The organism is Paenibacillus terrisolis, from assembly GCF_056171975.1.
In genome coordinates this window covers 57,672-115,342 of the sequence record NZ_JBKFGG010000027.1, presented here as the reverse complement: position 1 = coordinate 115,342, position 57,671 = coordinate 57,672, and the positions used below count along the sequence as shown (strand labels likewise).

The window sequence follows — 57,671 nt, the reverse complement described above, 5'->3', positions numbered from 1 at the left end:
GAGGCTTATACCATCGATAGCAACACCTATTTCAAGCTGCGTGACATTGCTAAGGCAGTGGACGGTACCGCAAAGAACTTTGAAGTCGGTTTTGACGGCGAGCATAATACCATCAGCCTGACATCGGGCGAAGCCTATACCGCTCAAGGCGGAGAACTGGCCGTACCTGCGAAGCTGGCAGCCAAGAAGGCTACTTTATCAACCTCCAAAGTTTACCTTGATGATGAAGAGGTACAACTTACCGCATACACGATTGGCGGAAACAACTACTTCAAGCTGCGTGATATTACAGATGCACTTGGCATCACGACGACGTGGGATGCTAAAACAAAAACCATCGGCATCGTTACGGCTGCAGAAGACAATCAAGAATAACGTATTTGTTATAATCTAAAGACATTCATATTTTCATATCTGTTTAAAAAAGGCTTGTAAGACGTATATCGTCTTACAAGCCTTTTGTTTAAGCCCGGGTGACTTGCTTGTCATCTGGGCTTGTTTTCATTCGGATCGCTTGAATATCTTTGAGAGGAGGACGCCCAAAAAGCCGTTTGTATTCGCGATTAAATTGCGTCAAGCTCTCATAGCCGACTTGGTATGCCGCCCGAGTCACATCAACGCCGCCGCCCAGAAGCATCCGGCGCGCTTCCTGAAGCCGAAGCTGCTTTTGATATTGAATCGGACTCAGCGTGGTTACGGCTTTGAATTTATGATGCAGCGTGGACACGCTCATATTGCCGACGCGGGCAAGTTCATCCACCGTGATCGTACGTTCAACATTCATTTTTACATAACGGATTGCCTTGCTGATACCCGAAGCTTCATGATGCTGCAGCATGTTATTGTAGAAGCTCCCACCATCTTCGCCGGTGAGCAGGCGATAGATCAGCTCTTGCTTCATGGCAGGAGCGAGAAAGGCGACGGCATGCGAATCACTGGAAAGCTGAAGCAATCTTTCAAGCACCGATAACACCTCAAGTCCGGCAGTTCCGACAAAAACCCCTTCGTTTAAGCGGCTCTCTTCTTGAGGCATGATTTTTGCTTTTAGTACTACAGATGCAATTTCTTCGGATGTAAACGAGATCTTGATCGCCATATAAGGCGCTTCATACGAAGCCGTCGTAACCTGTCCCTTGATCGGCATGTCGATGCCGGAAGCGACGTAATTACCCGCTCCGTAATCAATCGTTTTTTCGCCTACAATCAGTTTTTTGCCGCCTTGGATCACGATGCAAATGGAAGAATCAAGAAATCCGCTTTGCTCGACGATAGAGGGTTCGATTTCCTTCAGCAAAGCCAAAAAAGGAATATTCGTTTCAAAGGTTCCATGGTTGAACGGAAACGGGGAGATCAAGTTAAGAAGGCGGTTTAGCACAGACTTGGCATCAGTATTGAAGAACATCCTCGCAATCCCTTCCTCGGTGCGTTTTATAAATCATTCTCTATCAGCTCATCGTATTTTTAGGCAATAAAAGAGCATAATCCAACTATCAGCCCTATTATATATCAATTTAAAATGAAGTAAACAAGGCCGAAGCACAGCATTATCGGCCTGTTTCATAAAAATATTCGTCTGGAGATGATTCACTTGTCAAAAGTATGGTTGATTACCGGCAGCGGAAGCGGTTTGGGGCGAGACATCGCCGAGGCTGCGCTTGCTAAAGGGGAGCGTGTGGTTGCAACGGCCCGAAGACCGGAGCAGCTTGACGATCTCGTGAAACAATACGGCGATCAAATTTGCGTCGCGCCTTTGGATGTAACGGATGAGGATGCGGCAAAGTCGGCTGTTAAGGCTGCAATTGATTCCTTTGGACGACTTGACGTTCTGGTTAATAACGCGGGGTATGGAGATGTCAGACCGTTTGAAGAAACCCGTTCCGAGGATTTTAAAAAACTGGTGGATACCTGCTTCTACGGGGTTGTTTACCTCACCCGGGCGGCTCTGCCGATCATGCGGAAGCAGCGCAGCGGGCATATCCTGCAAATCTCTTCCGTCGGCGGCCGTTTTGCCGCTGCGGGAGGCACCGCTTACCATGCGGCGAAATGGGCCGTCGGCGGATTTACCGAAGCGCTGGCGCAGGAAACCGCGCCGTTTGGCGTAAAAGTTTGCGCTGTTGAACCCGGATCGATGCGGACCAATTGGGGGAAACGGGCGACGGATCATCGGCCGCAATTCCTCCCGGACTATGAAGCGTCGGTAGGAGACAAGCTTCGTTTACTTGAGGATCATTGGGGTCAAGAAAACGGCGACCCGAATAAGGTGGCGCAGGTTATCCTGAAGCTGGCTTATGCGGACGACCTGCCGAACCATTTGCTGTTGGGCAGCGACGCAGTGTACCTAAGCGATCAAGCCGACAAGGAACGCGCGGCCGACGCCGAACGGTGGCACGAAACAAGCATATCGACGGATATCGGCTCAACCTCGTCGGTGATGGGAAAAGAAATCTGATCAAGTCAACAAAAACAAGGAGCGGCTGCTGTCGGCAACTGCTCCTTGTTTGGTGTTATACGTGCTTAATATGCCGTCCAGCCCGCGTCGGCGGTTACCACCGTACCGTTGACAAAGCTTGCGTCATCGGAGGCGAGGAACAGCGCCACTTTGGCAATCTCTTCCGGGTCGCCGGAGCGCGGGTTGAGGTTGATGCCGGCCATGGCTCTCTCCATTCCGAAAGGATTCGGACTGGTCAGCGTCGTGCCGATGTTGGTATTGACGCCACCCGGCGCAATAGCGTTGCAGCGAATGCCTTTCGGCGCGTATTGAAAACCGACGTTTTTGGTGAGGCCAACGACGGCGTGTTTTGAAGCGGTATACGCGGCGCCGGCGCGGGATCCCATCAAACCTCCCGCAGAAGCAATGTTGACGATGACGCCGCTTTGCTTCTCCAGAAAAAGCGGCAGCACTTTGCGGATTGTTCTCATCGGGCCGGTCGTATTGACGGCGAAGACGCGTTCCCACAGCTCATCCGTCAAGTCTCCGGCCGGCACGAAGTTGTCCATGATGCCGGCATTGTTGACGAGAATGTCAACGGTTCCGAATTTCTCAATCGCCGTATCGATGAGGATCTGCACATCTTCCTCTTTGGCAACGTTTGCAGCAACACCGACAGCCGTGCCTCCTTGGGCCGCAATCCCGTCCACAACGGCTTGCGCGGGTTCAATACGAAGGTCGGACACGACCACCTTTGCCCCTTCGGCCGCATACAATTCCGCTATCGCTTTCCCCATCCCGGACGCGGCGCCTGTTACTACGGCAACTTTCCCGGTTAATCTCATAAAAAACGCCCCTTCGTTGTTTGATGAAAGTGCTTAATAGAGAATATCTTTCAAATTAATTATAATTAAAATAAAATAATTTATACAATCAGTAAAATGGGCAGATTCGTAAGTTATCGTACAGCTTGAAGGAAATTGTTCAATAATGCTATAAGAGGGGAGAAGCGGCATGACTGATAGCGGCAAAAAAACGGACCGCCGAATCGTCCGCAGCCGGGCGGCCTTACGGGAAGCGCTGCTGAAGCTCATGAAAGACAAGGCGTTCCCGGCGATAACCATAACGGAAATCACGGAGCTTGCCAACTATAACCGCGGAACTTTTTACTCCAATTATGACTGCAAAGATGCGCTGCTGGAGGATACCATCTCCGATCTGATGGACAAACTGTCGGTTTCCTTTCGAGCTCCTTACGAAAAGGCGGAATATTTCCATGTCGACCAGCTTTCGGCGCACTCCATCATGATCTTCAAGCATATTTACGAGTACTCGGCGATTTATACCGTGCTGATGAAAAGCGACAGGCTGGCGATGCTCCGGGAGAAGATGTTCACCGCGATCAAGAGGATTTTTACTGAAGAACTGGTATATACGAAAAAAGACATCGACGAAGAGCTGTTGACGGTTTATTCCATCCACGCGCTGCTCGGACTCGTGTTCCACTGGATTGAAGGAGGATTCAAACCATCTCCGGAATACATGCAGGAACAACTGGTAAAGATCGTCAACTACCGCCCGGGGGTCGCAAAGACATTGGTTAAAGGTTCATATATCAAATAGACCCGCGGTAATTGCGGGTTTTTCATTTTTTATAAAGATTGAAACCTCGTAATAGTTCCATGCATCTAACATGTGTCCGATAAGATAGAGGGGGGAGATGTTATGGACGATGCGGCAAAGGAAGTAAGAAGGGCGCAAAGGGGGAATATCCATGCTTTCGAGCGTCTGATTCAATCCAACAAAACCGTCATGTATCGGGTAGCGAAGACAATGCTGACCAGCGATGCGGATTGTGCCGACGCCATCCAGGAAGCCATTCTTAAAGCGTTTGAGAAAATAGTCACGATCAGAGAGCCGGATTATTTTAAAACTTGGCTGCTTCGCATCGTGATCAATGAATGCAATCAAATTCGTCGGCACCATCAAAAGGTAGTCGAATTTAATGAGTACACGGAACCCGCTTCTAGGGATAACGGTCTGGAAAATGTTGAACTGGAACAGCTGCTTGCGGTGCTTCCCGAGGAAGACCGCAGTCTCCTGAGGCTTTACCATATTGAAGATCTCTCCGTTAAAGACCTGGCGGGAATTTATCAAAGGCCCGAGAACACGATTAAAACTTGGCTGCGCCGGGCACGGGAGAATGCGCACCGTATTTTGGGGAAGCAGGAGGGGTATCCATGGAAGAATGGGAGCGGGAATTAAAGAAACAAGTGAATTTGTCTTTACCCGAATCCGTCAATCAACGTGTAGAAGCAACGCTTGTGCAACTGAAGAAAAACCGCAAGACGACGTCCAGGCTTCGTTACGGTACGGCTGTGACTGCCGCAGTCCTTGTACTTATATTTGCGCTGTCATCTTTATCCCCGGCTTTGGCGGAGACCATCAAATCGCTTCCTCTAATCGGTTCGGTTTTTGAGCTGATCGGCGATGTCGGCGTAAAAAGAGGGAACCAGCTTCATTTGACAACAAAATTAGGTCAGCGGGTGCAAATTGAAAATCACACGGTTACCTTCACGGAAAGTCTGTATGACGGATCAAACATAAATTTGGGGTTTATCATTCCGACGAATGACAGTGATCCGTTTTCCTTCGCCAATAACCTCATTTTTTCGGTAGACGGGAAGAGGCTGAGCAGCTACGGTTCGAATATGAGCATGCAAAAACTGGATAATGAGACGTATGCGGGAACCTTAAGCATTCATGTGGACGACGAGCTGCCCGACTCATTTATGCTTGGGATCATGTCCCGAGATAAATCCGAAATATTATCCCGGATTCCTATCAAACGCCGGGGAGGCAATGAAACCTTTAAGATTGCCAAAACAGGAGCTTGGAATGACGTGAAAATAAACTATGATGAACTGACGTTATTTCCGACCACCACAGAAATTTCATTTAGTCTCCAAAATAGCGATCAAGCATTTTGGGATTTCCAGGTTTACGACGAACAGGGCCGAGTTCTTCAGCCCATAAGCGGACATGGACATGCAGATTCGAATAGCAATCAATATAAATATTATTTCGAACCATTTGAATCCACGCCTAAGCAAGTAACGATCAAACCTTATTTGAGCAGTTCTTATTCCACGACCAAAATGGACGGGGAATGGGAAGGAAAACCCATCACTCTTTCTCAAGGGAAAGCGGGTTCGCTCACTGTCTTGGACGAGAAATCGGATAAAAACAAATTAACGCTTACTTACGAGGTTGCGGGTGCGCGTATTTTCGATCAAGTATATGAAATTTGGCTGGAGGACAGCAAGGGAAACGTGTACTACAAAGACGGCGTACCTATCCGCGTCCATGACAACGGTCAAAAATATCAAGTTTCTTTTTCCAATGTCGACACGGCCGATTCATATTATATTTGCACCTCCCAGTTTTACGCGCCTTACTACCTGGAGGGCCTTGGAGTCACTGTTGATTTGCAGCAGCACCGGTTTACTTCCGGGAATTGACGCGGAATAAAGCGTGTGTTACGATTTTCTGCGAAAAGGGAAGGTGCTGAACATGCTGTACATCAAGTATGTCAAACTTACGAGAACTGTTCGCTCCGTACAATTGAACGCGATGAAGCGTTGTACGGAGCCTAATCGGGAAGCATAATGCTTTCCTGAATTCATCGGCAAAAGGGTCTGTCCAATAGCGTAGTTTTCTATGCTTGTTTGAACATGGCTATTTTGCCGATGTAATTAGATTAAGGGCCATCGACATCGCCTTGTCGGTGGCCCTTTGTGCGCGCGGCGGTTTTGGCGGTTCATCGCAGCCGAGACCGGATTGGATACACGCATCAGCAGAGGGTTTGCGTCATCGTGACGCTATACCCTCTGCTTTTTTATTTTTCGAGAAAAGAGGAATCACCATGGGCTTATTAAAAGTCGAAAATTTGTCTCACACCTTTGATGACAAAAAACTGTACGAAGATGTCTCCATTGAGCTGTTCAAAGGTGAGCATATGGGGATTGTCGGACAAAACGGAACTGGAAAAAGCACGTTAATCAAAATATTGACAGGGGAGATCGTCCCGGATCAAGGCGCCGTAAAATGGCAATCCCATTTGAAGATCGGTCATCTGGACCAATATGCCGAATTAGGCGGTGCGTTAACTATTTCGGAATATCTGAAAACGGCGTTTGCCCATTTATACGAGATCGAACGGAAAATGAGCAAACTTTATGAAGAAAGCGCTCTTACCGGCCAAGAAGCGCCGCTGCAGCAGGCCGCGGCTTGTCAGGAACAGCTCGAAGCGGAGGATTTCTACTCCGTTGAAAGCCGGCTCGCGAAAATAGCCGGAGGTCTGGGTATCGACGCTATAGGCATGGATCGTTTCCTTCGTGAATTAAGCGGAGGACAACGAACCAAGGTCATTCTGGCCAAGCTGCTCGCCGAACAACCGGATGTTCTGCTGCTCGATGAGCCTACCAATTTTCTGGATCAAAACCATGTGGAATGGTTGGCCAACTTCCTCGCGGGCTTCGGCGGCGCTTTTATCGTCGTGTCCCATGACTTTGACTTTCTGGAGAAAATCTCTTCCTGCATTGGCGACATCGAGTTCGGAACGATCCGGAAATATTATGGCAAATATTCGGATTTTCTCCGGCAAAAGGAGCATTTACGGCAGGACTACGTTCGCCGCTACGAAGCGCAGCAGAAGCATATCGAAAAAACGGAGGAATATATTCGCAGGAATATTGCCGGCGTCAATACCAAAATGGCTCAAGGCCGCAGAAAACGGCTCGAAAGATTGGAGCGGCTGGCTCCGCCGGGTTTTGTCCATCATCCTACGATCGTTTTCCGCGAACGGCCGTTACCGGGGCAAGCCGCTCTTACTGTGCGAGGGCTGGAGGTTGGGTATCGTATATCTTTGCTGCCGAAACTTAATTTTTCGGTTGCCGGAGGGGAGAAGCTTGTGATTACGGGGTTTAACGGGATAGGGAAATCCACCCTGCTCCATACGCTCGTAGGAAGGCTTCCGGGCATTGCCGGCTCCTTCCGGTTCTCGGAGCAAGCGTCAATCGGATACTACGAACAGGAGCTGAAATGGGCGAATCCGATGCTGACGCCGATACAGCTGATTTCGGAGCGTTTTCCCGATTTGAACAAGAAAGAAATCCGGCGTCAATTGGCGCTTTGCGGCGTCAGAGGAGATCACGCCCTCCAAGCGGTTGGCACGCTTAGCGGCGGCGAGCAATCGAAGGTGAAGCTATGCGGGCTACTCCTTGCTCCATGCAATTTTCTGATCATGGACGAACCAACGAATCATTTGGACGCGGAGACCAAAAGTGCGCTGCAGCAAGCATTGGCGCGTTTTTCGGGAAGCGTGCTGCTGGTGTCCCATGACAAGAGCTTCTATAATGATTGGACCGATCGCGTAATCAAACTGCAACAAGCTTGACGAAGGAACCGCGTTATAAACGCGGACCGGAGGTTCGCCGATCCGCATGGATGGGGAATGTCCCGACAATTTTTTTAAACGGATCCAGACAGCGCCGTACTGAACGTTTTTTGTTCGGTCCGGCGTCTCTTTACTTTACCGAGAGATTCGTGCTATAACAAAACTAGACATTTAATTAGCCGGCTAACTAATCGTAAATAAGAAGGCAGGAAAGATTAGAAATCAACTGAAAAATTATGCTGAGAAGATTAGCTGGCTAATTAATTTTCTCAAATCCGTTACAGGGAAAGGATGGAATCGTTATGCCGCAAAATGCCACAGATGCTGCAAATAAATTTGAAAACAAAATCGCTGTCGTCACCGGAGCCAGCAGGGGAGCCGGGAAGGGGATTGCCCTCGCGCTTGGCAAAGCCGGCGCCGTTGTTTATGTGACGGGACGGAGCACGGCAAACAGCAATTCGGCTTACGGTGGAAGCATCGGCGAGACCGCAGAATTAGTCACCCAGGCCGGGGGCAAAGGTATTCCGGTTGTTGTCGATCATGCCGATGACGCAGCCGTAGCGGAGCTGTTTGCGAGGGTCAAGCGGGATTACGGAAAACTGGACCTGCTCGTCAACAATGCCGCGAAGGTTGCAGAGCCTGCCGCCGGAGGCTTTTGGGAAAAAAACCTGGATGCCGCGGACATCATTACCGTTGGTCTTCGGTCCCATTACGTTTCCAGCTATTACGCGGTCCCGCTGATGATTGAAAACGGTAAAGGGCTAATCGTCAACACCGGTCATTACGGCGCGGTTAGCTACCACCAGGGACCGGCTTACGGAGCGCAAAAGGCTGGAGGCGACAAAATGGCGGCCGATATGGCAATGGAGCTAAGATCGCATAATATCGCGGCCGTATCGATATGGATGGGCGGTCTTGATACCGAACGCGCGCGCGCGTATCTTGCTTCGCTTCCGGAAGACCAAATTCCGAAACAAAAGCGGGAGTCGCCCGAGTTTACCGGCCGCGTGATTGCGGCACTATATGAATCCGATTTGAGAATGTCTCTTTCCGGAAGAGCGCTCATCGGCGCGGAACTAGGACTCGCTCTTGGCGTGACCGATGTGGACGGCGGTATTCCGATGTCCTACCGCTATACCCTTGGAGGCCCTCAAGAACTGCATCCTTCGCTGCTTAAGTAACGAACGAAAGTGCTGCGATAAGATAAACCCTGAGGGATCAGGCACCGGATAGGCGGGTTGAACGTTATCGTTAGACCCGCCTTTTAATACGACTCGCGGTTCGCAGTCACCCTTATTTTGGAGACAATTTGTTTACAAGTCGGTGAAGCTTTGTTCACATCGCTGCCTTACATTAATTAAGGACGTGCCGCGCGCGAAGCGCAAGAAATGCGGTCCGACCGGAAAGGTTGGTTATGCGATGAGAAAAGCGAGTATTATTTTAAGTCTCTGTTTGATTATGCTCAGTCTCTCTGCCTGCAGCGGAAGTAAAGCGGTAGTTGGAGCTCCGTCTTCTCAGGCCAATGGAGCCAGCGGCAATACGATAGACAGCAAGAATGAGCAAAACGCTGGCGGCAAGCCGGAAGACAGCGGTGAGACGGGCCCGGTGAAGCTCGTGTTCGCCACGGTCAATCCGAGCGCGCAATTAAAGGCTTCCGTGAAGAAATACGAGTCGCTTCATCCGAATGTGACGATCGAGTTAACCTATACGCAAGCCGAATTTAAAGATGTCGACTCGCAGGAAGCAAATGTCCAGAAATATGTGACGTCCACGAACACGACGATGCTCGCGGGCAAGGGACCCGATCTTCTTGAGATGGATCTGCTGCCGACGGACAAATATGCGAGCCGGGATCTGCTCGTCGATTTGAAGGACATGATGAAGCAGGATGCTTCGTTCGATAGGTCCGCCTATTTTACCAACATCCTGGACAACAGCGAGATCGGCGGAGGACTCTACGCCATGCCGCTTTCTTTCTATTTGAACGGAATTCTCGGCAATGAAGATGCAATCGGCAAGACAGGTATTCAAATTGACGATCGGAGCTGGACTTGGGACGATTTCTCGGAAACTGCCAAGCAGTTGAAGCAGAAGGGAGAGATCGAAAATGCCTTCCTCAGCGACACGAAGTATTTACTCGGCGAAATGGTCACCGAAAATTATCCGCTATATGTCGATGAAGCTAAGCGCAAAGCCAAGTTTGATTCTCCCGCCTTCATCGCTTTGCTGCAGCGGATCAAGACGATGTTCGACGAAGGCGTGGTCAAGCAGATCGGGAACAGAGCAGGGAAAAATGATCCCGTATATTTCCAGGAGACGCCAATTCAATCGCTGTCGGATTATTTGATGATTATGAATTCCTTCGGCGGACACACCAAGCTGTATACGAAACCGCATGCGCCGGAGCTGGGAGACGGGGGGTACTTCAAAACCAGCCAGACGGTCGGAATCAATGCAAACTCGCCCAACAAGGACGAGGCCTGGAAATTTATAGTCTTCCTTATCTCCGAGGAAGCGGCGGTCGTTACGGAAAGCAGCAGCCATTCAGAATACTCCATCAGTGACATTTCGTTTCCGGGTTTTCCGATCAACAAGGTCGCGTACGATAAACAGGTCGATCAGATTCGAAAAACGGGATCCATCACCATCGCTCCGAACGGTCCGGCAGACGGAGGGACGGTCAAAGCCGACAATACGCAGCTCGAAAATTTGGAAGGCTTTTTGACGGGGGCGGTTCACGCCATCGGGAAGCCGTCCAAAATCGACGAGATCATTGCGGAAGAGAGCGAGGCGTTCTTCAAAGGCCAGAAATCGGCGGAGGAAGTCGCCAAGCTGATTCAGAGCAAAGCCGATCTGTATCTTAATGAATGAGCATTTCTATTATTTGAATAATCTGTAAATGATCTCTTTGTGAAACATGGCTTGAAATTTTCTTAAGCAATAGAGTAAACTCTAACTCAAGAAGCTCATGAGCCGGCTACTCAAACAGCATGATCCCTCAATACGGTTACAGTTGGCTCTAAAGCGAGGAGGAGAAGCAATGTCCACGATTAAGGAAATTTCGGAGGAGATCGGCATTTCGACCTACACGCTCCGTTATTATGAGCGGGAAGGGATCCTGCCAAACGTCAAGCGCGACCCGAGCGGCAATCGGTTGTATGACGATGAAAGCCGCGAGTGGTTAAACTTTATTCTGTCGCTGCGGTCCACGGGCATGCCCCTGGCCGAGATCAAGGAGTATGTGGATTTGTATAAGGAAGGCGAGAGCACTTTCCAGAAACGCAAGCAAATGATGCTCAAGCACAAGGAAACCGTCGAGAGCCATATCACGGAAACTTTGAAATATTTGGAGATTATTAATTATAAGTTGGCCTTATACGATATGCAGGAAAAAGGAGTCGCCAGAATGCTGCCTTAATCGGTCATCCGGTATATTTTTTACTTCAGTCAAACGCGTCCCGAAGGGAAGCGTTTTTTTGGTGTTCGATTAGAGTAAACTATAAGGGGATTCCGCCATATTCATCGCTTTTTTTCATTACCCAATTGTACTTTACAATAAAACGCGAGGATATATGGGGAAAATAAGCCATAATCATATTCCTGTATTGAGATTTGACTTACAGTTAACTCCACTTGTTATCCTAAAATCAAGTCAGGGCCGACTGGCTAAAAACGAAAAAAGGGGAATCTCATATGAGTGCAAAAGTAGCGATAATTACAGGTGCAAGCAGCGGAATGGGGGCAGCTACGGCCAAACTTCTCTCCCAACACGGGATTCAAGTGATGATGGCCGCCCGCCGTGAAGAACGTTTGCGGCAGCTGCGCGATGAAATCGTCAACGAAGGGGGAGAAGCCAGCTATAAGGTGACGGATGTTACTTCTCGGGCGGACATGCAGGCTTTGGCGGACACAACTCTTAAAACCTACGGTCAAATTGACATCATAATCAATAATGCGGGAGTCATGCCGCTCTCGTTCTTCCGGAATTTAAAAGTGGAGGAATGGGAGCAAATGATCGATGTAAACATTAAAGGCGTTCTTTATGGAATGGCCGCCGTTTATAAGCATATGGAGGAACGCAACGAGGGGCATATCATTAATTTCGGATCCATTGCTTCGCATGTGATTTTTCCGTCCAGCTCCGTCTACAGCGCAACCAAACATGCGGTTCGCGTGTTGACGGAAGGGATGCGAACAGAGATCGGTCCGAAGCAAAACATTCGGACCACCCTGATCTGTCCCGGCTCTGTGGCAACTGAACTTAGCGACACCATTACGGACACCACGATTTTCCCGGCACTTGAGAAATTGGGCAACAAAGAATGGACCCCGCTGGATGCCGGCGACATTGCCAGGACGATTTTGTTTGCCATTCAGCAGCCGGCTAACGTGGACATTAACGAAATGATTGTTCGGCCAACCGCACAAAGCCTGTAAAATAGGGGCGCCGCCCATTTCTCTCAGTAAAGCAGATGGAGAGGGGGCGGCGCCAAAGCTATAGATTTTTACAACATAATTGTATCGTTTCTTTTAATTTGTCCAGAAACTCCTGGCGGGAGTTCAGCGTATGCTTCCAGGTTACGGCGCAAGCGCACAACACTTCGGCAACGGTTGCCGCGTTTCGCTCAGAGGCCGCTGTTCTTTCGGCGGAACTCTCCAGTAACGTTTGGATCAATTTTTTTTGAAAAACAGAGTCCTTCCTCGCAACCAAATCTCCAAGCAAGCGCTCGCAATGAGCCGCGAGATCGGAGGCATCGGGCTGGAGAAGCCCAACATGACGGCCAAACCACTCATCCAAAACATTCAGCAGCTTTTCTTCCAGCGTTAAACTCCTATCTTCAAGAATTAAATTTGCCGCTTGCAGCCCGTCATCCAACGATTTCTGTATCGAAGCGCTGAAAATTTCGTCTTTATTCCTGAAATGAAGATAAAGACCTTGACGGGATATTCCCGCAGCTTTCGCTATATCCTCGATCGACGTCTTTCTGTACCCGTGCCGGGCAAAAACAACCAGTGCCGTTTCTAAAACCTGCGATAGTCTTGCCGATTCTTTTTTATCCATATTATTAACTTAACGAACAAGTCAACGGATGTCAAGTTCGTTAAATTTAACTTGACATTATTTATTTATTATGTAAATATCGTAAATGTAATAACGAACAAACAAATCTCAATTTGGAGGAATCGTCGATGGCAAATTTTTCGAGGAAAGATGTCTCTTTTTATAGCGACGGCATAAGAATAGCCGGTCATCTTTACGTGCCGGAGGACCGGAATGCAGGAACGCGACCGGCGGTTGTGGTCAGCCATCCCGGCAGCGGCGTCAAAGAGCAAACAGCGGGACTTTACGCTGGACGACTGGCGGAACTGGGTTTTATCGCGCTTGCCTTTGACGCAGCCTTTCAAGGAGAAAGCGGGGGTGAACCGCGCGGCTTGGAGGACCCGGCCAATCGTGTTGAGGATATCAAAGCGGCCGTTTCGTTCCTCAGTGTGCAGCCCGAGGTTGATCCTGAGCGCATTGGCGCATTGGGCATTTGCGCGTCGGGAGCCTATGTCATTCCGGCAAGCGTGACGGACCTGAGAATTAAAGCGGTGGCCACGGTCAGCGCTGCGGACATCAGCAGACAATTCCGGATTGGCAGCGACGGCAAACAGGATCCCGCCGTTATTCAGGGACTGCTTACTGCTGCGGCGGTTGCCCGTACCGCCGAGGCTCGCGGCGAAGGGGTCGGCACGTTCCCTATTTTCCCCGAAAACGAAGAACAGGCGCGTGCCGGCGGGCAGCATGTGTTTGAAGGCTGGGAATATTATTGCACCGATCGCGCGCAGCATCCCCGTTCGGCCAAGACTTTTACCTGGAACAGTATAGATAAAATCGTATATTTCGACCCGTTCCGCTTTATTGATATGCTTGCCCCGCGACCATTACTGATGATTGCCGGTACGGAAGCCGAAACGGCCTGGATGACCCTGGAGGCCATCGAAAAAGCCGGAGAGCCCAAAGAGCTGCATTGGATTGAAGGAGCTTCCCATGTGGATCTTTACGATAAAGAGCAGTACGTAACACCTGCAGTGGCGAAAATTGCCGATTTCTTTCGTTCAAATTTGAATTGAGCGGACTGGGTCTGAAATTCCCAAAAAAATATTTATAATGCATAACAAAGAAGAAGCATCCAAAATCACATGAAGACGTGGTTTTGGATGCTTCTGTTATTTTATTCCTGAAGGTGTCTGCACGGTTTAATGATTTTCTGCGGGAACCGGTTTGCCGACATCGCCCCGAAACATGAAGTAGTACAAAAGAGAGGCGGCCACGTAAAGGCAGCCGGTAATGCTAAACGTAAAAGCGTATCCCCAGTACGTTCCATAGGTGGTGACCATATGCGACTGGACAGGGCCCATCGTGGCCCATCCGAGCATGAAGGCGGTTTGGGTCAGCGAGTTCGCGATGCCGCGCCGGTTGTCGGCAATCCGGTCGATCATGATGGCGGACTGAATCGGAGTCGCCGCGTTCATGAGCGCTTGACGAAACAGAAAACTGACGGCAGCGACGGCGACCCAATTCGTAAACCCGGTTAGTACAAGGAACGGCAGGGACAGCATTTGAAACCACACGACGGCCTTCACCTGTCCAACCCGGTTTGCCAGTGTTGGGCCGATCATCATGGACAAGATGGTCATAACCTGCCCGAGCGAGATTAGGAAGCTCATCAAGGAGAGTGAAATGGAAAATCGGTTGGTGAAATACAAATTCAGATAAGGGACGACGAGACCGGAACCGAGACCGATCAACAGCTGCGCGAATACGAATCGGAATATCATTCTGGACTCGGCGGAGATTCCGGCGACCGCACCTGGATCAGCGGTGCGGATTGGCTCCGTTGGCGGCTGAGGCCGATGAACGGCCGCTCCTCGGTTAAGCTGAGAGCCGGCGGCTCCGTCTCGGTCATGGACGAAAAGCATCGGAATGAAGGCCGCCAAAGTGGCCGCTCCGCCGATGACCAGCACGGTTCGCAAGCTGATCAGATCTGTGAAGCCAATGGATTTTAGCGCATCGGCAAGCACTCCGCCTCCCATGCTGCCGATCACCTGTGAAGCAAGACCGAGGGAGGAGAAATAGCTGAACATGCGCAATCTTTTTTTGCTGTCTATATTTTCAGCCAGGAACGGGATTGACAGCACTTGAAAGAAAGAGGCGAACAACCCGGTAAACACGGCAAAGCCGATCAAAGCGGCCTCGCCGGATGAGAAAGAACGAAAAATAAAGCCTATCCCGCTCAGCAAGGCGCCGAGTACGAGTATTTTTTTGCGGCTGGTGCGATCGCCCCAAATGCCGATAGGCACGAACATCAGCGCCGTGGCCAAGGACTGAATGCTTACCACACGCCCGTTCATGGCGTCGCCGTACCCAAGCCCTTGTATGTAGAGATTATAAAGCACCCCGAACATGCCGGTGCCGATTTGGTAAAGGATGTTTGCCAGGAAAAATAATTTGATGTTTCTGGACCAACCTTGCATTTCCAGAAACGAAGTGCGTATAAAGCCCACTTTGCCCAATCCTCCGGTTTCTATATCAACTCATCTATTCTAGCAGGTAGCAATGACGGAAGGAAGAGGAGAGATTCCGGCAATCCGACCCTAATCTAGCGCCTAAAATTGTATACAACTTGGTGACATCTTGGTAAAACGTTCTCCACATCCTTGATCTATATTGTGTTCAGGCGGGAATCCCCATGTGCTTAAGCCCCGCAAATCTATCGATTGACACACACAAGGAGGAAGAATGAACAACCGGAGATACGGCAAACGTAGTTACCGCAAACGCAGAAAGCCTGTTAAAGGTGTCTATATTCTACTGATTTTATTCGTTTTTTTACTCGGAATTAAATTGGCATGGAACTCGGGGTCCTCGGTTACCAAACTAATCCCTCAACTGTCGGAACGATCGGAAGCGGCGGCGGCCGTTTCATCCAATTCCACGAATCCTTCGAAATACCGAATCGTGATCGATGCTGGGCATGGAGGCAAAGATCCGGGAGCAACAGGGGCCAGCGGCGCTTATGAAAAGGAATTTGACCTGTCGCTGGCTCAGCGGGTGTATGAGCTGCTGGAGAAGGAACCCATGTTTGAAGCCCGCATGACTCGTACGGACGATGAATTCATCGAATTGGAGGATCGGGCGGCGATCGCTAACGATTGGAATGCGGATGCGCTGGTTTCGATTCACGGCAACACTTATGAGGATCAGAGAACTTCCGGGACGGAAACCTTGTATCGCTACGACGAGAGTATCCCGCTTGCCGAAGCGCTGCAAGAGCAAGTGGCAGCGGCGCTGGGCTTCCGGGACCGCGGCGTGAAGCAGGAGCATCTTGTGGTCCTGTCATCGGCGAAAATGCCAGCGGTGCTCGTCGAGGCGGGCTACCTGACCAATCCGGACGATGAGCAGACGCTGCTCGGCAGCGATGGACAAGATCGCGCGGCCCGCGCCATCGTGGAGGGGCTAAAGAAATATTTTAACCAAAGCGCGCCGCATAACGATGCTCCCTCTAAAGATTTCAAAGAAGTGCCGCCGGCAACCGGAAGTCAGGATCAGCTCCCCACCCAAGACAAAATCTATTTTAACGGTTCGTCGAAGGAAGGAAAGCGGGTGGCCCTAACGTTCGACGACGGCCCCGACAGTATCGTGACCCCCAAGATTCTGGAGATACTGAAGAAAAATCACGTCAAGGCGACCTTTTTCATTTTGGGAAATCAGGCTGAAGCCCATCCCGACATGGTAAAGCGCATCGCCGAGGAGGGGCATGCGATCGGCAACCACTCCTGGTCGCATCCGCATTTCAACGACCTTTCAATGGATGAAGCGCTGAAGCAGGTCGAAGACACGCAAAAAGTGCTCGAGGATTTGATCGGATATCGTCCCATCCTGTTTCGGCCGCCCTATGGCGAATTGAAAAAAGATAAACTGGATCGCATCCACCAAATGAATTTGGCGGCTGTCAACTGGACGGTGGATACCACGGATTGGTCGGGAGCGTCCTCGAAAGAAATTTTGGACCTGGTCCACAAGGAATTATATCCGGGAGGGATCGTTCTGCAGCATACCGCTAACGGAAAGGACCATCTCTCAAACACCATCGAAGCGCTGAAGCAAATGATTCCGGAACTGAAAGAGGAGGGATATTCTTTCGTAACGGTTCCAGAGATGCTGCATCTGCCGGATCCGCAGTCTGACTAATTTCCACGGCCAAATCCAAAGTCAGTGGTCGTAGATTTATATAAATATGCAAGGCGCTTCTTCTTCCGGTGTGATAAATTTTAATAGTATGAAGGGAGCATTCTTAAGCCAAGACTTGAATCCGAATTTGTTTATGAGGATCACAATAAAGTTCATTTGTGGAAAGGTGAGGTTCTATGGACTATGCTCAGTGTTATAAGGAAGTCTTGCCGCACTATTCTTTCGCTGACCCGATTGTCGAATTGATTCGTCATAATGAAAACATTACGTACAAGTTAATGGAACAGGGCTCTCCCGATACTTACCTGCTGCGAATGCATAAACCCATTACAAAAAACTTTCAGGGCATACACAACACACGCGAGGCCATCCTATCGGAATTGGAATATCTGATTGCTTGGTCTTCTTATTCCGATTTGCCTGTTCAAAAGCCGGTCCCCAATCAAAACGATGAGGCGGTAACAACTGTCATTGTGGAAGATGAAGAAGTGAATTGTTCGGTATTAAAATGGATTGACGGCGAAACCGTGTCCAAGCCAGATTTTGATAACGAGGAAACGGTTGCTGCCTTTGGAGCCAATATTGCCGATTTGCATCGGGTTTCGGATATTACATGATGGACGTCGCGATGGCCGCCTTGACGATTAAAGCGGAGCTGCGGGATGTTCTGCTTTCCGGCTACACGAATAAGCTGTCGGGAAAAGTAGACACCCTGCAGCTAGAAGCCTTCATGTTTCTAGCCATTGTCGGATACTATACGTTTCTAGCAAGCCAGAAAAATAAGCATCCGTGGATACGCGAAAATATATCGCGTCTGATAGAGCAGCTATGCAAACCTTCCCTAAGCGGCGAAACTTTCTTTTACACAATATAAATGTGGAATAGCGCTTCGTTTTAAATGACGCCGATTATGGACAGTATAAGGATAATCTCTCTCGTAAACCTTCCAGTAGCTCTTTCGGCATTTCCCTGACCTTAATATCCCTGCCCAGAAAAAGCAGCCAATTGGTTAATTCGGTTAATTCTTCGGTTTTGTTAACATTGATGAAAGTCCTTAGAATGGCTGTGCTTTGGAAAGGGTTTGTATAGGAAACGGAAACATGTAAAGGATGGTATTTTCTGAACTGGGCAATTGCTTTTGGACCAAGCTCAAGGACTACATTGATGGCTTCTTCTTGTTTGCTTAGTTTTTCTAAAATCTTTTTCTTGCTTAATCTGGTTTCCGGCGAGTAGGGCTTGACTTCGACGAGATCGTCGACAGGAAAAATCCGCTTTTTCTCTTCCTTTAAATCAAAGCCTTCAATCAGCCAGACGCTTTTTTCGCGATAAAGGTGCAAGAGATAGACGGGATAGGAATGTACGACCTTCTCTTCTTGAAGGTTAAGCAGCAAATATCTATCCGATAGAAGGATTTGGATCAGTTTTTCCAATATCGGGTGGGGGAGGTCCGAAAGATCGAGCAGGTCGGGATTATGGGGATTAGTTCCTTCAAAAAGCAGGATTTCATTTAAATGGAAAAGATCATCTTGCTGGTTTTCCGAAATGAGGCCCATTAATTTTTCGGCTAAAGATTGTCGACTTTTTAGAAAAGGGAGCTGCCCATTTCTTGTGGCCATAAAAGCAATAAAAAGAGCTTTGACCTCATTATCGGTAAAGCGGACCACGGGAAGGACGGAATTGCGCATGACAAAATAACCTCCATCCCTGCCAACTTCAGCGACTAGCGGCATCCCCATGGCTTCAATTTCTCTGATATCCCGGATCGCTGTCGAACGAGAGACGTTAAACTCCCGCATGATTTCGGAAATGGTAAAATGGGCGCGGTTGTTGATATACCGCATCATGACATTAATCCGTTCAACTTTTTTCATCCGGAACTCCTAAACAGTTTCATTTTTTGACATGATTTAAGGCTATCATATACTCATCAGATGATGAAGACAAATCATTTGATCCATTTTAAATAGAGGAAGGTTTTGAATATGGCGGATTATACGTTAGTAGAAAAAGACAGCTTTACGGTTGTGGGTATTGGAACCGAGCTTAAAAGCCATTATACGGACTATGCCGGCATAAACAAAGAAAAGTCGGATTTTTGGCTAAAGATCGGTCAGGATGGAACGCTTGACTCATTAAAAGCCAAGGCCATGAATGACTATATTTTTGCCGTGAACGAAGCGGTCAATAACAAAATGATGCATTATGCCGGAGTCATGACACAGGAAGCGGCGCCGGAAGAAGCCAGAGTCATCCAATTTCCCAAGGGAGAATATCTGGTTGTTAAAGGGGAAGGGATGACGGCCGGTGAATTGCATAATATGCTCGCTGGGATTGCCTTTGGACAGGTCTTGCCGGAAGCCCAAAATATTGCCTATGTCGGCGGACCGAATACCACGGTAGAGATGGGGCGGCAAAACGGCATGGTTGTCGGTGAAATATGGATTCCTGTTGTCAGGAAATAAGAAGATAAAAGGAGAGCCCGAAATGTCCTATATCGTTGATTTTAAGAATGTGTCTACGGTTGGCTTGGAGTCTTCGCCTGTAGCAGAAACGCTGGCCGGTTTACGTGCCAATGAAGCCCGTTACTTTATGAACAAATACAATCATGAATTTACGGTTGTACCGGCCGGCGAAAGCGAGGAAACCCTCGATTATGTGAACCGGATTTTGAAAGAAGAACGTGGTATTGAGTTTGCAGCCAAGCCTTTGGAAACATCGCGTTTTCAAGTGGAAAACATCCGATTTGCCTACGTCTTTTATGAAGATGGTCTTGGACTCAACGTCATGTACACGGTTGACGACCCTAAGAAGCGAGCCGTCGGCTTTAAGCTTTCCGAGGGGATGGAGATACCTAAGGAGCTGGAGGAGAAGTTTAAGTTTGCCAGACAGAAGTCTAAGCTGGCCGGAACGATTCGGGGCTCGTTTTTCGTCATTAAAGGAGAATATTAAAAAGCAGGTGCCCCGTTCTTGTCTTTTGCTTTGGGACAAGAACGGGGCACCTTATCTATTTGGTTTCAATCCCTTATCCTTCCTTCGCCGTGTACGTCTTCAGGTTCCGGAGGACGGGGAAGAGCCAGTACATCCAAATCACGGCGACGGCAAGGGTGCCAAGCCCGCCGATGACTGTCGCAGGCACGGCGCCGACCAGCCCGGCCATCGTGCCGGACTCAAATTCACCCAGTTGGTTCGAGGTGCCGATGAACAACGAGTTAACGGCGTTAACACGGCCCTGCATTTCCTGCGGGGTGTTGACCTGAACGAGTGTCGAGCGGATGACGACACTCACGACGTCGGAAGCGCCGACGAGAAGCAGCGCGAAGAGCGACAGCCAGAGGTTGCGGGAGACGCCGAACAGGATTGTCGCCAAGGCGAACACCACGAGCGAGGCAAACAGGGTCTTGCCGATGGCTCTTTCCACCGAAAATCGGGTTAGGATCAGCGAGACGATAATTGCACCGACCGCCGGTGCGGAGCGCAGCAGGCCAAGACCAAGCGAGCCGGTTTTCAGGACATCCTCGGCGAAGATCGGCAGCAGCGCAGTCGCTCCGCCAAGCAGGACGGCGAACAGGTCGAGCGAGATGGTGCCGAGGATGATTTTGCGGGCGAAGACGAAACGAAGGCCGCTGAAGAACGTGTCCATGTTGACGGCGTCCAGCTTCTTCACGAGATGAACAGTCTTGACGAAGAAAATCAATACGGTTGATGCCAAGAGTGCGGCAAGCGATGCAAAGTAAGCGGAGGAGACACCCCAGACGACAAGCACGCCTCCAAGTGAGGGACCAACGATCATTGCCGTCTGCATCGCCGAGGCGGACCAGGCGGCTGCCTTCGGCAGTTGCTCGCGATCCACGATGTCCGGCACAAGCGCGGCTGAGGCTGGGCCTTCAAAGGTGCGGGACGCGCCAAGAATGGCGGCAGCGATCAGAAGATGAACCGAGCCGAGCCAGCCCTGCATACTGCCAAGCACGAGAATTACAACCACGACGCTCTCTATAAGCTGACAGAGATAGACGATCGTGCGGCGGTCGTAACGGTCTGCGGTCTGTCCGGCCGGCAGCGTCAGCAACAGCATGGGCAGGAATTGAGCCAGGCCGATGAGGCCAAGTTGAAAGGCGCTGTCAGTCAGGGCGTACATCTGCCAGCCGATGGCGACGGACAGCATTTGAAAAGCACTGGTCGAGAATATCCGCGCGATCCATAAACGCAGGAAGGAGCGGTTACGGAGCACGGACGAGCCGTTTTCATTCAATGGAAGTCATCCTCTCTTGTTATCGGGCAATTCGGCTCGAGCTAAGGTTTTTGGTGTGACTCATGATACCGGAAAACAAAAAGAACCTGGGTAGTTATACCAGGTTCTTTTATATTGCACATAAATAGACACGATGATATAATCAATTCACGACTATGTATATAAAAACGCGCATAGTAAATCCATCTTACAATTTAATCATAACATGCTGATTAGCTCTTGTCAAATGGTTTTTCTCAATTTAATGGTTAGGAGAGATGTGAATGAGCTCGTTGGTTCTTGGCTTCCAGGAAATCGAAAAATCGCAGCTTTTACTCGTTGGCGGAAAAGGGTTGAATTTAGGAGAATTATCCAGAATTGAAGGCATACAAGTACCGGAAGGATTTTGTATAACAACAGTGGGGTACCGGAGAGCCATCGAACAAAATGAAACCTATCATGCTTTGCTCCATCAACTAACCCTGCTAAAAGTGGAGGATCGAGACCAAATTGGTGAAATCAGCGGGAAGATTCGGCAAACCATTATGGATGCGGAAATTCCTTCCGACGTTGTGAATGCCGTTGATCGCTATCTCTCCCGGTTTGGCGAGGAACTGGCGTATGCGGTGAGATCCAGCGCGACTGCCGAAGATTTGCCGCAGGCCTCTTTTGCCGGTCAACAAGATACCTTTTTGAATATCATCGGCGTCGATGCCATCTTGCGGCATATCAGCAAATGTTGGGCTTCCCTGTTCACGGAGCGTGCGGTCATCTACCGTATGCAGAATGGATTCGATCACAGGCAAGTTTATTTATCCGTTATCGTTCAAAAGATGGTTTTCCCGCAGGCTTCAGGGATTATGTTTACCGCCGATCCCATTACCGGGAACCGAAAGCTGCTCTCCATCGATGCCGGCTTTGGACTTGGAGAAGCGCTGGTTTCCGGCTTGGTATCTGCCGATGCTTATAAAGTACACGAAGAGGAAATCGTCGATATGCGGATTGCCGCCAAAAAATTGGCGATCTATGGCCTGGAAGAAGGCGGAACGGAAACACGGCGGATTGATCCTGATCAGCAAAAGACGCAAACCCTTACGGAACGGCAAATCTTACAACTGGCGCGCATCGGAAGACGAATCGAAGACTATTTCGGTCAGCCGCAGGATATCGAATGGTGTTTGGCCGACGAAACTTTTTACATTGTCCAGAGCCGGCCGATCACGACTTTATATCCGATCCCTGAAGCGAATGATCAGGAAAATCACGTTTATTTATCTGTCGCTCACCAGCAAATGATGACCGACCCCATCAAACCATTGGGATTGTCTTTTTACCTGTTGATTACTCCTGCACCTATGCGCAAAGCCGGCGGGCGGCTGTTTGTTGATGTTGCATCCAGACTGGCTACACCTGTCGGCCGGGAAGCTTTAATAAATGCCATGGGATCCGATCCGCTCATCAAAGGCGCACTCATGACCATCATAGAGCGGGATTTTATAAAATTGTTGCCCATTGATCAAACAGCACCAGTTCCCATTAGAAGCCATACAGATATGCCGGCACCATTCGAGAACGATCCGACCATCGTTTCCGATTTGATCAAGCGTACTCAAACCTCGATAGAGGAGTTAAAACAAAATATCCGCACGAAATCAGGGGCGGATTTGTTTGATTTTATTCTGGAGGATATCCAGCGACTAAAGAAGATCTTATTTGATCCGCAAAGTACGGCTGTGTTTATGTCTGCCATGGATGCTTCAGCATGGATCAATGAAAACATGTACAATTGGTTGGGTGAAAAAAACGCGGCAGATGCGCTTTCTCAGTCCGTACCAAACAATATTACTTCGGAAATGGGATTGGCTTTGTTGGATGTTGCGGATGCGATTCGCCCTTATCCGGAAGTCGTTGATTATTTGCAACATGCCAAAGATGATAAATTTTTGGATGAACTGGCTAAGTTTAAGGGCGGACAGGAAACCCGCGACGCGATCTATGATTTTCTCGGCAAATACGGAATGCGGTGTACCGGAGAAATCGATATTACGAGAACTCGTTGGAGCGAAAAACCAATCACTCTTGTCCCGTTGATTCTTGGCAACATCAAAAACTTTGAGCCTAATGCCGGCAGTCGGAAATTTGAACAAGGGCGGCAGGAAGCTTTGGCCAAAGAACAAGAGTTATTGGATCGATTGAAATCATTGCCGGATGGCGAACAAAAGGCTAAAGAAACCAAACGAATGATCGATCTCATTCGGAATTTCATTGGGTATAGGGAGTACCCCAAATACGGTTATATCAGCCGGTACTTCGTTTATAAGCGGGCTTTGCTGAAAGAAGCCGAACGGCTTGTGCAATTCGGCGTTATTCATGAAAAGGAAGATATCTACTATCTGGCTTTCGAGGAACTTCATGAAGTCGTACGCACCCATCAATTGGATTACCGGATCATCGGCAAACGAAAAGACGAGTACAAATTATTTGAAAAACTAACTCCGCCGCGCGTGATCACGTCGGATGGCGAAATCATTGCAGGCGAGTACAAACGAGAAAATCTCCCGGCTGAAGCAATTGCAGGCCTGCCTGTTTCTTCCGGAGTCGTAGAAGGGCGGGCGCGTGTCATTTTAAACATGGAAGATGCCGATCTGGAAGAAGGGGATATATTAGTCACCTCCTTTACCGACCCCAGTTGGACACCCTTATTTGTAAGCATAAAAGGGTTAGTCACCGAAGTTGGCGGACTGATGACTCACGGGGCCGTCATCGCGCGCGAATACGGCTTACCGGCCGTTGTCGGGGTGGAACATGCGACCAAGCTGATCAAAGACGGGCAGCGCATTCGCGTCAATGGAACAGAAGGGTATATCGAAATATTGTAATGGATGAATGCAGCCCCTTAAGCACTGAAGCTTGAGGGGCCATTTTTCGTTTATGGATGTGCAAACAATTTATAAACATTTCTATCGTATTGTAGGTTCCGTGTTACGATAAACCTCATAAGGATGTGAAGTTAATTAATGAAGGCAGCGATCTATTACGGTAAAGACGGCATCCGTGTTGAAGAAAAATCCACTCCGGTTGTCGGTCCCCATGATGTGCTGATCAGAAATTTGAGCGGCGGGATTTGCGGTACGGATATTCATATTGCCAAAGTCGGGAGAGTCGACATAGGCATCAGCCTCGGTGCCGAATTTGGACACGAAATGGTCGGCGAAGTTGCCGATGTCGGGTCTGAAGTTTCTCAGGAAATCAAGGTCGGGATGCGGGTGGGGATTAACCCGATTACAGCAAAAAAAGTAGGCAGAAGAAAATCCCTGGAGTGCTCCGGCTTTTCGCAATATGTCTTGGTGGAAGACGCTGAACTTGACTACAATCTTTATGAAATCGACAAGAGTGTTCCCGTAGAGGTAGCCTCATTGCTGGAACCGATGAGCGTGGGCCGGCACGGAGCTTTCAACGCAAACCCGCAGCCGGACGACAAGATTGTCGTTCTAGGAGCTGGCCCTATTGGACTTCTTGCTGCCGTCAGCTTGCTTGCTGAAGGTATGAGAAACGTCTGTGTGGTTGACATTGACGAATGGCGGCTAGCCAAAGCGTCGCATTTAGGAGCTTTTACGGTAAATACCGCTGCGACAAGCCTCCAAGAAGGTTTGGCGCAGCAGTATGGTACGGTGGACGTTTACGGTCATGTTGTCCCGGATGTTGATCTTTTTATTGATGCAGCCGGGGCTCCTTCTCTGTTTGAAAGCGTGATGAAGATCGTTAAACCCAAAGCGAGATATTCGATTATTGCCGTGTATAAGTCCGAGGTTCCCGTCAGTTTGCAGCAGGTCATGTCTAAAGAAGTGCAAATAATAGGCTCAAGCGGGTACACCCACGAAGATTTTGCTAAGGTTGTGCAGCATTTAAAAGATTATAAAAAGGAACTTTCCTCTCTTATCACGCAGGTGTATAAGCTTGATGATATTCAGGAAGCCTTTAACAAAGCGATAGAAGCCAAGGGCACGGTAAAGGTAGTTGTAGATTTGACGTAAAGGATAACGGAGCGGCCCACCAGCCAATAAACCAGCAAAGGGAAGAAAATCATGATCAACATTCTCGTAGTGGAAGACGATGCCAAGCTGAATCAAATCGTCTGTTCCTATTTAAGCGATAACGGATATGGCGTTAAAGGATGCCTGAACCCGCGGGAGGCGTACGATTTGATGTATAATCATCCGTACGATTTGATCATTTCGGACATTATGATGCCGGAAATCGACGGGTTTGAATTTGCCGGGACCGTGCGGGACCTCAATAAGGCGGTGCCGATCCTGTTCATGACGGCCCGTGATGATATTTCATCAAAGCAAAGAGGTTTTCGGGCCGGGATTGACGATTACATGGTTAAGCCGATTGATCTGGATGAATTGGTGCTGCGCGTGGGTGCGCTGCTTCGCCGGGCGAACATAGCCAACGAAAAACGTTTGGCGGTAGGAAGTCTCATGATGGACGCAGACGCGGTGACGGCCACGCTGGATGGCGAAGAGATTCCGTTAACCGTGCGCGAATTCAACATTCTGTACAAGCTGCTGTCCTATCCTAAGCATACTTTTTCCCGGGCACAGCTCATGGATGAATTTTGGGGCCTCGACAGTGAAACGAGCCTTCGCGCGGTCGATGTGTATATTACGAAACTCCGTGACAAATTTTCACATTGCATGGATTTTAAGATCGTTACCGTCCATGGCTTGGGATACAAGGCGGTACTCGTATGAGCAAGAGGATGACAGAAACGGACGCTCGGGTCAAGTCGGAACATTTTTCGTGGAAAGGTTACGTCCTGAGCTATTTTGTATTGCTGACATTGTCTGCCGGACAAGGAATGATTTACGCCCAGTACATGGATTTTGACCGCATGCCCCCCGAATATATCTTTGGAATGCTGGGATATTGGGCAATCGTCACCGCTATTTTTATCCTATTTTCTTCACGTCAAAAGCTGCGGGCTTTCGATCTGCCGATGAGAAAACTCAGTCAGGCGGCCAAGCAAGTCGCGGAGGGGGATTTTTCGGTTTATCTGGAGCCTGCGCACACCGCGGATAAACTGGATTACGTAGACGTGATGTTTGAAGATTTCAACAAGATGGTGGAGGAGCTTGGCAGCATTGAAACGTTGAAAAACGATTTTATCGCCAATGTGTCCCACGAAATCAAGACCCCTTTGTCCGTGATTCAAAGCTATGCTACGGCGCTGCAAAAGGAAGATCTGCCGCAGGAAAAACGCAAGGAATACGCAGATACGATCATCGTCGCCTCCAAAAACCTGACGGCGCTTGTGACAAATATTTTGAAGCTCAACAAACTGGAGAACCAGGAAATCATCCCCGTTACCGAGCCTTATGACCTGTGTCGCCAGCTCAGCGACTGCGCGCTCGCTTTCGAGAACGTATGGGAGCAAAAAAACATCGAATTTACGGCTGATATCGAGGACCGCGCGATCATTCGCGCCGATGCGAGCATGCTGGAGATGGTTTGGCATAACCTTCTTTCCAATGCGTTGAAATTTACGGAACCCGGAGGGAAAATTGTCTTAACGCAAACCTCGGACGAGGATACCATCACAATGTCCCTGTCCGATACCGGTTGCGGCATGAACGAAGAGACGATGAAACGCATCTTCGATAAGTTCTATCAAGGCGATACGTCTCATTCCAACGAGGGGAACGGTCTTGGCCTTGCCCTTTCACTCCGTGTCATTGAGCTGGTAGGGGGTTCCATTTCGGTGCAAAGCGAGCCCGGCCAAGGGGCTACCTTTACCGTGAGGTTGAGAGCCGAAGCGTAAGCGAATAAAACCGGATACGGCAGCACCCATGCGATTATTCGGATGGGTGCTGTTTTTTCTGCCCAATCATGCTGTAGCTTTAAGGACTTATGATTCATATTTCTCAAACATTTTAGAAGCAACTTACTAACAACCCATCAGTAAGCTAAGTCTATCAATCGGACCTGGTCCGTCATCCAAAAACTTAAAGGAGGAATCCCTAATGGGAGAGATCACGAAAAATGAAAATGGGTTTGTCGGTTACGAGTACAAGGATATTACGGTTAAAAGAAACATGGAATCGGTATATGCCGACGGCTATACCAACTTCGGTTGGATGCTGGAAGGCACCACTACTTCGATCCAAGGCATAGGCTCTGTAACCCTGAAGTTTAAGCGCGACCGTAAAATCCGCAATAAGGCGGAGCTGAGCAGACTGCAACGCCAGTTCGATGTTTACGTCGCGGAAATCGAAAGGCTAGAACAATCCAAGGTCACGGGTGCTTCTATTTCCGCTTTTACAATCGGCATTATCGGAACGGCATTTATGGCCGGATCGGTGTTTGCCTATAATGCAGGGCTACCGATACTTTCCGTGATTCTGGCTATCCCTGGATTTGCAGGTTGGATCGTTCCGTACTTCTGTTTTTGCAGTGTTCGCAAGAAGACTACGGATAAGGCAGCACCTTTGATCGATCAAAAATACGACGAAGTTTATGAGATATGCGAAAAAGCGAGCAATTTGTTAGTGAAGTAAACGGGTAACGAAAATGAAATCGTTACTTGATCGCTACTGGGGAAATCATCAGGATCGTACCGCCGCTTCCACGGCCATATCACTAGTTATCAATGCATTGAGCGGCATCGGAAAGCTGATTCTTGGAGTTCATCTTCTTTCCGACTGGTTTATCACGAATGCGATATATTATTTACTCCTATACATTGCAAGAGGCGAGCTCCTTAACAAGTATGTTGCGGCCAAACGCATGGAGGACCCCGAAAAAAGATACGACAAGGAATTTGCCGTTTATAAACGGAGCGGTATTTTCCTGGGTCTCTTGGGAGCTTCCTATCTGCTGGTTTGCCTAAGGATGTATTTTGTCAGGGATGCAGTAGCGTATGGCGGCTACACCGTATTTCTGTTGGCCGCCGTTTCTTTTGCAAAGTTGGGTTTTGCCGTTTACGGAACCGTGATTAACCGTCATCTGAAAAACCCGATCGTTTCCACCATGAAAATCATTAGCTTTATCGACGCGATGGTGTCCATTGTGGTTACCCAATACACCTTGCTGACCATGGAAGGAACAGAGAATTCCGATGTATACAGCGCCATAGCCGGTATTATCGTGAGCCTACTTGTTGTGATTAAAAGTATTCTTATGATGCAAACAAAGAAAAAGCCCCCTATACTTGAGTTGGAGAGATAAAATATTGCTAAACCAAAGGCATCATTAATCCCATTAACTATCAAGCTCCCCGAATTAGGAAATGGATAAAAAACATTTTCCGTAACTTGAGTTATCTGCAGTTGATTGCGAATTTATGGTAATATTCCCATTAGATCCTAAGAAGGGAAACAACAATATTATACGTCTATTTTATATTGGGGGAAGGGCGCCGGCATGGACAAGAATACAGTTTATAAAACAAACAGCTTCTATTGGAATACGAAAGGAAATGATTTTTTAAAAGCAATCGCGCTTCCTTTTTATGGAGCGTTTGTCTCGGAAGAAAAATGCCAACTTTTTGGCGATGTTTCGGGAAAAAAGATGCTGGAGATAGGCTGCGGAAACGGCCAATCCTTGGAGTATCAGGGGAAACGCAAAGCATCTGAACTATGGGGGATGGACATATCAGAAAAACAAATCGAAAAGGCAACGCAACATTTGACGTCGTGCGGTCTTTCCGCAAAAATGATCTGTTCTCCCATGGAAGAAGGATGCGGCATACCCGAGGATTATTTTGACTTTGTCTATTCGATTTATGCCATAGGCTGGACCGCCGACCTTGAGGGTACTTTTTGCCGAATCGCTTCTTACTTGAAAAAAGACGGCGTATTTATTTTCAGTTGGTCGCATCCCATACACAAATGTGTTGTTGCTGAAAATAATATGCTTGTTTTTAATAAGAGTTATTTCGATGAATCTTGGTATTCGGTATCTCTTGATTTAGCCGGAGAAGGTGTGCTGACGTTATCGGACCGTAAACTATCAACTTATGTGAATGCGCTTTCAAAAGCGGGGTTTGTCATTGAGCAAATGATAGAACAATCAGATGAAGAAATGATGCAATCGCACGACGATAACAGCGATTTCGCCCGAAAAGCAAAGATGCTTCCTTTAACTTTTGTAATTAAAGCAAGAAAGCTATAAGAGTAGAAAAGTGGGGAGATTGAAATGACCAAAAAGCCGCTGATTTATTCGCTAGCCATCGTCATTATCGTGGGGGTGGCTTTCAGGCTGATATATGGGCCATTATTTACAAACCCGGGGCACACAACGGCGAAAAAGATGGACGAGCCTTCCGTAAATCCGCCGTCCACGACTCGTTCCTCCGCAACCGCTTCCGATACCGCATCGACCGACACGAAGGGCGATTCGCCAGAGGCCGAAATGAAAAGTCTGACCGAGCTGGTCGCCGGGTACGGCGATTTGCAGCTGGTCGACGCGCATAATCACGATGCCAGCGAGTACGCCTATTTAAGTGTGCTGGGGACATGGAAGCAGGACAGCGTCGACCGAATTGTCCTTTTCGGAGATGTGTCCGAACCTTCGGCGGTCGGGACGGACGAGATTGCCTGGGACGCTTATCAGGAATCGCCGGACCAGTTCATCCCGTTTTTCTCCGGAATCAATCTTCTGGACGAATCGGGACTGCAAACAGTGAAGGACAAGTTGGAGAAAGGTTACTTCGGCATCGGAGAAATCGCCGCAGCCTCCACGAATTCTCCCGTCCTGGCCAATGTAGCCTGGAAAACCAAAGATCCGATGGACGGAATTCTACCGGAAATTTACAAGCTCTGCGCGGAATACAAGGCACCGGTGCTGCTTCATATCGATCCTCCGAGCGGGGAGCCGGTCGACAAGCTGGAGGAAGCGCTCGAAGCCAGTCCGGACACGACTTTCATATTCGGCCATATCAATGCCTATAATTCGCCCGACAATGTCGAATATTTGCTAAAGAAGCATCCCAATCTATACGCCGACTTTTTTGCCGGTTTTACAGCCTCCAATCCGGAGAGCGCCAACCAGTTGGACGATTTCATCCCGGTCATCAAGCACTTTCCCGATCGTTTTCTATTAAGCACGGATTCGGGTTACGGTTTGCCTGGAGGAGAAGAGCAGGCCATCGATGGGATGTACCGGCTGATCGACGCTTTGGGCGACCGCCGTATCGCTCGGCAGGTTGCCGGCGGAAACCTTGAACGGTTGATTCTCATGCAGCCGGCCACGAAGACGCAGCTTGCGGCGCTTCGCAAAGCCAACGGCGGCGTGGAGAAGGATTTGTCCGGCCTGACGAAAGAGGACGCCGGAAAACTGCTGGCGGATAAGGAAACCGGCCAATAAACGGCAGCAAGGATAAAATCAATCATTATACATACGTACAAAATATAAAGCTTTTATCGAACAAACAGGAGGATCAAAGCACTTGATCCTGACTTCTAAATGATGTATATTTTACATTGACATTACCGCAGGTCTAAAAAGGAGGAGCTATGTCACCACGTACCAAAGAACAGAATGACGCGATCCGGGAAATGCGGATGAACCAAATTATGCAAGCGGCTGCGGAAGTGTATTTGGAGAAGGGCATTCAATTGGAAATACGCGATGTTGCGGTTAAGGCTGAGCTCGGCTACGGAACCGTGTATCATTACTACAAAAATAAGCACATGCTTTTGGAAGATTTACTGTGGGATGCCCTGTATCGAACGGAGTCGACCGTGATGCCCGCCTTGACGGAGGACGGCGGCAGTTTGCTTAAAGCTGAGTTGTTCTCCAGGCTGCTCCTGCGGAAGTGCATCCAGGATCCTTCCGTATTTATTTTGCTTAAAACGGTTGCGGATAATTTTCATCACTTCCCGGGAAACCGGTTCATCAAGTTGTTTGCCTATTTTCAGGAACGGATCTATTTACCGTTTGTGGAAATGATCCGTGAAGGAATCGGTTCCACATCACCCGAGAAAACGGCGAATCTGATATATGGCTCGCTTGTTGGCTACGCAGCATTGAACATCCACCACAATATGCAAAGCGAGATGGATGCGGAAGGGATCGTCGATATGATTTTTTCAGGCATACGGTCAAAGGAGAGATGAATGGAATGGTCATCTTGAAATCGAAAGCGGAAATTGAAGAAATGAAAAAAGCCGGCCAAATTGTCGCTGCCTTTCATCAAGCAATCGCCGGTATGATCCGGCCGGGCGTTACGACACTCGATATCGAGTCGTTCGCAGTGCGGTTTCTGAAGGAGAATGGCGCCAAGGCTTATACGATAGGTTACAACGGCTATCCGTTTGCGACATGTGCGTCAGTCAACGACGTCATTGCGCATGGTTTTCCGAACCGGAAGCCGCTCAAGGAAGGCGATATCGTCAAAATCGACATCGTCGCGGAGGCGGGTGGATGGATCGGCGATTCAGCTTGTTGCTATGCGGTCGGCGAGGTGTCGGAAGAAGCACGTAATCTGATGCGGGTAACGAAGGAATGCTTATATCTTGGTATCGAAAAAGCTGTCGTCGGAAACCGGATCGGCGATGTGATGCATGCGGTTCAAAGTCATGCCGAGCAAAACGGATTCTCGGTGGTACGCGATCTGCTTGGTCATGGTGTAGGAAGGGAGATGCACGAGGAACCTAGTTATCCCCACGTCGGGAATCCGGGCAAAGGGTTCCGTTTGAAGGAAGGGATGGTTTTTACAATCGAGCCGATGATTAATGCCGGAAAAGCGTTAATGACGATCGATGCCGACGGATGGACCACCAGAACCGCTGACGGCTCGCTTTCCGCACAGTATGAGCATACGATTGCCATTACTGCGGATGGCCCGATTATATTGACCGCACAATAGAATCCAGTCCTTCATATTGGTATTTAATTAATAATGTCGATGCGTTTATAAAAATGGGTGCTTAAAATATTACCTTAAAACGGTCCCGGTGGTTTATTAACCATCGGGACCGTTAGCGTTTCTTGGCGAATTTACTGCGAAATCCGGAGGGGGAGAGGCCCTCTTTCTTGGTAAAGAAGAGGGAATAATACGAGACGTGATGGAAGCCGACCTCTTCGGCGATCCGGGCAATAGACCAGGAAGTTTGCAACAGCAGCCGTTTGGACTGCTCAAGACGGTAATATTGGAGATAGGTCATGGGAGTCATTCCGTAGACTTTAAGCATTACCTTAGCCAAATAGTTGGGGTGATAGTTCATCTTCTCTTGCAGCACCGAATTCGTGATGTCACTGGCGTAGTTCTGACGGATGAACAACTCGATCCGATCGGCGAGTTTAATCGCAGTGTCGCTTGTGGGTGAAGCAAAATCGCGATCCAGATACTGAAGGAACAATTGGAAGGATGCTTGTCGCTTCCAGTTCCGAAGGGATTGCGGTTCGTTCTCCTGTTGAAAAAAGGTTTCCAGCACCTCAACGGCTTTTGGAGACAGCTTCATGTGTTTTGGGATGAAAATGGAGCAAACATCGGCGTGGTTGAGATACGCTAGCTTTTTGTGCTCCTCGATTAATTCCATCTGGTTACCCATACATTCGTTCATATCGCAACACATTTGCCAGCCGCCGAAGGTTTGAAAATGAATCCAGATGATTTCCGTATCCGTTTTGCAGGGAGCGCTGCCGTAATGGTGGCCATTCGGGAGAAGAATAAATCCTTCCCCCTCATTGATTTCCCAGGAATGGCCGTTCTCGCCGATCGAGAGCACACCTTTTCGGACAACAATCAGATCGAATACATTGATGCAATTCCGTTCGATATGGGAATCTCCCACTCCGTAATAGGCATAACCGCAGTCTACGAAATAGGGTATTGGCGGAGAGATGAAGTGTAAAATCGCAGAGTCCATACTCGTTCCTCCCAAGGTTGGAATCGATAGTGTTAATTTAGAATAGGTTTCAATTTTCATGATACTTTATCCTCATCGTTATAAAAAGAGTTTCTTACGGACGGCGGTCTGATATAAACTCAAAGTTTTAGCAATATCGCTGTCAGAATGAAAAGGTTGAAATTATAAAAAATCAGGTTGGAATAATCTGTTGTTTATGAATATAACTAATGTCACAATGCAATTAAAGCGCTTTCTTAATTGAATTGTCGGGGCTGCAGGGGGCTGGCGCTAAACGTTTAACTCAAGAACTGGGTTATTTCATAGGGGTTGAGTCAAACGGTTAGACATAAAAAAGAATACAAATTTTGAAAGGAGAGCGTGGCCATGAATATAGGTAAAAAACTTGGGGCAGGTCTTCTCTTGGCTGTATTGGTGCTCAGTGCCGTTGGCTGCGGAAATACCGGGAACAAAGAGACAAACACAGCATCACCGCCAGCAACATCGGGAGAAGATGCCACCAAAGCGCCTGAAACATCGCCTTCCAAGACGGAAAAGGTCAAGATTACCTATTCAATGTGGGGGAGCGAGGAAGAAGGGAAAACAACCCAGGCTGTTGCAGACAAGTTTAATGCTTCCCAAGACAGTATCGAAGTGGAAGTGCAAGCGATTCCTTGGGAAGATTATATGACCAAGTTGAATACGCTCGCAGCGGCAGGGCAATTGCCGGATTCGGGAATGTTACGGGAGGATGGCGTCCTCAAGTTTTCTACCCAAGGTATGCTGACTGATGTAAGCGCTATGTACGAAGGCAGCGACAGCAAGCCTCTGGACAGCCTCGCCTACAAATATCAAGGCAAACCGGTAGCCTATGCTTCTGCCAATGAAATCCTCATCCTTTATTACAATAAAGACTTGTTCGACAAAGCGAATGTGCCCTATCCTCCAGCCTCACTGGATACAGCATGGACATGGGACCAATTCGTAGATACGGCCAAGAAACTAACGATCGACAAGAATGGCAAACACCCTGGCGACGACGGCTTTGATCCGCAGAGTATCGTACAGTATGGCGCATCCGTCGAAAATCTGACGTGGCAGCTGGAAACCTGGGCAATTAGCAATGGCGGCGGTTTCTATAACAATGACGGGACAGAGGTAAAAATTGCGGATGACGCCAGCATCGAAGCGATTCAGAAAGTGGCCGATTTGTACTTGAAGGATCATGTTGCTCCGTTGTCCGTCGGCCAGACCGATGATGGCATTCAGCGAACCATTATTACGGGAAAGGTCGCCATGGCTACGAACGGTACGTGGAACGTAGGAACTAGCTTGAATGTAGCCAAGGAGCAAGGTCTGAATTACGGCGTAGCCGTATTGCCTTACATGAAGGATAAGATTACCCTCAACACGAGCGGCGCAAGTGTCGTATTCTCCCAGACCAAACATCCGAAAGAAGCGATGGAATGGCTCAAATGGTACAGTTCCGAAGAGAACAACTGGGGCCTTATCAGTTCGGGAATCTGGATGCCAACGCTGGAAAAGTGGTATACGGATGAAACTTTAACCCATAAATGGGTCGACAATCCGAACTTCCCTCCGTATAACGAATATAAGTCTGCGGTAGTCGATTATGCACAATCCTCCGCCGCGAGACCCGCTTCCTGGTTCTATACGGATAATACGACGGAATTCAACACCTTGCTCGGATCGGTTCTGGGGGATGTTTGGACCGGAAAGACGACCGCCAAGGAGGCCATTGACAAAAATCTCGATGCTCTGAAGGCGGCGAATAAGGGCAACCAATAAAAAGATTGGAAGGATGACCGCCGAGATCGCGAAAGCGGCGGTCATCCTTTACACATGAGGTGGAAAGCGAGATATGGAAACTATTAATAAACCGCTCAAACGCCGTTCCCGAATCCATTCCAGCGAGCAACGCGTTGCTTATATATGTTTGATTCCTGCCTTTCTCGGACTCATTTTTCTGACGTATCTGCCGCTTTTGGGGGTACTGGGAATCAGCTTGACGAATTGGAATGCGTTGAAAAATCCCGAATTCGTCGGCTTCGATAATTATATACAGCTATTTACCACCGACCCTTATATTAAAGACTCTATTATCGCAACGATCTATTTTGCTATTTTATCCGTCTTCGGAAGTATGATTTATTCGCTTATCATCGCGATGCTGCTGAACCGTAAAATTCCGGCGAGAGGGTTTTTCAGAGCTGTATTCTATGTGCCGTTTGTTTTGCCGGCCGCCGCGATATACGTAGGGTGGTCCTGGCTTTACGAGTCGAATTTTGGGTTTTTCAACTTTCTCCTCTCCGAAGCCGGCCTGAATAAAGTGCTTTTTATCGCCGATTCCCGTTATGTCGTTCCCTCTCTTTCGTTGATTTCGGTTTGGCTCGCGGGGAACCTGATCGTTATTTTTTTGGCCGGGCTGCAAAACGTTCCGAAAGTCTACCATGAAGCGGCCGAAATGGATGGCGCGAACGGGTGGAAACGCTTCCGGCATGTCACCTTGCCTTGCATGACGCCGATTATTTTTTACAACTTGTTGCTGAGCTTGATCGCCAATATCCAAGTTATTACGCCGGCCCTTTCTCTGACCAAAGGCGGGCCCGGCAATTCTTCCCGATTCATGACTTATCTGATGTATGATCAGGCATTTGTGAATTACAAGCTAGGCTATGCCTGCGCAACCACTTTGATTATTTTTGCTATTCTTGCGGCCTTTACTGCCGTATTGTTCAAGACGTCCAATCTATGGATTTTCAAGGAAGGAGGCGACGACGACAAATGAAAGCAGAGGCATACGGCAGACTAAGGAGCAAGAAACGCAATGAACTAACGATGAACATGATAACGCTGGTCGTCGTCGTTTTTTTTGCCGTTCTCGTACTCTTCCCGATTTGGTGGATTTTCCGTACTTCTCTGATGACGAATGACGAGATCTACAAATACCCGCCATCGCTACTGCCGAATAGTTGGCTTTTTTCCAACTATGTGAAAACGCTGGAGGTATTTAAATTTTGGAAGTATTTGTGGAATACGATGGTGATTATCGTTCCTTCCTGTTTGGCGGGAACATTTACGGCCACTTTGTGTGGATATGCCTTTGCAAGGCTGCGGTTTCGTGGCAAAAATTTGATCTGGGCCCTTTGCGTCGGTTCAATGCTTCTGCCTGCCATGGTGACGCTCATTCCGCTGTATATTGGGTGGACGCGGGGTCTCGGACTCCATGACAGCTATCTGCCATTGATTCTGCCATATTTTTGCGGCGGCGGCGCTTTTAATATCTTTCTGATTAGGCAGTTTATCATGTCCATACCGAGAGAACTCGATCAAGCGGCAACGATCGACGGCGCCGGATACTTCCGTATCTTGTTCAGTATCATTACACCGGCGATCAGATCTGCCATGATCGTTGTCTCGTTGTTTATCTTCATCGGGCTATGGAATGATCTGCTCCAACAAATGATTTACATCAACTCGAGCGATAAATATACGATAGCGCTCGGGCTAACCAACTTTAGAGGCCAATTTAAGAATGACTGGACGCTGACGATGGCAGCCACATGCTTATCCTTTGCGCCGGGTGTCATTTTCTACCTGATCGGTCAAAAGTATTTCGTAGAGGGAATCACTCTGACCGGATTGAAAAATTAGACCGGATGCCAGTTTACTGTAGGAGAGTGATCAAATTGCAGGTTAGACTTAAGGATCAGTTTTGGCAGCCTAAGGTTGAGCAGACCGTCTTAAATACGATTCCTTATCAATGGAAAGCGATAAACGATGAAATTGAAGGCGCGGAGCCCAGTCATGCCGTAGAGAACTTCCGCATCGCGGCAGGCGAACAGACGGGAGCATTCTACGGGATGGTCTTCCAGGACAGCGACGTGGCAAAATGGATCGAAGCTGCCGCTTACAGCTTACGGCAATTTCCGAATCCTGAGCTTGAAGCAGTCATTGATGCGCTCGTGGATTTGATGGGACGGGCCCAAAAATCGGATGGTTATTTGAACACGTATTTTTCGGTCGCCGCATCTGAACAGCGCTGGAAGGATTTTGCTTTCGGGCACGAGCTATATTGCGCCGGCCATCTGATCGAGGCCGCAGTTGCCTATTACGAGTCCACTCACAAGCGATCTTTTTTGGAAATGATGTGCCGCTACGCGGATTATATAGACCGGATCGTGGGGCCGGATTCGGATAAAATGCATGTGTATTGCGGTCATGAGGAAATTGAGCTTGCACTAGTAAAACTGTACCATGCGACGGATGAAGAAAGGTATTTGCAGTTGAGCCGATACTTCGTGGAGGAGCGAGGAAAACAGCCAAGTTTTCTGAAAGAGGATCCCGGGTTCGGTTACCGATTTAAGGACCGTTGGTTTGATCTGGATTATCATCAGGCTCACGCCCCCGTGAGAGAGCAGGAAACAGCGGAAGGACATTCTGTTCGAGCTATGTATTTGTATACAGCAATGGCTGATCTTGCGATTGCATACAGCGATGATACTTTGGTCGAAGCGCTTCGTAAACTATGGGATCATGTGACGTCCAAGCGGATGTATATTACCGGGGGGCTCGGTTCGCAAGGCCATGCCGAAAGGTTCACGATAGATTACGACCTGCCTAATGACACGGCGTACACGGAAACATGCGCGTCCATTGGACTTGTCATGTTCGCTTCCAGAATGCTCAGAATCGAGAGGGACAGTCGATTCGGAGATGTGATGGAACGTGTTCTATACAATGGGGTGCTGAGCGGTATATCCCTCGACGGCACACGTTATTTCTATGTAAATCCGCTAGAGGTTCATCCTGCGGTCGCGGGGTATCGTTACGATATGCAGCATGTCAAAATCGAACGCGTGCCATGGTTAGGCTGCGCTTGTTGTCCGCCAAATATCGCGAGACTGCTGACGTCCTTGGATACGTACTTCTTTACGCAAAACGGGGCTGAGATCGCCATGCATCTTTATGCTTCCAATGAGAGCGTATTTGATCTTCAAGGCCGAAATCTGATCTTGCGTACGGAAACCCATTATCCATGGGACGGCAAAATCGTGATCCGGCTGCAAACGGATGAACCGACGGCTTGCACGCTTTCTTTCCGGATTCCTTCTTGGTGCAGACACCCCTCGATTACGGTTAACGGGGAAGCATTGGCGCTGGATACGATCGCCCTTCGCGGATATGCGTATATCAGCAGAACGTGGACGGAAAGCGACGAAATCGAGCTGCATTTTCCGATGGTAGTCGAGCGGATCGAGTCGAATCCCAAAGTGCACGAGAATGCCGGCAAAATCGCGCTGCAATACGGTCCGCTCGTTTATTGTCTGGAGGAAGCGGACAACGGCCCAGACCTCACGGATATTTGCCTCCCTGTGGATTCTGAATTTTTAGCGGAGTATCGGGAGGACGTTCTAGGCGGCATCGTCGTCTTGTCCGCAGAGGGGCTGCGTTCCGATCTTTCCTGGGAAGATGAGCTATACCGACCGGTCACGCGAAATAAGAGGAGCGTCCCCGTCTCGGCCGTCCCATACGTATACTGGGGTAATCGGAAACCGGGCGAAATGCTGGTTTGGGTTCGTGAAAAATAAAGGCGAATGCGCCGGAAAGGAGGTGATTACTTAGATAAAAAACGGAGAAAACCTTGCTGGCGATTTCTATCCGGAAGAGGAGGTCGTTCATGATGAAGGCAGAAACGGCAATCAACAAACGTTCGCTTATGATTGCAGCATTCTTCTTGGTTATGGCCGCATGTGTATTCGTGCATCCCCAATTCGCTTCGGCCTATACGCTTTCCAACTCCACGTTTAACTTTCAAACCGGTTCCAACGGCGAGATTACTTCGCTGCAGCTTGTTGGCGACAGCTTCCCTACAAATTACGTTATGAATACGACTAACGCGCCGCAGCAAAACACGTCGGACCACGAGTGGCTCGGGGAGCTGATGTTCAAGTACCGGCTCGGCACCGGCGCATGGCAAACCGCGCTGACGCAAAGTTCGTCCGACGGAAGGACGCAAAGCCAGAGCGGCAACACCGTGAGCGTCACGTACCAGAATTCCGCGAACGCGAACGGCGTCAAAAATTTTCGGGTCAACGAGACCTATTCTCTCGTAAACGATTACTTGCTGTGGCAAATCCAAGTGACTAACACGAGTGCGCAGACGCTGGAGATCGGCGACTTCGGACTGCCTCTTCCTTTTAACGAGTATTGGTCCGGCGGAGGCGGCGAACAAATTTACGAGACGAGAACGGTGTTCCATTCATTTGTCGGCAATAACAATTCCTACATTACGGTCAATCGGCCGAGCGGTATCGGCCCATTCCTCCTCATGGTGCCGGATACGACGACGGGCGCCGGGTTCGAATACATGGACCATTGGCGGACCCAAGAGCATCCCGGCAGCAAATGGGCGCAAGATCAAGGCGGCTGGGCCAACGGCCTGAACGTCTATTACATCCACTCAAACGTCATCAAGAGCACCGGGCGCGGCTATTTGCCGAATACGAGCTTGACGCTGGCTCCGAATGCGAGCAAAACGTACGCCTTCAAGTTTTTCAAAGTGGCTAATGATCAAGCCGTGAAGGACAAGCTGTACAGCGAGGGCATGGTCGATGTCACCGTCGTGCCCGGCATGATGTTTGCCACGAACATGACCGCCAAATTCGATCTCCATACCTCCAAAACGATTACCTCCATTACCGCGCAATATCCTTCCGAAACGACGGTTACCTCCCTCGGCACTACAGGAACCGACCACAAGCTTTATCAACTCACGCTCAGCCACCTTGGCCAGAACAATATTACCGTCAATTACGGCAGCGGGGAGAAAACGGTATTGCAGTTTTACGCCATCGAACCGATCGATGCCGCACTGCAGCGCCACGCCACGTTCATGGTACAGAACCAGCAATGGAACGCGCCCGGCAACATCAAGGACAAGGCGTTCGATGACTGGATGATGCAAAATAACGCCAAACGCAACAATTTTGCCGGCTACTGGGGCTGGGGCGACGATTGGGGCTATACTCACGCAGAGTTCCTCGCCGAGAAAAACGCCCAGACTCCGGTCGCCTCGGAAGTTACCGCGCTCGATCAGTATTTGGAGACGACGATCTGGACGAACCTGATGGCGGGTCATCATTCCGATTATTTGATCTACGACTTCCTGATGGCCGGAACGAACACGACGCCGACTTACCGCGGATACGCCTACCCGCACATCTACAACACGTATTTCAGCATGTATAAGATCGAGAAGGCGTACCCGAACCTCGTAACGTATTTGCAGCCGAGAACGACGTATTTATCGCGGGCGTATAACATTTTCAAGGCGTTGTATGACGGAGCGGGCGTCGCTTATAACTGGAGCACGGGTCTCATGGGCGAATCGACGACGCCGGAGCTCATCAAAGCGCTGCAGGACGAAGGCATGACAACACAAGCGAACGACATCATCTCCAAGATGGCCACCAAGTACAACAACTTCAAAAACACAACCTACCCGTACGGTTCGGAATACAACTACGACAACACGGGCGAAGAAGCGGTTTACACGCTGGCCAAAATGAATAACAACACGGCGATGATGAGCAAAATCAACACGAAAACGCGCGCCGTTCGCGGACAGCAGCCGTTGTGGTACTACTACGCGGATCCGGTGACGATTACGGGCGAAGCATGGTGGAACTTCCAATATACGGTGTCGCTCGCGGGTTATACGATGGACGATTACCTGCGGAATTACTCGGCCACGCCGGAAGTCGACGAACGGTTGTCGTACGCCGCTAAGATCGCCAACATCGGTGCGATCAACTCCGGCCAGATCAGCTCGGACGCAGCCGACATCGGCGCGGTATCCTGGACTTACCAGTCGGAGCTCGGTACGCTTGGCGCGCAAGGGCTCGACGGCGGGCCGCTGCTTAACGGCTGGCGGGGCATGTCCGGCGAAGCGGATCTCGGCTTGTTCGGCGCGATCCGAATCCTCAGCTCGGACGTCGCCGTCGACCCGATCTTCGGTTTGACCTGTTACGGCTGCGACGTAACGCAAAGCGGCGGCAGCTATCAAATTACGCCGAAGGACGGCGTTTTTAAGAAAATCAACCTCATCACGCAGAAGCTGTATATGGAGCTCGACCGCGACCAATTTGCTTCGGCGACGGTCGCAACGGCGCGCAACGCTGTCAGCTTCACACTGAAGAATCAATACACGACGGCCGCGCATACGACGAAGCTGACGCTGACGAATTTGGCGGCGGGCAGTTATAACGTCACCGTGAACGGTACGGCTGCCGGTTCGTTTAATGCGGCGGCAGGCGGCAAAACAACGGTGAGCCTGAACATCGGCACGGCCGCGACGTACAACATCGCGATCCAGCAAGGGACGGCCGTGAACGCCGCACCGACTGTCGACGCGGGCGCAAATGGCGCCTTCACGCTGCCTGCGGCTGTTGCGCTTACCGGAACCGCCAGCGATGACGGACTGCCTAACGGCACGCTGACGACGACGTGGAGTCTGCAAAGCGGGCCTGGAACGGCAACGATCGCGAACGCAAGTGCTTTGAACACAACGGCGACGGTATCCGCCGCGGGCACCTACGTGTTCAAGCTGACCGCGAGCGACGGCACGCTGTCTTCCTCCGACACGGTGACGATGACCGTAAGCAGTATTGGAAATCCTGGATCGGACGTCGTCGCCTACTACAAGCTGGATGAGACGAGTGGCACGTCCGCAGCGGATGCTTCCGGCAGCGGCAATAACGCGACGTTGAACGGCGCCGCGACTTGGACGGCCGGGCATGAGGGCAACGCGGTCAGCTTGAGCGGCTCGAGCCAGTACGTAAGCCTGCCGGCCGGTATCACGAGCAGCTTGAACGACTTCACGATTGCCGCTTGGGTAAAAGTAAACAGCCTCAGCAACTGGACGCGGATTTTCGACTTCGGTACGGGCACGTCCGCCAACATGTTCTTGACGCCGCAGCCGGGAACCGCAGGCCTGCGCTTCTCGATCACAACAGGCGGTAACAGCTCCGAGCAGCAAATCTCGTCGTCGACGGCGTTCCCGACCGGGGTATGGAAGCATGTGGCGGTCACGCTCTCCGGCACGACGGGCACCCTGTACGTCGACGGCGTGGAAGTGGCGAGCAACGCGAACATGACGCTGAAGCCGTCCAACCTCGGCAGCACGACGCAAAACTGGATCGGCCGCTCCCAATATTCGGGCGATCCGAATTTGAACGGCCTGGTGGATGATTTCAAAATCTACAATCGCGCGCTCAGCGGGGCGGAGATCAATACGCTGGTGGGCGGCGCCGTCAATATCGCGGATATCGCTCCGCTTGGAACGGCCTCGACTTCATACGTCTCTTCGTGGGAGAGCTTGGCCGGCCTGAACGACGGATACACGCCGACGAGCTCCAACGATCGTAATCACCCTGTTTACGGCAATTGGGACAATCCCGGAACGACGCAGTGGGTGGAGTACGATTTCAGCCAAAACTACACGATATCCAAAGTCGACGTCTACTGGTTCGATGACGATCAAGGCATCGATCTTCCCGAATCTTATACGATTCAATACTGGGACGGCACGGCTTGGGCGGACGTGAACGATCCAATCGGCCTCGCTGTGCTCGGCAACCAGTACAACACGACGACGTTTACCGCCATCTCCACGAACATGATTCGGCTCAACATCACGGCGAAGGCGTCGACCTCGACGGGGATCGAATCCTGGAAGGTATATGGAAGCTAAATCTTGAAACAGTACAAAAAATAAAGGTCCATTAAACGGCCTTGGCCCTGAATTTCTAGGGATGAGGCCGTTTAGTTTTTTCTGTAATCGTTCATATTTATAAAAGTGATTTGTGGTTTTTGATCGTTAATTGAGTCAAAAAAATTTTTATTATTAAATGAACAATTTTGAAGTAAACATAGTCTTTTAAATATGAAATGGCATTGCCGAATTGTTCATCTCGACAATCCGCGCATCGAGAAGGAAAAGCATTATTATTTTGGCAAAAACACGAAGCTTAAGGATCTGGGATTGGAGCCACACCTACTGACCGACGAGGTTCTACGGGACATTCTGTTCACCGCGGTGAGACATCAAAACCGAGTACTGACGGACAACGTGCTGCCGACCGTTTCTTGGAAATTATAAGAGTGTCTTAAGGAGAGAGGAGGGGGGATCTAATGCCGGTATGGACGAGAAGAGCGAGTTTAAGAAGAAATTTTTTTCAATTTGCACATTTCAGCTTGATCGGCCTGATGAACGGCGCTTTAGATCTGGTGTTGTTGAATGCCTTGCTGGTAGTATGGCATACGAGGACCCCGCTGGCTCTTATCGTGATCAATTCAGTCGCTTACCTAGGAGCCGTATTAAATCCTTCCTTCCGATTTGGATGATCCACAATGGATCGAAAGGGATATCCATGGCGTTATCCTCATTGTGCAGCTATTATTTCATGAGGGTGTTTGTTTTTAGGGGAACTAAGCATGGGAAACGTTGAGAAGGTGGCTTTTTAATTGGCTTAATTGACCAGATAAAGGCTTCTCAGTATAATCCCACAGAAGACAGCGGATTGCGGTTCCTGCGATCCGTCTTTTTATGTACTCGGAAGGTGCTTGAACTTCGATATCTTAAAGAACTTGCTCGGCACTAAAAGATGGATTGATTTTTCCTATGGGATTTTCTTACTTTCATCTATACTGTTCTCGAAAGAACTTGCGGATTTCCGTATACGGGAGTGCAGAACGACCGGTTCAATCATAGTGAAACTCAATAGAGAGAGGGATGCTCCTTGAAAAGAAACATATTATATATTGAAGATAATGAGAAAATAGGCAGTTGGTTAAAAGAAGAATTGGAACAGCGAGGATTTTCGGTTCAGTGGCTGCTTTCCGGGGAAGGAGCCGAAAAAGAAGTAAATCAGCATGAAATCGTTATTTTGGATATCATGTTACCCGGTTTAGACGGATTTACGGTGGGAAAACGATTAAAAAAGGCAGCTCCTGCTGTTCCCATTTTGCTGTTATCTGCTCGAACTTCGATAGATGATAAGGTAGACGGTTTGCAATTTGCCGATGACTATTTAACGAAACCATTCCATACGGATGAATTAGTGGCAAGATTAGAAGTATTAATCCGTCGAAGCGGCGGAACTCATTCCGAACGCATTTTATTAGGAAACCATATTGAAGTAGATCCAGCTGTCCAAATGGTATACGACAAGCGCACAGGAGAAGAAATTATATTGACAGGGAAACAACATCAAATTTTAATGTACTTCTTGCGCCACCCAAATCAAGTTTTACCAAAAGAACAAATCTATGAAGCCATTTGGCAAGAAACTTATATCACCGGTGATAAAACAATAATGGTGCATATTCATCGACTGCGTCAAAAGCTGGAACGTCATCCGGATTCCCCAGAGATTATTGAAACGTTGAAGGGAATAGGCTATCGGGTGAAGCTATGAGACAGAATAGATCCTTATTTCGTCGTTTTCTAAATGTACATTTTCTATTTATCTTTTTTCCGTTTATTGTGCTTATTTTCTTCAGTGCGTTTTTTGGGTTTTCTGATACCAATGAAAAAGAGATGAACACGTTAAATCTATTTTACGTTACCGTGTTATTGTTTGGATTTATTATTATCGCTTTTGTTGTAATATCCTGGCTGTTCTTCTTGAGGCTTCGTAAACGTCTCACCCGCTTACAGGAAGTCATGTCATTTTCAGCAAATCACAACTCATTTCCCCAACCCATATCTGTTCAAACGGATCGTATGGATGAAATAGACCAGTTGGGAAGTTCTTTTAATTGGATGATTCAGCAGCTTGAAGACAGTCGCAAGCGAGAATATGAAGAGGAATTATTACGGCATCGCCTCATTGCGAATTTATCTCACGACTTACGAACGCCGCTTACCATTTTGAGAGGACATGTCACCAGATTAAATAAATAGTCAATGAGTTCAGAAGGACAAAGCTTATTAACAGAGATGAACCATACGATTACAAGAGTCGGAGATCTGATGGATGATTTGCTTTCCTACACATTGCTTACATCAGGGAAACATCCTTTTGGGCCCGTTTCAACAGATATTGGACGTTTGGTAAGAGCATCGGTTGCCGCGTGGTATCCTGCATTTGAAGAACAAGAAATTCAGATCGATGTTGATTTGCCGGCAGAGGAGACTTTCTATTGGGAAACGGATCCTAAATGGATGACACGGGTTCTGGATAATTTATTTCAGAATATTCTTCGGCATGCGGCAGAGGGGAAATATGCAAACATTGTGGTTGATGTGGAAAAAGAACTGATCATTATTGCGGATAGAGGTCCCGGTATGGATAACTCCTCCTATGAGCGTGGGGCGGGGATTGGTTTATCGGCTTCCAATTTTATGTTGAAAAAAATGAAGCTGAGAGCCGATTTTACATCCAATGAAAATGGCACAAGAGTAGCTATTGGCAGAGCTTAACCTAAAGGTAACCCAGAAGTAAACAGACGGATAGCCGAGATGTAACTTTGCTTCTTTATAATGAGAACCATAACAGAAAGGACGTGTTATGGTTGCTTACCATTAATAACTTGGTCAAACGTCGCGGATCTCAAGAAATTTTATCAGGTATCAGTTTTACAGCAAGACCAGGTAGAGTAACTGGTTTTTTAGGTCCGAATGGGGCGGGTAAAAGTTCTACACTTCGCATTCTGCTTGGATTAGATCGTGCTACCTCAGGGAGCGCACTGATTAATGGAAAGCCATTCGCAGAATTACATAATCCTCTAGGGGCAGTAGGTGCCGCTTTGGATGGACTTGGAGCTCACCCTATGCGAACAGGACGGGCGCATTTGCGATGGATGGCTCGTGCCGCAGGATTGTCCCGCTCGCGTGTCGAGGAAGTTCTGGAAATCGTAGGCCTTACTAATGCAGCTGGTAAAAGAGTTGGGAAGTATTCCCTTGGTATGGGGAGAAGACTTGGAATGGCAGCCGCACTGCTTGGCGATCCCCCAATATTAGTTTTAGATGAACCCGTAAACGGGCTCGACCCGGAAGGAATTCGATGGATCCGGACATTTTTACGTGAACGTGCTGCGTCTGGTAACACGGTGTTGCTATCCAGTCATCTAATGGGAGAGCTTGCAGAGACTGTGGATGATGTAGTGATTATTCATCATGGAAAAATCGTTGCAGATGGAACATTGGAGGAAGTAATAGGTAACCATTCTACGCTGGAGAAAGCCTTTTTCGCCCTGACATCTGAACATGCAGGTGATGTTGTATGAGAGCATTCAACGCTGAATTATCGAAATTGTTCTCCCTGCCAGGTATTTGGCTGGCCTTTCTGATTGGAGCAATTGCCCCAGCGCTCATTGCTGCGCTGGACAGTACAGCACAAAAAGAGGAGATTATAGCTGGAGTTAGCACACGGCTATCGGAAGTTGGCTATATCGGATTAGCTCTTGGTGTGCAAGGTGTCATTATTCTAGGTGTGCTTGCCGTCAGCAGTGAGTATTTGACAGAGAGCCGTGAATCGGGTGGAGGACAACAGATTACAACAAGTTTAACTGCTGTTTCATCCCGGCTTCATTTTTTGCTGGCAAAGGCAGGCGCTGTGGCAGGGATCAGCATACTGCTTTGTATTGTTGCTATGATGACAACGGTGTCAGCAACGCATCTCATTCTTGGTGAATACGCCCCTGCATTTGAATGGACTAAACTGATCGGTGCAGTTTGCTACTGGACATTCACTGCTCTTCTAGCATTTGGGATTACTGCTCTAACTAAGAATGGCATTATTCCGCTTGCTGTGCTCATCATAAATACATCCGTTGTATCATTCAGTTTCCTGCTTTCCAAGGTTACAAAGTTGGCGTTATACTTACCGGATAGGGCTGGCCTTGACATGTTTATGCCTATGAGCGACAGCTTTCATACCCCGTTCACAGGCGGGATAGTCATGTTTGCTTGGGTAGTCGTTCTGTTCATTGCTGCAGCTATTGTATTCCATAGGAGGGACGTTGCATCATGAGTGTCTCTTCGAGCAGAAAGATAACACTAATCCTGAGTGCTGAACTGGATAAAATGGTTGCATTACCATGGACATGGCTCACCCTTATGGGTACATTCATGCTTAATTTAGCTTTAGCCGCAGCTTATACTTCGGTTGGTCTACAAGGTGCAGCGGGGACGCAAAGTATACTGAATATTGGACTTGCTTCCATGGGATATCTTCAAGCAGGGTTCATCATTCTTGGGATATTAGCTACTTGTTCGGAGTATACCGGCGGACAAATTCGGACGACTTTAACGGCGATGCCTTGGCGGGGAATTCAATTATTCACGAAGCATTTGGCATTGGCCACTATAACCATTCCTGTGGCGTTTATTATAGCTGCATCAGGTATGCTATATACTCTTATAATGATGAAAGACACGGCAGTAGGGGTCGAAATAGACACACTGTTAAAAGCAATAGCAGGTGCAGCAGGCTATCTGACATTAACTACACTTCTAAGTGCAGCTATAGGTGCTTTATTAAGACGAACCACTCCTGCTTTAGTGGTGTTGCTTGGTTACTATTTCATTGTCAGTCCATTATCGAGAAATTTTCTGCCTGGTATTAAAAATTATTTTCCGGATACGGCAGGATATTATATGTATATGCCGCCTGCCTTAGATGAAATAAATGTCCTTACACCCATGCAGGGGACAGGTATTTCAATGTTATGGGCACTGATCTTGATGATAGTAGCTATTGCATTTTACCGTAAACGAGATGCCTAAGTTTAGAATTTTTCTTTGGATGAGAAGGAGGGGGGAGTAAAAATACCCCAGTTGTGCTATGTTATGTATAGCCTGTATGAAGATGCGGAGGTGACGTAAATGAGAACTGAAAAAGAAATGTTTGATTTAATTCTAGAAGTTGCTCAAAAGGATGAACGAATCCGTGCGGTTTACATGAACGGTTCGCGTACCAATCCTAATGCTCCCAAGGATATTTTTCAGGATTATGACATTGTTTACGTAGTAACCGAAACTTCATCTTTTATAAAAGACGAGACATGGGTAAATGTATTTGGTGATTTGCTTATGATGCAAGAGCCTGATAAAAATGACCAATCTATAGGCATAGATATGGATTTTAATCGGTCTTACGGATATTTAATGCTATTTACGGATGGAAATCGTATAGACCTTCACATAGAAACTAAAGAATCTATGCTTGAAGGATATGTTAGTGATAAATTGACAGTTCCTTTATTAGATAAGGATAACTGCCTACCAATCATTTCTGCTCCCACAGATATCGACTATCATGTTAAGAAGCCGACAGAGCCATTATATTTGGGTTGTTGCAATGACTTTTGGTGGTGTCTACAGAATGTTGCCAAAGGAATTTGGCGTGATGAATTACCGTATGCGAAACAAATGTTTGAGCACGTCATCAGACCTCACCTGGATGAGATGATTTCATGGTGGGTGGGTACCCGAAAAGATTTTCAAGTATCTACAGGGAAAATGGGGAAGTACATGAAGAAGCATCTTCCCGAAGCATATTGGGAAATGTATAAGGAAACTTATTCCGGCAGCAACTATGAAAATATGTGGAACTCGATATTCATTTCTTGTGAATTGTTTAGGATTCTAGCCAAGGATGTCGCCGAGTATTTTCAATATTCCTACAATGGCAAAGATGATGCCAATATTACGAATTATCTTAAACACGTTAGGGAATTGCCTATTGATGCAAGAGGTATTTATTGAATGATATTGTGCAAAAATATTATAACTACTACACTACGAAAAAAGAAAGATTTCTTGCTTACTCGGTTCATTTCAAGTGCGTTTTTTGAATATAAGGAGGTGTAATTTTAGAAATGCTCAAATACATTCATCTATTAGGTCAATTTATGATGGCATTCTCTATCTTAGTTGTTGTTTTTAAATTAGGAAGCATTAGTAAAGCGATAACTTTGTTTTCTATAGGATTACTGATATATCTAATTGGAAAATTTTATAAGAGGAATGTACAAAACTAGCAAGACATAAGTATGGCGGGGAAAGGGGAATACGACCACCATTAAAACATAGTGGGATGTTCCTTGATGTATATTGACTACAGATCTACAAGTAGATGTTGAACAGAACGCGACATATTTGATCAGTTACTCGTGTATTTATGGCTTGGACATCGGAGTTCCGTGTAAATATCTTGACTGTTTCAATGGTTTTTACAGCCAGTGAAAAACTAACAAGTATGGCGATAAGGATCAAAATTGGAGTGGCTGAAATATAATATAATGTAGGTAAATTTGTGTCACTTGTACAAGAATCTTTAGAAAAACAAGGGGTTTAACCGCTTTTAATACATATGTACAAAATACGGGTTTTGTGAAGATGTAACTGAATAAAGTTTGGATTATTCGTGGTATCAATCTCCCTTCGTGTCGGAGGACAAGAACATAGTCCCTTATAGGACAAGAACTTGGTCTCATTACCCGAAATAATGAGCCTAATCCGACAGTGCCCGCATGATGTTGGATTTCGCCTCTGCCGCAATCGCTTCATTCCCGTCGTCGACCGCTTGCATTAAGATTAGTATGGGGATGTATACCGCGATCAGCCGCGCCAGCAGCTTCGTTTCCTCGTCCGCTCCTCCGTACGTTTCGAAAAACACGCTGCGAGCGTAAGGTGGTAAAAAGCTATAAGCAACGCTCAAATCGCAAGCTGGATGGCCTACGCTCAGATCGCCCCAATCAATGATGCCGGAAACGATCCCGTTCTCATTCACAAGCATATTTTTGAAATGAAGATCGCCATGTAGCAGTGCATTCACCGCCTCGACACGGTCCTTTTGCAGTCTGCTAATATACGCTTCGATCACACCGGACTCCTCCGGCGACAAGTGTTCAACCAGCTTCGATAGAAAGCCCTCCAATTTCACTTTGCGCGATGCTATGTCCGTCAAGTTTCGATGATCTTGCTGAACTCCGCACTTCAGCGCCGCCTGCACCGGAAACTCATGCAATCTCCGCAAAAATTTCGCCAGCGTCTCTGCCGATAAAGCCCGGCGTTCTTCCGTCAAACCGATTGGGAAATCTCCTGGCACGTAGGCATAGCCAAGAAATGGCGCCGGGTATTCGTCACTTGCTTCGCCAAAAAACAACGGTTTAGGATAGGGGATGGTCATATATGCCTCCATCTGCGGGAGCAGCTTCCCTTCCATACGAATCGAGCCAACTGCAATCGTTCTTCTTGGAAACCGGAACACGTACTCGTCACCGATGAGAAAAACCGTATTGTCCCAGCCCCAGTCCAATCGCTTCACTTGCTTCGATGACAGTTGAGGGAATTGTCTGCCGATCAGCGTCCGCGCCTGCTCTTCGTTAACCTCCCACTTCGCATCCCATACATTCGTTCCTCCCATGAATTGTCTGCCTCCTCGTTCCTTACGTTATTTAGATGTTTACATTCCTTGGAAGTTACGCATAACTGCCCGTTAGTTCAATAAAAAGAACGCTCCCGCGCCTTCGCTTGGGCTACGTCCTCCTCATTATATTCCATTTCCAATCACCTATTAAAGAACGTACGCTGGTAGCATGTAGTGCTTAAACAGGGACTTCGGTTTTCCGTTCCGACCGGATTCTTTTGCAATAGCCACCAGTTCGCCCGCTGTTAAGTTGTCTTAAACCATGTTCATGACTGGTGGCTGCTCAACCTCAACCTTACCAAAGTGAGACCCAATGATTCGCCAGCATTTTTTTGTGGTGAGGTTTTTGCGGAGGGCGGAATTGGTAATCACCGTTTTAATACAAGCGGTAAGAAAACTTCGTCCACAATCTCTGCAATTGTCTGCTCAGACATGGGGCTATTATAAAGGATTAACTCATTGCGGGCCAAATCCCCTAGCAAAGTAAGCATCCGGGGCGTAACGGCTTCGGCCGACACCTCTCCTCGGTCAACGGCTCGCTGCAGAACAATTCTCATTGTCCTGTTATGACGTCCTTGGGGGAATAATAAGGATGCAAGCGGCATCGCCTCGATTTCCGTGATGAGCCCATAGAAAGCATGCATCATCACTTCGGGATTGTTCTGATTCATTGATCTAAGCACGCCGCAAGCATCATCTCGCAAATTCCCGTAATCGGGCACTTCCTCCAGCGGCAGGGGCACGCGTTCCCGGATCGCCGCGAGTACAATCTCAGCACGGTTAGCCCAGCGCCGGTAAAGTACGGCTTTACTTGTTCCCGACCGTTCCGCCACTCCATCCATCGTAAGATTAGAATACCCTCGTTCTTTCAACTCTTCCCGTACCGCTTGTAGTATAGCCGCTTCCAGTTCTTTGCCTCTGCGTCTGCTTTTCAATTTATTTTGATCTTGAGCGTTGGACATATTGTTCTCATGCTCCTTAAAAAATTCGTTGCGTTTCATATAGGGATAGTATATCATATACACGAATAAGAAACTTTTAGTATCTTATCGGCTTGATTAAAAGGAGGTATTCATCTTGCAAACACAAGGTTCCGCAACGCTTGAATCGGCTGAACAGCAACAGCAGGCGGCCGCGAAGAAAATGATGTGGATTCTAATGGTCGGTATGCTGGCCCCGGTATTCGACACGACGATAACCAATGTTGCTATTGATACGTTGGTTCGGGAATTTAATGCCTCGGTATCGACCATTCAATGGGTGATGACCAGTTACCTGCTTGCGCTGGGCATGGTCATTCCCTTCACCGGCTGGGCAGTGGAACGGTTTGGGGGCAAGTCCATTTGGTTATTTTCGCTGGGCATGTTCTTGCTTGGTTCTGTTCTATGCAGCCTGGCGTGGAACGTGGAGAGCCTCATTTTTTTCCGTACTATACAGGGGATCGGCGGAGGATTGCTGATGCCGACGATGCAGACTTTGGGAGTTCGCGCGGCCAGAGGGAAAAATATGGGCAAAATGATGGCCACGGTCAGCTTGCCAATGCTTCTTGGGCCGATATTAGGGCCAGTGCTCGGAGGCCTTATCATTAATCATCTGAGCTGGAGATGGATTTTTCTGGTGAATATTCCGTTTTGCATCGTTGCCATCATATTGGCGTGGAAGGGTTTGCCCAATGAAGAGCGCGGAACCCAAACGTTGCGACTGGATTTGCTGGGACTGATACTACTATCCCCGGCCATCGTGCTCATTATTTACGGTCTTGGAGAAGTAAGCTCCAGCCACGGTTTCGGCCGTGCCGCGGTTCTCGTTCCCGTTATAGCGGGATTAGCGCTTTTGACTGGGTTTGTCGTCCATGCGTTTCGCAAAGGAAACGAAGCGTTGCTTGATGTTAGGCTGTTCCGGGCGCGTTCTTTAACCGTATCCTCAACACTGCTCTTTTTATCCGGTCTGACCACCTATGGGGCAATGCTTCTGCTGCCGTTATACTTCCAGCAAGTCCGCGGCGAATCTGTGCTTTTATCCGGCTTGCTGCTTGCACCGCAAGGGATTGGGATGCTGCTGACCAGATCGCTTGCCGGCAAACTAACGGATCAGATCGGCTCGAAGCCCGTCGTTCTTGTTGGAACCCTGCTTACCTTGCTTGGAACATGGCCATTTACGCAGCTTAGCGCGGATACGAGCTATTATTATTTGAGCGCGGCATTGATCGTACGGGGGGCCGGATTAGGGGCCGTGTTTTTACCGGTTATGGCTTCCGCCTATATTGGGCTGTCTTCGCAGCAAATCCCGCATGCCAGCATCACCACTCGTATTATGCAGCAAATCGGCGGCGCCTTTGGGGCATCGGTTATCGCTATTATTTTGCAGAACGAGCTTAATTCGGTCGTGGCACACGACCCGGCCGCCGTAGCTGTTGCGTTCGATCATTCATTCATCTGGTCGATTGCCTTTTCAGCGCTGGCGCTAATTCCGGCGACACTTCTGCCAAGAATAAAAAGATAAACTTTACTTATCCATATTATTGACGGCTTTTCTCATTTCTTCATCCGTTAAATGCGTATAGATCATCGTGGTTTGGATCGATGAATGCCCGAGCTGATTTTTGAGCCGCGGCACGTCGTTGTTCTCCTGGTGGTAACGCGTCGCGAAGGAATGTCTTAAGGAATGCACCGTTAGCGCCGGTTTGCCGAAGGCGGTCGCATACTTTTCGATGAGCTTTTCGATCGATCTTGGCGTTAACCGCCGGTTTTTGCCTTTCCGGCCGATCGGCGCCGCCAGAAACAAATAATTTTCGGTTTTCTCGGGTTTGTACCGGCTGCTTCGGATCTGCAGATAATTTTCCAGGTCCGATAAAGCTTGCTGGCTAAAATATACGTATTGTTCCTTATTGCCTTTGCGAAGCACGCGGACTTGGCCTTTATTGACGTCGAGATCCTCGATATTGATGCCGGCGACTTCCGATAACCGCAGTCCGGATCCAAGAATCAACGACACGATTGCGGTGTCCCGTTCACGATTAAACTCGTGAAACTGATAAAGCCTTTTGTTATCCTTATTTAACGCGCCAAAATCGTACGCGACGAACTGCCGGAATTGTTCAAAATCATCATTTCGAAGAATTTTGCCTTCGATCCGGTTGGCGATCGTCTCCTGGCTTTCCTTAATCGAATTGAACTCGATTTTGGCCATGACGTTCCGTTCAAGATAGGGCTTCAAATCTACCGTTTCAGCTTTATTCTGCAAATAATCGAAGAGGGACTTTAATGCCGATAACTTACGGTTGATCGTGTATCGGGTATTGCCCAATTGGTACTCCAAAAAGGAAAGAAAGTTTTCGATTTCGCGAACGGTCAGTTTTTCCAGAACCGATAATTCGATTTCTTTGCGGCTTGCGGCGGCAAGCTTTTCCGAAACCAGCCAATCAAAAAAGATAATATAGTCGTGACAATAATTCAGCAGCGTCGTGTGCGAAAGTTTGCGTTTGCGGCTGTCTATGTATTCGGTAACGTACCAAGGCAGCTCGGCCAATTTATCATCGATCCGATTCATGTAATGCGATTTCATTGATTTATCCATTGGTTTGGCCGCACCTCCTTGAAATCATCATAAACCAGATATATTTATTCGTCAAATTATTATTTTACGTAATAATAAAAGCGCCAGCGATCAGAGAAAAAAACTTGCCCCTGTTCCTCCCGACGGTTAATAAATAAAAGTCCCTCCTTTTTATTCGCGGCAGGGTTAATAATTAATGCTATACCGTCCTATTTTCGATAAGCTTGCAATGAGTAGTTTGAGACATCTTGATAAGGCTCTCATGTGCGAGAGCCTTACCGTCTTCTATATTAAATTAAAACGAGTTGGATACTACGAACTGATTCAAACGAAACCGACTTGAAGGACGTCCAGGCTTAAGGGCCAGACCGACGCAAATTAACATAACCGGCGCGTAACGAACCGGAACGTTGAACGTCTTAACGAACTTTTCCCGATCATAGCCAACCATTGGGCATGTATCATAGCCCATCGCTTTGGCCGTAATCATCAGTTGCATAGCGAACAGGCCGGCATTGCTGAATGCAGAATCGCGAGCAAATTGAGAGTCTTGGTAATGGTCGGCGATTTGAGTAGCCAGACGGACTTTAACTTCTTGCGGCACCTTCCCTGCTTCAACCGCCGGTCCATAAACGATTTCCGTGTTTTTATTCGCTTCCAGATCGCCAAGCACTGCAATCACGACGGAGCTTTGTACGATTTGTTGCTGACCGTTAGCGATTGGAAGCAATTTTTCTTTTTGCGTTGGATCGTCGATCAAGAGAAGCTTCCAATGCTGTAAGTTCCAAGCAGATGGAGCTGTCGCAGCAGTCGTCAATAATTTATCAAGATCCGGCTTTGGAATTTTAAAGTTGGCTTGATATTCTCGAACGGAATGTCGTCCTTCCAAAACGTTAAAAACAGCGGCTTGTTCTTGAGTGCTCATTTTCTCCTCCAAGGATACGTAGTTTATTCAATAGTTCCAAAACTAAGCGGTAAGTGTTCATTTTTCGACGGCCTGGATTATGCGATTACAAGATCCCTTTGCTGGATCCGGCAACTTCTCCCCCTTTATTACGAACATCTCTTTCTTAAAATTAAAGGTTCCAGCATTCAATTTTGGAAATCGGCATTGACCGTTACTTCTTTCCATTCTTCGATGTGTTTCAGTAACGTTGTATATTTGTCTATCGCTATATGGTAAGCATCCGATCCAAGCAATAATCGAAGCGGCGGTTTCTCAGACTCGGCAATGCCAACGATTGCCTGTGCAGCTTTTCTTGGGTCTCCGGGCTCATTTCCATGGCCTTCTCCGCTTATAAATGGAGAGATAAGATCCTCATATTCCTGGATCGCTGATTTCGTTTTAGCGGCTGAGCGTCCGGCCCAATCCGTACGGAAATTGCTGGGTTCAATCAAAGTTACACGAATATTAAATGGCGCCACCTCTTTCGCAAGAGCCTCCGATATACCTTCAACGGCGTGTTTCGAGCCATTATAGTAACCGACTCCAGGAAAAGAAGCGAAACCTCCAATTGACGAAATATTAATAATATGTCCTGATCGCTGGCTTCTCATATAAGGTAAAACCGCGCTGGTCATATGCATTAGACCCCAAAAGTTGATCTCGAACATTTTTCGGGTTTCTTCTTCGTCGGCTTCTTCAATGGAGCTAAAATAACCGATTCCGGCGTTATTGACGAGTACGTCGATCCGCCCAAATTTCTCATTTGCGGCATTTACTGTATTTACGATTTGATCGGGTTTGGTAACGTCGAGTTCCACTGCCAGAACGTTGTCAGGATTCCCGTTAACCAAATCGGTGATCGAATCAAGTTTCCTAGCTGTAACAACCACGTTATTACCGGCTTTAATCGTTGCTTTTGCTAGTTCTCTACCGAATCCGGTGGAACATCCGGTGATCAGCCAAACGCTGCTTTTATTCATTTATCTCTCTCCCTTTTAATTGATATTTTTGATGCAAAAAAAACTTAAGCCCTAGAGCATAGTCTAAGTCAAGCATCTTGCGTGAATTTTTTTGCTATCGAATACCTTCTTGACTTAAGGCCCAAACTAACCTATACAATAATTATTATTTTATAAAAAAGGTGGATAATACATTGGGATATACCATTAGTCAGGTTGCCGGCAGGACAGGATTATCTGTACATACATTGCGCTACTATGACAAACAAGGCTTATTACCCTTCGTTGATCGTAATAAGGCTGGCAACAGAGACTTTAAAGAGAGTGATTTTGAATGGCTTGGAGTAATAACATGTTTGAAAAATAGCGGTATGCCGGTAAAAAAGATCAGACAGTATATTGAATGGGGTATGCAAGGAGACGCCACATTAAAGCAGCGACTTGAAGTATTTGAAACTCATAAAAAAGTAGTTGCGGAGAAAATTGCTGAACTGGAAAAGTATATGGAGAAAATAGATTATAAGATTTGGTATTACAAAACAGCTTTAGATATTGGGACGGCATCGATACATACACAAAATAATTGCGTATTTACAGAGGAAATGAAGCGTTAATAAAAAAGTTTGCGACATCAAAAAGATTATATCCTTAGCTAAAGATCACTGAATGCAATTCCATCGGGAATGTAAGCAAAAAGCCCGGCCTTCAGCCCGGGATGCATCTCCCCCACAATCCTAGCCGATGGTCGGACTCTTTTGTTTGTACATCATTTGCTTACAACATTAACCGCAACTTGTTCTTCATTATTTACAAATTCGCCAGATATTTTGCGGTACGGATCATTTGGCTGGTAAAGGAGTTTTCATTATCGTACCACGCTGCGATTTTTACCAATGTATCCGTTCCGAGCTCCGTTACTTTTGTCTGAGTCGCATCAAACAAGCTGCCGTAAGTCATGCCGATGACATCGGAGGAAACAAGTTCTTCCTCGGTATATCCGTACACCTCCGATGTGGACTGCGCCATTTTCTCGTTGACCTGCTCCGCTGTTACCGAGCCGGTCACAACGGCGGTTAATTCCGTCAGCGATCCTGCCATGACCGGAACTCTTTGCGATGTCCCGTCCAGCTTGCCGTTTAATTCCGGAATAACGAGTCCTATCGCTTTTGCCGCCCCGGTTGTGGTGGGAATAATGTTGCCGGCCGCAGAGCGGGCCCGGCGCAAATCGCCTTTGGCATGTGGGCCGTCAAGGGTATTTTGGTCGTTTGTGTAAGCGTGTATTGTGGTCATAAAGCCCTTTTGGATCGGCGCCAGTTCATTCAAGAAATACACCATTGGAGCAAGGCAATTCGTCGTGCAGGATGCGGCCGAAACAATCGTATCGTCTTTGGTCAACGTGTGTTCGTTGATGCCGTACACGACAGTCGGAACATCGTTCCCGGCGGTAGTGGATATAAGTACCTTTTTTGCGCCCGCTTCAATGTGCGCTGCCGCCCCTTTTTTAGATGCGAAAAAGCCTGTACATTCCAAAACAACATCGATTTT

54 protein-coding genes and 1 pseudogene (2 of these 55 cut by a window edge) are annotated in these 57,671 nt (G+C 48.2%); 41 read left to right on the top strand and 14 right to left on the bottom strand.

Features of this window, described 5'->3' with window-relative positions; translation table 11 throughout:
• Positions 1-375 carry the 3' portion of a stalk domain-containing protein gene (locus ACI48K_RS19725; RefSeq protein ID WP_475029340.1) on the top strand. Its footprint begins 657 nt before the window's first position, so 375 of the gene's 1,032 nt are visible here — the last part of the coding sequence; the start codon falls outside the window, past its left edge; it ends in the stop codon at positions 373-375.
• 88 nt (positions 376-463) lie between these two features.
• Here the strand turns inward: ACI48K_RS19725 and ACI48K_RS19720 are convergent, their stop codons facing one another.
• Entirely contained in the window at positions 464-1,402 is a 939-nt protein-coding gene (locus tag ACI48K_RS19720) for an AraC family transcriptional regulator (protein WP_475029339.1), read from the bottom strand.
• A gap of 186 nt (positions 1,403-1,588) precedes the next feature.
• On the opposite strand from ACI48K_RS19720, the gene ACI48K_RS19715 reads away from it, so the two are divergent.
• Positions 1,589-2,449 (top strand): SDR family NAD(P)-dependent oxidoreductase, encoded by an 861-nt coding sequence (locus ACI48K_RS19715; RefSeq protein WP_475029338.1) that lies wholly within the window; start codon positions 1,589-1,591, stop codon positions 2,447-2,449.
• Between the two features lie 65 nt (positions 2,450-2,514).
• Here ACI48K_RS19715 and ACI48K_RS19710 read toward each other — a convergent pair whose 3' ends face one another.
• Complete coding sequence (locus ACI48K_RS19710) at positions 2,515-3,273, bottom strand: SDR family oxidoreductase (RefSeq protein WP_475029337.1); 759 nt, start codon at positions 3,271-3,273, stop codon at positions 2,515-2,517.
• 169 nt (positions 3,274-3,442) lie between these two features.
• Between ACI48K_RS19710 and ACI48K_RS19705 the strand changes: the two genes are divergently transcribed.
• The 8 genes from ACI48K_RS19705 to ACI48K_RS19670 all read left to right on the top strand — a co-directional run bounded on the left by ACI48K_RS19705 (position 3,443) and on the right by ACI48K_RS19670 (position 12,323).
• The gene (locus ACI48K_RS19705) at positions 3,443-4,051 is read left to right on the top strand and encodes a TetR/AcrR family transcriptional regulator (protein WP_475029336.1); all 609 of its coding nucleotides are present in this window, start codon (positions 3,443-3,445) and stop codon (positions 4,049-4,051) included.
• A gap of 102 nt (positions 4,052-4,153) precedes the next feature.
• On the top strand, positions 4,154-4,693 hold the full coding sequence (locus ACI48K_RS19700) for a sigma-70 family RNA polymerase sigma factor (protein ID WP_475029335.1): 540 nt from the start codon (positions 4,154-4,156) through the stop codon (positions 4,691-4,693).
• On the top strand, positions 4,669-5,949 hold the full coding sequence (locus ACI48K_RS19695) for a DUF4179 domain-containing protein (RefSeq protein ID WP_475029334.1): 1,281 nt from the start codon (positions 4,669-4,671) through the stop codon (positions 5,947-5,949). The genes ACI48K_RS19700 and ACI48K_RS19695 overlap by 25 nt, the downstream gene beginning before the upstream one ends.
• Before the next feature lie 404 nt (positions 5,950-6,353).
• Complete coding sequence (locus tag ACI48K_RS19690; RefSeq protein ID WP_475029333.1) at positions 6,354-7,886, top strand: ABC-F family ATP-binding cassette domain-containing protein; 1,533 nt, start codon at positions 6,354-6,356, stop codon at positions 7,884-7,886.
• A 302-nt stretch (positions 7,887-8,188) separates the two neighbouring features.
• Positions 8,189-9,067, top strand: coding sequence for an SDR family NAD(P)-dependent oxidoreductase (locus ACI48K_RS19685; RefSeq protein WP_475029332.1), 879 nt, complete (start codon positions 8,189-8,191; stop codon positions 9,065-9,067).
• 238 nt (positions 9,068-9,305) lie between these two features.
• The gene (locus ACI48K_RS19680; RefSeq protein WP_475029331.1) at positions 9,306-10,757 is read left to right on the top strand and encodes an ABC transporter substrate-binding protein; all 1,452 of its coding nucleotides are present in this window, start codon (positions 9,306-9,308) and stop codon (positions 10,755-10,757) included.
• Between the two features lie 169 nt (positions 10,758-10,926).
• On the top strand, positions 10,927-11,304 hold the full coding sequence (locus ACI48K_RS19675; protein ID WP_475029330.1) for a MerR family transcriptional regulator: 378 nt from the start codon (positions 10,927-10,929) through the stop codon (positions 11,302-11,304).
• Positions 11,305-11,579: 275 nt separating this feature from the next.
• Positions 11,580-12,323 (top strand): SDR family oxidoreductase, encoded by a 744-nt coding sequence (locus ACI48K_RS19670; RefSeq protein ID WP_475029329.1) that lies wholly within the window; start codon positions 11,580-11,582, stop codon positions 12,321-12,323.
• Positions 12,324-12,381: 58 nt separating this feature from the next.
• On the opposite strand, the gene ACI48K_RS19665 is transcribed toward ACI48K_RS19670, so the two are convergent.
• Both ACI48K_RS19665 and ACI48K_RS19660 read right to left on the bottom strand, forming a co-directional pair.
• Positions 12,382-12,762 (bottom strand): hypothetical protein, encoded by a 381-nt coding sequence (locus tag ACI48K_RS19665; protein ID WP_475029341.1) that lies wholly within the window; start codon positions 12,760-12,762, stop codon positions 12,382-12,384.
• 27 nt (positions 12,763-12,789) lie between these two features.
• Positions 12,790-12,948: pseudogene (locus ACI48K_RS19660) on the bottom strand (helix-turn-helix domain-containing protein); the annotation flags it as partial.
• Positions 12,949-13,076: 128 nt separating this feature from the next.
• Here ACI48K_RS19660 and ACI48K_RS19655 point away from each other — a divergent pair.
• Entirely contained in the window at positions 13,077-14,000 is a 924-nt protein-coding gene (locus tag ACI48K_RS19655; protein ID WP_475029328.1) for an alpha/beta hydrolase, read from the top strand.
• Between the two features lie 126 nt (positions 14,001-14,126).
• Here the strand turns inward: ACI48K_RS19655 and ACI48K_RS19650 are convergent, their stop codons facing one another.
• On the bottom strand, positions 14,127-15,434 hold the full coding sequence (locus ACI48K_RS19650) for an MFS transporter (RefSeq protein ID WP_475029327.1): 1,308 nt from the start codon (positions 15,432-15,434) through the stop codon (positions 14,127-14,129).
• 235 nt (positions 15,435-15,669) lie between these two features.
• Here ACI48K_RS19650 and ACI48K_RS19645 point away from each other — a divergent pair, with 235 nt between their 5' ends.
• The 3 genes from ACI48K_RS19645 (at position 15,670) to ACI48K_RS19635 (ending at position 17,995) form a co-directional block, all read left to right on the top strand.
• Positions 15,670-17,121: an N-acetylmuramoyl-L-alanine amidase gene (locus tag ACI48K_RS19645; RefSeq protein ID WP_475029326.1), complete on the top strand. Its 1,452-nt coding sequence runs from the start codon at positions 15,670-15,672 to the stop codon at positions 17,119-17,121.
• Positions 17,122-17,297: 176 nt separating this feature from the next.
• Entirely contained in the window at positions 17,298-17,738 is a 441-nt protein-coding gene (locus ACI48K_RS19640; RefSeq protein ID WP_475029325.1) for an aminoglycoside phosphotransferase/kinase family protein, read from the top strand.
• Positions 17,735-17,995 (top strand): hypothetical protein, encoded by a 261-nt coding sequence (locus tag ACI48K_RS19635; protein WP_475029324.1) that lies wholly within the window; start codon positions 17,735-17,737, stop codon positions 17,993-17,995. Before ACI48K_RS19640 ends, ACI48K_RS19635 begins: the two co-directional genes overlap by 4 nt.
• Positions 17,996-18,029: 34 nt before the next feature.
• On the opposite strand, the gene ACI48K_RS19630 is transcribed toward ACI48K_RS19635, so the two are convergent.
• Positions 18,030-18,992: a helix-turn-helix transcriptional regulator gene (locus tag ACI48K_RS19630; protein WP_475029323.1), complete on the bottom strand. Its 963-nt coding sequence runs from the start codon at positions 18,990-18,992 to the stop codon at positions 18,030-18,032.
• A gap of 111 nt (positions 18,993-19,103) precedes the next feature.
• Between ACI48K_RS19630 and ACI48K_RS19625 the strand changes: the two genes are divergently transcribed.
• On the top strand, positions 19,104-19,583 hold the full coding sequence (locus tag ACI48K_RS19625) for a GyrI-like domain-containing protein (protein WP_475029322.1): 480 nt from the start codon (positions 19,104-19,106) through the stop codon (positions 19,581-19,583).
• A 22-nt stretch (positions 19,584-19,605) separates the two neighbouring features.
• Positions 19,606-20,070 (top strand): phage tail protein, encoded by a 465-nt coding sequence (locus tag ACI48K_RS19620; protein ID WP_475029321.1) that lies wholly within the window; start codon positions 19,606-19,608, stop codon positions 20,068-20,070.
• 73 nt (positions 20,071-20,143) lie between these two features.
• On the opposite strand, the gene ACI48K_RS19615 is transcribed toward ACI48K_RS19620, so the two are convergent.
• A complete protein-coding gene (locus ACI48K_RS19615) occupies positions 20,144-21,370 on the bottom strand; it encodes an MFS transporter (RefSeq protein ID WP_475029320.1) in 1,227 nt (408 codons plus the stop codon).
• Between the two features lie 263 nt (positions 21,371-21,633).
• Here ACI48K_RS19615 and ppsA point away from each other — a divergent pair, with 263 nt between their 5' ends.
• From ppsA to map, 10 genes are all read left to right on the top strand, one after another.
• Entirely contained in the window at positions 21,634-24,228 is a 2,595-nt protein-coding gene (gene ppsA / locus ACI48K_RS19610; protein WP_475029319.1) for a phosphoenolpyruvate synthase, read from the top strand.
• A gap of 138 nt (positions 24,229-24,366) precedes the next feature.
• Positions 24,367-25,383, top strand: coding sequence for a zinc-dependent alcohol dehydrogenase (locus ACI48K_RS19605; RefSeq protein WP_475029318.1), 1,017 nt, complete (start codon positions 24,367-24,369; stop codon positions 25,381-25,383).
• 51 nt (positions 25,384-25,434) lie between these two features.
• On the top strand, positions 25,435-26,106 hold the full coding sequence (locus tag ACI48K_RS19600; protein WP_475029317.1) for a response regulator transcription factor: 672 nt from the start codon (positions 25,435-25,437) through the stop codon (positions 26,104-26,106).
• Complete coding sequence (locus ACI48K_RS19595; protein ID WP_475029316.1) at positions 26,103-27,173, top strand: HAMP domain-containing sensor histidine kinase; 1,071 nt, start codon at positions 26,103-26,105, stop codon at positions 27,171-27,173. Before ACI48K_RS19600 ends, ACI48K_RS19595 begins: the two co-directional genes overlap by 4 nt.
• A 202-nt stretch (positions 27,174-27,375) precedes the next feature.
• Complete coding sequence (locus ACI48K_RS19590) at positions 27,376-27,909, top strand: hypothetical protein (RefSeq protein ID WP_475029315.1); 534 nt, start codon at positions 27,376-27,378, stop codon at positions 27,907-27,909.
• A 13-nt stretch (positions 27,910-27,922) separates the two neighbouring features.
• Positions 27,923-28,579, top strand: coding sequence for a hypothetical protein (locus ACI48K_RS19585; RefSeq protein WP_475029314.1), 657 nt, complete (start codon positions 27,923-27,925; stop codon positions 28,577-28,579).
• 195 nt (positions 28,580-28,774) lie between these two features.
• Complete coding sequence (locus ACI48K_RS19580; RefSeq protein ID WP_475029313.1) at positions 28,775-29,524, top strand: class I SAM-dependent methyltransferase; 750 nt, start codon at positions 28,775-28,777, stop codon at positions 29,522-29,524.
• 24 nt (positions 29,525-29,548) lie between these two features.
• A complete protein-coding gene (locus ACI48K_RS19575; protein WP_475029312.1) occupies positions 29,549-30,718 on the top strand; it encodes an amidohydrolase family protein in 1,170 nt (389 codons plus the stop codon).
• 149 nt (positions 30,719-30,867) lie between these two features.
• Positions 30,868-31,470 (top strand): TetR/AcrR family transcriptional regulator, encoded by a 603-nt coding sequence (locus tag ACI48K_RS19570; RefSeq protein ID WP_475029311.1) that lies wholly within the window; start codon positions 30,868-30,870, stop codon positions 31,468-31,470.
• Positions 31,471-31,475: 5 nt separating this feature from the next.
• Positions 31,476-32,222, top strand: a complete 747-nt coding sequence (map, locus tag ACI48K_RS19565) for a type I methionyl aminopeptidase (RefSeq protein WP_475029310.1) — start codon at positions 31,476-31,478, stop codon at positions 32,220-32,222.
• Between the two features lie 112 nt (positions 32,223-32,334).
• On the opposite strand, the gene ACI48K_RS19560 is transcribed toward map, so the two are convergent.
• A complete protein-coding gene (locus ACI48K_RS19560; RefSeq protein WP_475029309.1) occupies positions 32,335-33,225 on the bottom strand; it encodes an AraC family transcriptional regulator in 891 nt (296 codons plus the stop codon).
• 366 nt (positions 33,226-33,591) lie between these two features.
• Between ACI48K_RS19560 and ACI48K_RS19555 the strand changes: the two genes are divergently transcribed.
• The 13 genes from ACI48K_RS19555 to ACI48K_RS19495 all read left to right on the top strand — a co-directional run bounded on the left by ACI48K_RS19555 (position 33,592) and on the right by ACI48K_RS19495 (position 49,000).
• The gene (locus ACI48K_RS19555) at positions 33,592-35,013 is read left to right on the top strand and encodes an ABC transporter substrate-binding protein (RefSeq protein WP_475029308.1); all 1,422 of its coding nucleotides are present in this window, start codon (positions 33,592-33,594) and stop codon (positions 35,011-35,013) included.
• 73 nt (positions 35,014-35,086) lie between these two features.
• Positions 35,087-36,013, top strand: coding sequence for a carbohydrate ABC transporter permease (locus ACI48K_RS19550; protein ID WP_475029307.1), 927 nt, complete (start codon positions 35,087-35,089; stop codon positions 36,011-36,013).
• Positions 36,010-36,879, top strand: a complete 870-nt coding sequence (locus ACI48K_RS19545; RefSeq protein WP_475029306.1) for a carbohydrate ABC transporter permease — start codon at positions 36,010-36,012, stop codon at positions 36,877-36,879. Before ACI48K_RS19550 ends, ACI48K_RS19545 begins: the two co-directional genes overlap by 4 nt.
• Before the next feature lie 26 nt (positions 36,880-36,905).
• Positions 36,906-38,816: a glycoside hydrolase family 127 protein gene (locus ACI48K_RS19540; protein WP_475029305.1), complete on the top strand. Its 1,911-nt coding sequence runs from the start codon at positions 36,906-36,908 to the stop codon at positions 38,814-38,816.
• 89 nt (positions 38,817-38,905) lie between these two features.
• Complete coding sequence (locus tag ACI48K_RS19535; protein ID WP_475029304.1) at positions 38,906-42,979, top strand: DUF5695 domain-containing protein; 4,074 nt, start codon at positions 38,906-38,908, stop codon at positions 42,977-42,979.
• 440 nt (positions 42,980-43,419) lie between these two features.
• Complete coding sequence (locus ACI48K_RS19530) at positions 43,420-43,632, top strand: hypothetical protein (protein WP_475029303.1); 213 nt, start codon at positions 43,420-43,422, stop codon at positions 43,630-43,632.
• A 395-nt stretch (positions 43,633-44,027) separates the two neighbouring features.
• A complete protein-coding gene (locus tag ACI48K_RS19525; protein WP_475029302.1) occupies positions 44,028-44,705 on the top strand; it encodes a response regulator transcription factor in 678 nt (225 codons plus the stop codon).
• Entirely contained in the window at positions 44,702-45,193 is a 492-nt protein-coding gene (locus ACI48K_RS19520; RefSeq protein WP_475029301.1) for a histidine kinase dimerization/phospho-acceptor domain-containing protein, read from the top strand. Before ACI48K_RS19525 ends, ACI48K_RS19520 begins: the two co-directional genes overlap by 4 nt.
• A 69-nt stretch (positions 45,194-45,262) precedes the next feature.
• Entirely contained in the window at positions 45,263-45,712 is a 450-nt protein-coding gene (locus ACI48K_RS19515; protein ID WP_475029300.1) for a sensor histidine kinase, read from the top strand.
• Between the two features lie 92 nt (positions 45,713-45,804).
• Positions 45,805-46,518: an ABC transporter ATP-binding protein gene (locus ACI48K_RS19510; protein WP_475029299.1), complete on the top strand. Its 714-nt coding sequence runs from the start codon at positions 45,805-45,807 to the stop codon at positions 46,516-46,518.
• The gene (locus ACI48K_RS19505) at positions 46,515-47,264 is read left to right on the top strand and encodes an ABC transporter permease (RefSeq protein WP_475029298.1); all 750 of its coding nucleotides are present in this window, start codon (positions 46,515-46,517) and stop codon (positions 47,262-47,264) included. The genes ACI48K_RS19510 and ACI48K_RS19505 overlap by 4 nt, the downstream gene beginning before the upstream one ends.
• Entirely contained in the window at positions 47,261-48,019 is a 759-nt protein-coding gene (locus ACI48K_RS19500) for an ABC transporter permease (protein WP_475029297.1), read from the top strand. Before ACI48K_RS19505 ends, ACI48K_RS19500 begins: the two co-directional genes overlap by 4 nt.
• A 99-nt stretch (positions 48,020-48,118) precedes the next feature.
• The gene (locus tag ACI48K_RS19495; protein WP_475029296.1) at positions 48,119-49,000 is read left to right on the top strand and encodes an aminoglycoside 6-adenylyltransferase; all 882 of its coding nucleotides are present in this window, start codon (positions 48,119-48,121) and stop codon (positions 48,998-49,000) included.
• A 748-nt stretch (positions 49,001-49,748) separates the two neighbouring features.
• Here ACI48K_RS19495 and ACI48K_RS19490 read toward each other — a convergent pair.
• Positions 49,749-50,663: a phosphotransferase gene (locus ACI48K_RS19490; protein ID WP_475029295.1), complete on the bottom strand. Its 915-nt coding sequence runs from the start codon at positions 50,661-50,663 to the stop codon at positions 49,749-49,751.
• Positions 50,664-51,034: 371 nt separating this feature from the next.
• Positions 51,035-51,628: a TetR/AcrR family transcriptional regulator gene (locus ACI48K_RS19485; protein WP_475029294.1), complete on the bottom strand. Its 594-nt coding sequence runs from the start codon at positions 51,626-51,628 to the stop codon at positions 51,035-51,037.
• A 115-nt stretch (positions 51,629-51,743) separates the two neighbouring features.
• Between ACI48K_RS19485 and ACI48K_RS19480 the strand changes: the two genes are divergently transcribed.
• The gene (locus ACI48K_RS19480) at positions 51,744-53,168 is read left to right on the top strand and encodes an MDR family MFS transporter (protein ID WP_475029293.1); all 1,425 of its coding nucleotides are present in this window, start codon (positions 51,744-51,746) and stop codon (positions 53,166-53,168) included.
• 3 nt (positions 53,169-53,171) lie between these two features.
• Here ACI48K_RS19480 and xerS read toward each other — a convergent pair whose 3' ends face one another.
• The 3 genes from xerS to ACI48K_RS19465 all read right to left on the bottom strand — a co-directional run bounded on the left by xerS (position 53,172) and on the right by ACI48K_RS19465 (position 56,147).
• The gene (xerS, locus tag ACI48K_RS19475) at positions 53,172-54,242 is read right to left on the bottom strand and encodes a tyrosine recombinase XerS (RefSeq protein ID WP_475029292.1); all 1,071 of its coding nucleotides are present in this window, start codon (positions 54,240-54,242) and stop codon (positions 53,172-53,174) included.
• Between the two features lie 274 nt (positions 54,243-54,516).
• Positions 54,517-55,146 carry a nitroreductase family protein gene (locus tag ACI48K_RS19470; RefSeq protein WP_475029291.1) on the bottom strand — a complete coding sequence of 210 codons (630 nt, stop codon included), beginning with the start codon at positions 55,144-55,146 and terminating at the stop codon, positions 54,517-54,519.
• Between the two features lie 167 nt (positions 55,147-55,313).
• Complete coding sequence (locus ACI48K_RS19465; RefSeq protein ID WP_475029290.1) at positions 55,314-56,147, bottom strand: oxidoreductase; 834 nt, start codon at positions 56,145-56,147, stop codon at positions 55,314-55,316.
• A 173-nt stretch (positions 56,148-56,320) separates the two neighbouring features.
• Here ACI48K_RS19465 and ACI48K_RS19460 point away from each other — a divergent pair, with 173 nt between their 5' ends.
• Positions 56,321-56,740 carry a MerR family transcriptional regulator gene (locus ACI48K_RS19460; protein WP_475029289.1) on the top strand — a complete coding sequence of 140 codons (420 nt, stop codon included), beginning with the start codon at positions 56,321-56,323 and terminating at the stop codon, positions 56,738-56,740.
• 193 nt (positions 56,741-56,933) lie between these two features.
• On the opposite strand, the gene gap is transcribed toward ACI48K_RS19460, so the two are convergent.
• Positions 56,934-57,671, bottom strand: the 3' portion of a protein-coding gene (gene gap, locus ACI48K_RS19455; RefSeq protein ID WP_475029288.1) for a type I glyceraldehyde-3-phosphate dehydrogenase. Its footprint extends 264 nt past the window's final position; the window shows 738 of its 1,002 coding nt (coding positions 265-1,002); the start codon falls outside the window, past its right edge — the gene reads right to left on this strand; the stop codon is at positions 56,934-56,936.

Excerpts from the sequence above, each read along its gene's own strand:
- ACI48K_RS19645 (WP_475029326.1), top strand. The coding sequence starts at position 15,670 with ATGAACAACCGGAGATACGGCAAACGTAGTTACCGCAAACGCAGAAAG.
- ACI48K_RS19680 (WP_475029331.1), top strand. The coding sequence starts at position 9,306 with ATGAGAAAAGCGAGTATTATTTTAAGTCTCTGTTTGATTATGCTCAGT.
- ACI48K_RS19535 (WP_475029304.1), top strand. The coding sequence starts at position 38,906 with ATGATGAAGGCAGAAACGGCAATCAACAAACGTTCGCTTATGATTGCA.
- ACI48K_RS19580 (WP_475029313.1), top strand. The coding sequence starts at position 28,775 with ATGGACAAGAATACAGTTTATAAAACAAACAGCTTCTATTGGAATACG.
- map (WP_475029310.1), top strand. The coding sequence starts at position 31,476 with ATGGTCATCTTGAAATCGAAAGCGGAAATTGAAGAAATGAAAAAAGCC.
- ACI48K_RS19695 (WP_475029334.1), top strand. The coding sequence starts at position 4,669 with ATGGAAGAATGGGAGCGGGAATTAAAGAAACAAGTGAATTTGTCTTTA.
- ACI48K_RS19490 (WP_475029295.1), bottom strand. The coding sequence starts at position 50,663 with ATGGGAGGAACGAATGTATGGGATGCGAAGTGGGAGGTTAACGAAGAG.
- ACI48K_RS19575 (WP_475029312.1), top strand. The coding sequence starts at position 29,549 with ATGACCAAAAAGCCGCTGATTTATTCGCTAGCCATCGTCATTATCGTG.
- ACI48K_RS19585 (WP_475029314.1), top strand. The coding sequence starts at position 27,923 with ATGAAATCGTTACTTGATCGCTACTGGGGAAATCATCAGGATCGTACC.
- ACI48K_RS19505 (WP_475029298.1), top strand. The coding sequence starts at position 46,515 with ATGAGAGCATTCAACGCTGAATTATCGAAATTGTTCTCCCTGCCAGGT.
- ACI48K_RS19515 (WP_475029300.1), top strand. The coding sequence starts at position 45,263 with ATGGATGATTTGCTTTCCTACACATTGCTTACATCAGGGAAACATCCT.
- ACI48K_RS19605 (WP_475029318.1), top strand. The coding sequence starts at position 24,367 with ATGAAGGCAGCGATCTATTACGGTAAAGACGGCATCCGTGTTGAAGAA.
- ACI48K_RS19630 (WP_475029323.1), bottom strand. The coding sequence starts at position 18,992 with ATGAAAAAAGTTGAACGGATTAATGTCATGATGCGGTATATCAACAAC.
- ACI48K_RS19690 (WP_475029333.1), top strand. The coding sequence starts at position 6,354 with ATGGGCTTATTAAAAGTCGAAAATTTGTCTCACACCTTTGATGACAAA.
- ACI48K_RS19700 (WP_475029335.1), top strand. The coding sequence starts at position 4,154 with ATGGACGATGCGGCAAAGGAAGTAAGAAGGGCGCAAAGGGGGAATATC.
- ACI48K_RS19495 (WP_475029296.1), top strand. The coding sequence starts at position 48,119 with ATGAGAACTGAAAAAGAAATGTTTGATTTAATTCTAGAAGTTGCTCAA.
- ACI48K_RS19550 (WP_475029307.1), top strand. The coding sequence starts at position 35,087 with ATGGAAACTATTAATAAACCGCTCAAACGCCGTTCCCGAATCCATTCC.
- ACI48K_RS19465 (WP_475029290.1), bottom strand. The coding sequence starts at position 56,147 with ATGAATAAAAGCAGCGTTTGGCTGATCACCGGATGTTCCACCGGATTC.
- ACI48K_RS19685 (WP_475029332.1), top strand. The coding sequence starts at position 8,189 with ATGCCGCAAAATGCCACAGATGCTGCAAATAAATTTGAAAACAAAATC.
- ACI48K_RS19640 (WP_475029325.1), top strand. The coding sequence starts at position 17,298 with ATGGACTATGCTCAGTGTTATAAGGAAGTCTTGCCGCACTATTCTTTC.
- ACI48K_RS19635 (WP_475029324.1), top strand. The coding sequence starts at position 17,735 with ATGATGGACGTCGCGATGGCCGCCTTGACGATTAAAGCGGAGCTGCGG.
- ACI48K_RS19595 (WP_475029316.1), top strand. The coding sequence starts at position 26,103 with ATGAGCAAGAGGATGACAGAAACGGACGCTCGGGTCAAGTCGGAACAT.
- ACI48K_RS19570 (WP_475029311.1), top strand. The coding sequence starts at position 30,868 with ATGTCACCACGTACCAAAGAACAGAATGACGCGATCCGGGAAATGCGG.
- ACI48K_RS19670 (WP_475029329.1), top strand. The coding sequence starts at position 11,580 with ATGAGTGCAAAAGTAGCGATAATTACAGGTGCAAGCAGCGGAATGGGG.
- ACI48K_RS19675 (WP_475029330.1), top strand. The coding sequence starts at position 10,927 with ATGTCCACGATTAAGGAAATTTCGGAGGAGATCGGCATTTCGACCTAC.
- xerS (WP_475029292.1), bottom strand. The coding sequence starts at position 54,242 with ATGGATAAATCAATGAAATCGCATTACATGAATCGGATCGATGATAAA.
- ACI48K_RS19555 (WP_475029308.1), top strand. The coding sequence starts at position 33,592 with ATGAATATAGGTAAAAAACTTGGGGCAGGTCTTCTCTTGGCTGTATTG.
- ACI48K_RS19590 (WP_475029315.1), top strand. The coding sequence starts at position 27,376 with ATGGGAGAGATCACGAAAAATGAAAATGGGTTTGTCGGTTACGAGTAC.
- ACI48K_RS19600 (WP_475029317.1), top strand. The coding sequence starts at position 25,435 with ATGATCAACATTCTCGTAGTGGAAGACGATGCCAAGCTGAATCAAATC.
- ACI48K_RS19500 (WP_475029297.1), top strand. The coding sequence starts at position 47,261 with ATGAGTGTCTCTTCGAGCAGAAAGATAACACTAATCCTGAGTGCTGAA.
- ACI48K_RS19560 (WP_475029309.1), bottom strand. The coding sequence starts at position 33,225 with ATGGACTCTGCGATTTTACACTTCATCTCTCCGCCAATACCCTATTTC.
- ACI48K_RS19620 (WP_475029321.1), top strand. The coding sequence starts at position 19,606 with ATGTCCTATATCGTTGATTTTAAGAATGTGTCTACGGTTGGCTTGGAG.
- ACI48K_RS19720 (WP_475029339.1), bottom strand. The coding sequence starts at position 1,402 with ATGTTCTTCAATACTGATGCCAAGTCTGTGCTAAACCGCCTTCTTAAC.
- ACI48K_RS19655 (WP_475029328.1), top strand. The coding sequence starts at position 13,077 with ATGGCAAATTTTTCGAGGAAAGATGTCTCTTTTTATAGCGACGGCATA.
- ppsA (WP_475029319.1), top strand. The coding sequence starts at position 21,634 with ATGAGCTCGTTGGTTCTTGGCTTCCAGGAAATCGAAAAATCGCAGCTT.
- ACI48K_RS19520 (WP_475029301.1), top strand. The coding sequence starts at position 44,702 with ATGAGACAGAATAGATCCTTATTTCGTCGTTTTCTAAATGTACATTTT.
- ACI48K_RS19530 (WP_475029303.1), top strand. The coding sequence starts at position 43,420 with ATGCCGGTATGGACGAGAAGAGCGAGTTTAAGAAGAAATTTTTTTCAA.
- ACI48K_RS19485 (WP_475029294.1), bottom strand. The coding sequence starts at position 51,628 with ATGTCCAACGCTCAAGATCAAAATAAATTGAAAAGCAGACGCAGAGGC.
- ACI48K_RS19470 (WP_475029291.1), bottom strand. The coding sequence starts at position 55,146 with ATGAGCACTCAAGAACAAGCCGCTGTTTTTAACGTTTTGGAAGGACGA.
- ACI48K_RS19710 (WP_475029337.1), bottom strand. The coding sequence starts at position 3,273 with ATGAGATTAACCGGGAAAGTTGCCGTAGTAACAGGCGCCGCGTCCGGG.
- ACI48K_RS19545 (WP_475029306.1), top strand. The coding sequence starts at position 36,010 with ATGAAAGCAGAGGCATACGGCAGACTAAGGAGCAAGAAACGCAATGAA.
- ACI48K_RS19625 (WP_475029322.1), top strand. The coding sequence starts at position 19,104 with ATGGCGGATTATACGTTAGTAGAAAAAGACAGCTTTACGGTTGTGGGT.
- ACI48K_RS19705 (WP_475029336.1), top strand. The coding sequence starts at position 3,443 with ATGACTGATAGCGGCAAAAAAACGGACCGCCGAATCGTCCGCAGCCGG.